Source organism: Patulibacter brassicae (assembly GCF_033949425.1).
GTDB classification, from domain to species: Bacteria; Actinomycetota; Thermoleophilia; order Solirubrobacterales; family Solirubrobacteraceae; genus Patulibacter; species Patulibacter brassicae.
The window spans coordinates 223882-280011 of record NZ_JAXAVX010000002.1 but is presented as its reverse complement, the minus strand read 5'-3'; the positions used below and the strand labels follow the sequence as shown (position 1 = coordinate 280011).

The 56130-nt window shown below is 74.6% G+C and carries 49 protein-coding genes, 1 tRNA gene and 2 pseudogenes (2 of these 52 cut by a window edge); 15 read left to right on the top strand and 37 right to left on the bottom strand.

Features of this window, described 5'->3' with window-relative positions:
- On the bottom strand, positions 1-1260 hold the 5' portion of the coding sequence (gene glmU / locus SK069_RS06375) for a bifunctional UDP-N-acetylglucosamine diphosphorylase/glucosamine-1-phosphate N-acetyltransferase GlmU (RefSeq protein ID WP_319953358.1). The gene continues 141 nt to the left of window position 1, outside the view; 1260 of the gene's 1401 nt are visible here — the first part of the coding sequence; the start codon lies at positions 1258-1260; its stop codon lies off the left edge, out of view.
- 49 nt (positions 1261-1309) lie between these two features.
- Positions 1310-1849 (bottom strand): carboxymuconolactone decarboxylase family protein, encoded by a 540-nt coding sequence (locus SK069_RS06370; protein ID WP_319953357.1) that lies wholly within the window; start codon positions 1847-1849, stop codon positions 1310-1312.
- 131 nt (positions 1850-1980) lie between these two features.
- Between SK069_RS06370 and SK069_RS06365 the strand changes: the two genes are divergently transcribed.
- A complete protein-coding gene (locus SK069_RS06365) occupies positions 1981-2847 on the top strand; it encodes a helix-turn-helix transcriptional regulator (protein WP_406628265.1) in 867 nt (288 codons plus the stop codon).
- 131 nt (positions 2848-2978) lie between these two features.
- On the opposite strand, the pseudogene SK069_RS20240 reads toward SK069_RS06365, so the two are convergent.
- The 13 genes and pseudogenes from SK069_RS20240 to SK069_RS06300 form a co-directional block, all read right to left on the bottom strand.
- A pseudogene (locus SK069_RS20240) lies at positions 2979-3419 on the bottom strand (hypothetical protein); the annotation flags it as partial.
- Between the two features lie 405 nt (positions 3420-3824).
- Complete coding sequence (locus tag SK069_RS06355; protein ID WP_319953356.1) at positions 3825-4703, bottom strand: hypothetical protein; 879 nt, start codon at positions 4701-4703, stop codon at positions 3825-3827.
- A 91-nt stretch (positions 4704-4794) separates the two neighbouring features.
- A tRNA-Gln gene (locus tag SK069_RS06350) sits at positions 4795-4866 on the bottom strand.
- Between the two features lie 95 nt (positions 4867-4961).
- Positions 4962-6527, bottom strand: a complete 1566-nt coding sequence (locus tag SK069_RS06345; RefSeq protein ID WP_319953355.1) for a hypothetical protein — start codon at positions 6525-6527, stop codon at positions 4962-4964.
- Between the two features lie 135 nt (positions 6528-6662).
- A complete protein-coding gene (locus SK069_RS06340) occupies positions 6663-7457 on the bottom strand; it encodes an MTAP family purine nucleoside phosphorylase (RefSeq protein WP_319953354.1) in 795 nt (264 codons plus the stop codon).
- 64 nt (positions 7458-7521) lie between these two features.
- The gene (locus tag SK069_RS06335) at positions 7522-8781 is read right to left on the bottom strand and encodes a PucR family transcriptional regulator (protein ID WP_319953353.1); all 1260 of its coding nucleotides are present in this window, start codon (positions 8779-8781) and stop codon (positions 7522-7524) included.
- 133 nt (positions 8782-8914) lie between these two features.
- The gene (locus tag SK069_RS06330; protein ID WP_319953352.1) at positions 8915-9130 is read right to left on the bottom strand and encodes a hypothetical protein; all 216 of its coding nucleotides are present in this window, start codon (positions 9128-9130) and stop codon (positions 8915-8917) included.
- Positions 9127-10812 (bottom strand): VTT domain-containing protein, encoded by a 1686-nt coding sequence (locus tag SK069_RS06325; RefSeq protein ID WP_319953351.1) that lies wholly within the window; start codon positions 10810-10812, stop codon positions 9127-9129. The genes SK069_RS06330 and SK069_RS06325 overlap by 4 nt, the downstream gene beginning before the upstream one ends.
- Positions 10809-11855: a 4-(cytidine 5'-diphospho)-2-C-methyl-D-erythritol kinase gene (locus tag SK069_RS06320; RefSeq protein ID WP_319953350.1), complete on the bottom strand. Its 1047-nt coding sequence runs from the start codon at positions 11853-11855 to the stop codon at positions 10809-10811. Before SK069_RS06320 ends, SK069_RS06325 begins: the two co-directional genes overlap by 4 nt.
- Entirely contained in the window at positions 11852-12745 is an 894-nt protein-coding gene (gene rsmA, locus SK069_RS06315; protein ID WP_319953349.1) for a 16S rRNA (adenine(1518)-N(6)/adenine(1519)-N(6))-dimethyltransferase RsmA, read from the bottom strand. The genes SK069_RS06320 and rsmA overlap by 4 nt, the downstream gene beginning before the upstream one ends.
- Positions 12742-13500 (bottom strand): TatD family hydrolase, encoded by a 759-nt coding sequence (locus SK069_RS06310; RefSeq protein ID WP_319953348.1) that lies wholly within the window; start codon positions 13498-13500, stop codon positions 12742-12744. Before SK069_RS06310 ends, rsmA begins: the two co-directional genes overlap by 4 nt.
- Positions 13501-13533: 33 nt before the next feature.
- Positions 13534-15075 (bottom strand): class I tRNA ligase family protein, encoded by a 1542-nt coding sequence (locus tag SK069_RS06305; RefSeq protein ID WP_319953347.1) that lies wholly within the window; start codon positions 15073-15075, stop codon positions 13534-13536.
- Between the two features lie 610 nt (positions 15076-15685).
- A complete protein-coding gene (locus SK069_RS06300) occupies positions 15686-16414 on the bottom strand; it encodes a hypothetical protein (RefSeq protein WP_319953346.1) in 729 nt (242 codons plus the stop codon).
- 405 nt (positions 16415-16819) lie between these two features.
- On the opposite strand from SK069_RS06300, the gene SK069_RS06295 reads away from it, so the two are divergent.
- Positions 16820-18508 (top strand): acetolactate synthase large subunit, encoded by a 1689-nt coding sequence (locus SK069_RS06295; protein WP_319953345.1) that lies wholly within the window; start codon positions 16820-16822, stop codon positions 18506-18508.
- A gap of 15 nt (positions 18509-18523) precedes the next feature.
- Here SK069_RS06295 and rsmI read toward each other — a convergent pair whose 3' ends face one another.
- Positions 18524-19330 carry a 16S rRNA (cytidine(1402)-2'-O)-methyltransferase gene (rsmI, locus tag SK069_RS06290; protein WP_319953344.1) on the bottom strand — a complete coding sequence of 269 codons (807 nt, stop codon included), beginning with the start codon at positions 19328-19330 and terminating at the stop codon, positions 18524-18526.
- The gene (locus SK069_RS06285) at positions 19327-20295 is read right to left on the bottom strand and encodes an ROK family protein (protein ID WP_319953343.1); all 969 of its coding nucleotides are present in this window, start codon (positions 20293-20295) and stop codon (positions 19327-19329) included. Before SK069_RS06285 ends, rsmI begins: the two co-directional genes overlap by 4 nt.
- 19 nt (positions 20296-20314) lie before the next feature.
- Here SK069_RS06285 and SK069_RS06280 point away from each other — a divergent pair, with 19 nt between their 5' ends.
- Positions 20315-21610 carry an LCP family protein gene (locus tag SK069_RS06280; protein ID WP_319953342.1) on the top strand — a complete coding sequence of 432 codons (1296 nt, stop codon included), beginning with the start codon at positions 20315-20317 and terminating at the stop codon, positions 21608-21610.
- Between the two features lie 36 nt (positions 21611-21646).
- Here SK069_RS06280 and SK069_RS06275 read toward each other — a convergent pair whose 3' ends face one another.
- The 3 genes from SK069_RS06275 to SK069_RS06265 form a co-directional block, all read right to left on the bottom strand.
- Positions 21647-22744: an alpha/beta hydrolase fold domain-containing protein gene (locus SK069_RS06275; protein WP_406628264.1), complete on the bottom strand. Its 1098-nt coding sequence runs from the start codon at positions 22742-22744 to the stop codon at positions 21647-21649.
- Between the two features lie 90 nt (positions 22745-22834).
- Positions 22835-23224: an FmdB family zinc ribbon protein gene (locus SK069_RS06270; RefSeq protein ID WP_319953340.1), complete on the bottom strand. Its 390-nt coding sequence runs from the start codon at positions 23222-23224 to the stop codon at positions 22835-22837.
- 19 nt (positions 23225-23243) lie between these two features.
- Positions 23244-23633 carry an FmdB family zinc ribbon protein gene (locus tag SK069_RS06265; RefSeq protein ID WP_319953339.1) on the bottom strand — a complete coding sequence of 130 codons (390 nt, stop codon included), beginning with the start codon at positions 23631-23633 and terminating at the stop codon, positions 23244-23246.
- A gap of 128 nt (positions 23634-23761) precedes the next feature.
- On the opposite strand from SK069_RS06265, the gene SK069_RS06260 reads away from it, so the two are divergent.
- Positions 23762-25132 carry a glycine--tRNA ligase gene (locus SK069_RS06260; RefSeq protein WP_319953338.1) on the top strand — a complete coding sequence of 457 codons (1371 nt, stop codon included), beginning with the start codon at positions 23762-23764 and terminating at the stop codon, positions 25130-25132.
- Here SK069_RS06260 and SK069_RS06255 read toward each other — a convergent pair.
- Positions 25086-25940: a helix-turn-helix domain-containing protein gene (locus SK069_RS06255; protein ID WP_319953337.1), complete on the bottom strand. Its 855-nt coding sequence runs from the start codon at positions 25938-25940 to the stop codon at positions 25086-25088. The genes SK069_RS06260 and SK069_RS06255 overlap by 47 nt on opposite strands.
- 60 nt (positions 25941-26000) lie before the next feature.
- Between SK069_RS06255 and SK069_RS06250 the strand changes: the two genes are divergently transcribed.
- Positions 26001-26945, top strand: coding sequence for a hypothetical protein (locus tag SK069_RS06250; protein WP_319953336.1), 945 nt, complete (start codon positions 26001-26003; stop codon positions 26943-26945).
- Between the two features lie 69 nt (positions 26946-27014).
- Here the strand turns inward: SK069_RS06250 and SK069_RS06245 are convergent.
- Positions 27015-28000, bottom strand: a pseudogene (locus SK069_RS06245) (aldo/keto reductase).
- 88 nt (positions 28001-28088) lie between these two features.
- On the opposite strand from SK069_RS06245, the gene SK069_RS06240 reads away from it, so the two are divergent.
- Together SK069_RS06240 and SK069_RS06235 are read left to right on the top strand one after the other, a co-directional pair.
- Positions 28089-28688 carry a TetR family transcriptional regulator gene (locus SK069_RS06240; RefSeq protein WP_319953335.1) on the top strand — a complete coding sequence of 200 codons (600 nt, stop codon included), beginning with the start codon at positions 28089-28091 and terminating at the stop codon, positions 28686-28688.
- Positions 28689-28790: 102 nt separating this feature from the next.
- Positions 28791-29438: a class I SAM-dependent methyltransferase gene (locus tag SK069_RS06235; protein ID WP_319953334.1), complete on the top strand. Its 648-nt coding sequence runs from the start codon at positions 28791-28793 to the stop codon at positions 29436-29438.
- 6 nt (positions 29439-29444) lie between these two features.
- Here SK069_RS06235 and SK069_RS06230 read toward each other — a convergent pair whose 3' ends face one another.
- From SK069_RS06230 to SK069_RS06195, 8 genes are all read right to left on the bottom strand, one after another.
- A complete protein-coding gene (locus tag SK069_RS06230) occupies positions 29445-30062 on the bottom strand; it encodes a TetR/AcrR family transcriptional regulator (protein WP_319953333.1) in 618 nt (205 codons plus the stop codon).
- A 140-nt stretch (positions 30063-30202) separates the two neighbouring features.
- Positions 30203-30748 (bottom strand): hypothetical protein, encoded by a 546-nt coding sequence (locus tag SK069_RS06225; protein ID WP_319953332.1) that lies wholly within the window; start codon positions 30746-30748, stop codon positions 30203-30205.
- A 142-nt stretch (positions 30749-30890) separates the two neighbouring features.
- Complete coding sequence (lon, locus tag SK069_RS06220) at positions 30891-33335, bottom strand: endopeptidase La (RefSeq protein WP_319953331.1); 2445 nt, start codon at positions 33333-33335, stop codon at positions 30891-30893.
- Positions 33332-33808 (bottom strand): Hsp20/alpha crystallin family protein, encoded by a 477-nt coding sequence (locus tag SK069_RS06215; protein ID WP_319953330.1) that lies wholly within the window; start codon positions 33806-33808, stop codon positions 33332-33334. The genes lon and SK069_RS06215 overlap by 4 nt, the downstream gene beginning before the upstream one ends.
- A 194-nt stretch (positions 33809-34002) precedes the next feature.
- The gene (locus SK069_RS06210; protein WP_319953626.1) at positions 34003-34794 is read right to left on the bottom strand and encodes an MBL fold metallo-hydrolase; all 792 of its coding nucleotides are present in this window, start codon (positions 34792-34794) and stop codon (positions 34003-34005) included.
- Positions 34795-34980: 186 nt separating this feature from the next.
- Positions 34981-37209, bottom strand: a complete 2229-nt coding sequence (locus SK069_RS06205) for a 3-hydroxyacyl-CoA dehydrogenase NAD-binding domain-containing protein (protein ID WP_319953329.1) — start codon at positions 37207-37209, stop codon at positions 34981-34983.
- Between the two features lie 23 nt (positions 37210-37232).
- Positions 37233-38450: an acetyl-CoA C-acetyltransferase gene (locus tag SK069_RS06200; protein ID WP_319953328.1), complete on the bottom strand. Its 1218-nt coding sequence runs from the start codon at positions 38448-38450 to the stop codon at positions 37233-37235.
- 244 nt (positions 38451-38694) lie between these two features.
- Positions 38695-39615: an NAD(P)H-binding protein gene (locus tag SK069_RS06195; protein WP_319953327.1), complete on the bottom strand. Its 921-nt coding sequence runs from the start codon at positions 39613-39615 to the stop codon at positions 38695-38697.
- Positions 39616-39973: 358 nt separating this feature from the next.
- Here SK069_RS06195 and SK069_RS06190 point away from each other — a divergent pair, with 358 nt between their 5' ends.
- The 3 genes from SK069_RS06190 to SK069_RS06180 all read left to right on the top strand — a co-directional run bounded on the left by SK069_RS06190 (position 39974) and on the right by SK069_RS06180 (position 41433).
- Positions 39974-40258, top strand: coding sequence for a hypothetical protein (locus SK069_RS06190; RefSeq protein ID WP_319953326.1), 285 nt, complete (start codon positions 39974-39976; stop codon positions 40256-40258).
- A gap of 200 nt (positions 40259-40458) precedes the next feature.
- Positions 40459-40917: an SRPBCC family protein gene (locus tag SK069_RS06185; protein ID WP_319953325.1), complete on the top strand. Its 459-nt coding sequence runs from the start codon at positions 40459-40461 to the stop codon at positions 40915-40917.
- 138 nt (positions 40918-41055) lie between these two features.
- Complete coding sequence (locus SK069_RS06180) at positions 41056-41433, top strand: helix-turn-helix domain-containing protein (RefSeq protein WP_319953324.1); 378 nt, start codon at positions 41056-41058, stop codon at positions 41431-41433.
- A 109-nt stretch (positions 41434-41542) separates the two neighbouring features.
- Here the strand turns inward: SK069_RS06180 and SK069_RS06175 are convergent, their stop codons facing one another.
- Positions 41543-42535: a malate dehydrogenase gene (locus tag SK069_RS06175; protein ID WP_319953323.1), complete on the bottom strand. Its 993-nt coding sequence runs from the start codon at positions 42533-42535 to the stop codon at positions 41543-41545.
- 221 nt (positions 42536-42756) lie between these two features.
- Between SK069_RS06175 and SK069_RS06170 the strand changes: the two genes are divergently transcribed.
- Positions 42757-43929, top strand: coding sequence for a site-2 protease family protein (locus SK069_RS06170; RefSeq protein WP_319953322.1), 1173 nt, complete (start codon positions 42757-42759; stop codon positions 43927-43929).
- Positions 43930-43944: 15 nt separating this feature from the next.
- Here the strand turns inward: SK069_RS06170 and SK069_RS06165 are convergent, their stop codons facing one another.
- From SK069_RS06165 to SK069_RS06155, 3 genes are read right to left on the bottom strand one after another with little or no spacing between them, the layout of a single operon-like run.
- Positions 43945-44718: a succinate dehydrogenase/fumarate reductase iron-sulfur subunit gene (locus SK069_RS06165; RefSeq protein WP_319953321.1), complete on the bottom strand. Its 774-nt coding sequence runs from the start codon at positions 44716-44718 to the stop codon at positions 43945-43947.
- 40 nt (positions 44719-44758) lie between these two features.
- Positions 44759-46714, bottom strand: a complete 1956-nt coding sequence (locus tag SK069_RS06160) for a fumarate reductase/succinate dehydrogenase flavoprotein subunit (protein WP_319953320.1) — start codon at positions 46712-46714, stop codon at positions 44759-44761.
- Complete coding sequence (locus tag SK069_RS06155; RefSeq protein ID WP_319953319.1) at positions 46711-47502, bottom strand: hypothetical protein; 792 nt, start codon at positions 47500-47502, stop codon at positions 46711-46713. The genes SK069_RS06160 and SK069_RS06155 overlap by 4 nt, the downstream gene beginning before the upstream one ends.
- A 576-nt stretch (positions 47503-48078) precedes the next feature.
- On the opposite strand from SK069_RS06155, the gene SK069_RS06150 reads away from it, so the two are divergent.
- The 3 genes from SK069_RS06150 to SK069_RS06140 are packed head-to-tail and all read left to right on the top strand — an operon-like array spanning position 48079 to position 51904.
- Positions 48079-49773: an FAD-binding protein gene (locus tag SK069_RS06150; RefSeq protein WP_319953318.1), complete on the top strand. Its 1695-nt coding sequence runs from the start codon at positions 48079-48081 to the stop codon at positions 49771-49773.
- Positions 49773-50978, top strand: coding sequence for a succinate dehydrogenase/fumarate reductase iron-sulfur subunit (locus SK069_RS06145; protein WP_319953317.1), 1206 nt, complete (start codon positions 49773-49775; stop codon positions 50976-50978). Before SK069_RS06150 ends, SK069_RS06145 begins: the two co-directional genes overlap by 1 nt.
- 2 nt (positions 50979-50980) lie before the next feature.
- On the top strand, positions 50981-51904 hold the full coding sequence (locus SK069_RS06140; protein WP_319953625.1) for a CoB--CoM heterodisulfide reductase iron-sulfur subunit B family protein: 924 nt from the start codon (positions 50981-50983) through the stop codon (positions 51902-51904).
- Positions 51905-52030: 126 nt separating this feature from the next.
- Here SK069_RS06140 and SK069_RS06135 read toward each other — a convergent pair whose 3' ends face one another.
- On the bottom strand, positions 52031-53593 hold the full coding sequence (locus SK069_RS06135; RefSeq protein WP_319953316.1) for a right-handed parallel beta-helix repeat-containing protein: 1563 nt from the start codon (positions 53591-53593) through the stop codon (positions 52031-52033).
- 259 nt (positions 53594-53852) lie between these two features.
- On the opposite strand from SK069_RS06135, the gene SK069_RS06130 reads away from it, so the two are divergent.
- Positions 53853-54242: a hypothetical protein gene (locus tag SK069_RS06130; protein ID WP_319953315.1), complete on the top strand. Its 390-nt coding sequence runs from the start codon at positions 53853-53855 to the stop codon at positions 54240-54242.
- Positions 54243-54321: 79 nt separating this feature from the next.
- On the opposite strand, the gene SK069_RS06125 is transcribed toward SK069_RS06130, so the two are convergent.
- Together SK069_RS06125 and SK069_RS06120 are read right to left on the bottom strand one after the other, a co-directional pair.
- Positions 54322-55620, bottom strand: coding sequence for a DUF1501 domain-containing protein (locus SK069_RS06125; protein WP_319953314.1), 1299 nt, complete (start codon positions 55618-55620; stop codon positions 54322-54324).
- A gap of 2 nt (positions 55621-55622) precedes the next feature.
- Positions 55623-56130, bottom strand: partial view of a DUF1800 family protein gene (locus tag SK069_RS06120; RefSeq protein ID WP_319953313.1) — the 3' portion only. The gene runs 821 nt beyond the window's last position; only the last 508 of its 1329 coding nucleotides appear in the window; its start codon lies off the right edge, out of view; the stop codon is at positions 55623-55625.

Genomic DNA, 56130 nt, shown 5'->3' with positions numbered 1-56130 from the left:
GACGCTGACCGGGGCCACGAGGGTCGTGTCGACGCTCGTCCGCACGCCGGCGCCGACGGTCGTGCGGTGCTTGCGGTGGCCGTCGTAGTTCGCGGTGATCGTCGCCGCGCCGAGGTTCGTCCCCGGTCCGACGTCGGCGTCGCCGATGTAGGAGAGGTGCGGGACCTTCGAGCCCGGCCCGATGTCGCTGTTCTTGATCTCGACGAACGTCCCGGCCTTCGCCTTCGGCCGCAGCACGGTCCCGGGCCGGAGGTACGCGAACGGCCCGATCGTGGCGCCCGCCTCCGCCACGGCCTCGACCACGTGGCTGTGGACGACGGAGACGTCCTCCCCGATCGTCGCGTCGACCGTCGTCGTGTGCGGGCCGACGACCGCCCGCTCGCCGATCGTCGTGCGACCGCGCAGGACGCAGCCCGGCTCGATCCGGGCGTCCGGGGCGATCGTCACGTCGCGCTCGATCACGGTCGAGGCCGGGTTGACGATCGTCACGCCCGCGCGGAGGTGCGCGTCGTGGATCCGGCGCTGCGCGATCGCGCGCACGCGGTCGAGCTCGAGGCGGTCGTTCACGCCGAGCACGACGTCGGGATCCGCGGCGACGTGGGCGCCGACGCGCCGGCCGTCGCCCCGGAGGATCCCGAGCGTGTCGGGCAGGTAGCGCTCGCCCTGCGCGTTCGCGTCGCCGACGCGGGGCAGCGCGCTGCGCAGCGCCTCGCCGGCGAAGCAGTAGACGCCGGCGTTCACCTCGCGGATCTCGAGCTCCGCCGGCGTGGCGTCGCCGGCGGCCTTCGTCTCGACGACCTTCGTCACGGCGCCGTCGGCGTCCCGGACGATCCGGCCGAGCTGCCCGGGGTCCTCGAGCTCCGCGCTGAGGAGCGTCGCGGCGTTGCCCTCGCGCTCGTGCGTCTCGAGGAGCCCGGACACGGTGCCCGCGTCGACGAGCGGCGCGTCGCCGGTGAGCACGACGACCGGCCGGTCCTCGGCGACGTGCTCGAGGGCGGCCGTCACCGCGCCGCCGGTGCCCTCGCCGTGGACGGCGGGATCCTGCACGACGGTCGCGACGCCCTCGGGCAGGTGCCCGTCGAGCTGCCGGCTCGGCTGGTCGACGACGACGATCCGCTCCGCGCCGATGCCGGCGGCGGTCGCGAGGACCCAGCCGACGAGCGGGGTCCCGCAGACCTCGTGGAGGACCTTCGGGGTGGCCGACCGCATGCGGGTGCCGCGGCCGGCGGCGAGGACGATCACGACGGGCGAGGCGCTCACGCCGCGCAATCTACGCGCCACCGACCGCGACCGGTCCCGGCGGCGGCCCTCAGGCCGTGAGGGCGACGCGCGGGAAGTCCACCGGGACGTCGAGGGCGACGTTCACGTAGTTCGTGAAGAGGTTCAGCGCGACGTGGGCGACGATCTCCACGAGCTCCTCGTCCGTCACGTCGTGGCCGCGCAGCTCCTCGATGACCGCGGCCGGTGCGTCACCCCGCTCGTCGACGAGGGCGATCGCGAACCGCAGGATCGCCGCGGTCCGCGGGTCCTCCGAGCCGCCGGCCTGCGCAGCGGCCATCTCCGCAGCGCTGGCGCCCGCCTTGCGGCCGAGCGCCGTATGGGCCGCCAGGCAGTAGGCGCAGCGGTTGCGGTCCGCGACGGCCACCGCGATCTGCTCGGTCAGCCGCGCGGGCAGCACGCCGCCGCCGAGCGCGCCGAACGAGCCCCACATGCTGCGCAGCGCCGCGGGCGAGTTCGCCACGGCGCGGAACATCGCCGGGGTGGCGCCGAACGCGCCGGTGATCTCGTCCAGCAGGGCGCGGCGGTCGCCGTCGGCCGTGGCGGGATCGACGAGGGTGACGTGGGTCATGCGAGGTCCTTCTCGGGGAGGGCGTGCTCGGCGGGGCCGGCACGGTCGGCGGGTGCCGACGGGACGATGGTCGCGCGAGTCGCTGGACTGCGGGTATCGTTTCGTGCCTGATCCGTACCGATTCGTCCACGATCGCGCCGGCGTCCGTCGACCGGCTCACCGGCCTGCTGGACCGGTTCGGCGTCTCGACCTCGCTGATCGAGGTGGGTCCGCTGCGGTTGCCGCGTCGCTACGGCGCCGACGGCGCGGCCCCGGGGGGCGGGCACCTGCACGTGCTGCGCGCCGGCACGATCGAGGTCGTCCACCCCGACGGCGGTCCGGCGCCGCTGCGCCGCCGGGTCGACGAGCCGACGCTGCTGCTCTACGCCGCGCCGCAGCGCCATCAGCTCGTGCCGCTCGAGCGGGTCGACGTGACGTGCGCGGCGCTGCGCTTCGCCCAGGGCCCGCTGCACCCGCTCGTCCGGGCGCTGCCGCCGGTCGTCGCCGTCCCGGTCGCCGCGATCGACGGGCTGGCGCCCGCCCTCGACCTCCTGACCGCCGAGGTCGAGCACGTGCGCTGCGGGCGGCGGCTGCTCGCCGACCGCCTGCTGGAGGTCGTGCTCGTGCAGCTGCTGCGCTGGCTCTTCGACCACCCCGAGCAGGCGGGCGTCACGGACGGGCTCGTCCTGGGGATGTCGGACCCCGGGGTCGCGGCCGCGCTCGTCGCCGTGCACGACGATCCCGGCGCGGCGTGGACGCTCGAGCGGCTCGCCGCGACCGCGTCGATGTCGCGCAGCGCGTTCGCGCGGACGTTCCGCGCGCTCGTCGGGCGGACGCCGGCGGCCTACGTCGCCGACTACCGGATGGCGGTCGTCCAGCAGCGGCTGCTGGAGGGCGAGCAGCTCGTCGGGCTCGCCCACGAGCTCGGGTACTCCAGCGCGTCGGGCCTCTCGCGCGCGTTCACCGCGCGGACGGGTGCGTCGCCCACCGCGTGGCTGGCCCGGGCCCGGGCGGGCTGATCGGCGGCCCGGCCGACCGCGGCGCACGCGTCGCGACCTCGCCGCCGCAGCGGCGCGAGGAGGCGGCGTCCCGCCTGCTCCTGCCGCCGGATGCTCGTGCCGTGCGAGCGGCCCTCGACGAGCACCACCACGACGACGACCTCGCCGTGGCACGTGTAGCGCGCCGCCTGGTTGACGCGGCCTCGGCCGTTCCACCCCGCCTTGAACGCGATCCCCCACCCCGCGGGCCGGGCGCGGGCCAGGCCCCACCGCTGCGACGGGACGACGGAGCGCAGCAGGCCCATCGCGTAGTCCTTGTGGCGCGGGGGCAGGAGCGACGCGAGCCGCGCGAAGAGCCGGGCCTGGCCGCCGGCGGAGACGAGCGAGGTGCCCCAGAGCCCGGCGACGGGGCGGAAGCCGCGGTGGCCGACGGCGCGCGCGACGCGGCGCAGCGGCTCCACCCCGCCCATCCGCCGGATGAGGACGCCGACCGGGCCGTTCGCCGAGCGGCGGATCATCGGGCCCAGCAGCGCGCGCTCGTCCGCGCGCAGCGGCCGGCCGCGGACGTCCCGGCGGCGCAGGTAGGCGGCCATCACCGTCGCCTTGACGAGGCTGTTGGAGTGCACGCGCTCGGCGCCGCGGAAGGACCACGCACGGCGCCCGACCCGCAGGGCGAAGCGGATCCGCTCGGGCCGGCGCGCCGCCCAGCGACGCGCGTCGCGCACGGCGGCGGTCCAGGCGGACGCCGGCGGCAGGCCGGACGCCGCCCGTCCGGGCGGGGCCGGTCCGGGCGCGGCCGTGCCGGGCACCGCCGGGAGCAGGACGAGCAGGAGGGTGCCCGCCACGAGCGCGACGGCGCGGCGGCGAGGACGCCGAAGGACGACGCGTCGTGGCACGCCCTCGACGATCCCAGGCGCGCCGCCCCCGCACCAGTGCCGCGTGGGCGGGATCGCGGGGCGCCCGACGCTCCATCGCGTCCGGGTCGGGCCCGTGCCGGCTCAGCGGTAGCCGTAGCGACGCAGCGTCCGGTCGAGGCTCCGCACGAAGGCGCGGTTCGACGCGACGGTGCCGCCCCGCCGGGCCGGGACGAGCCGTCGCCGGTCCGCCCAGGACCGGAGCGTGCGCAGCGTGCTCGTCCGCAGGCCGAGGCGATACCCGTCGGCCGCCCAGGCCCCGGCCGCGCCGCGGGCGTCGGCCTCGCGCGTGCGGAACATCCGCGACAGGATCCGGCGCGCCTCGGCACGCTGGCGCCGGACGAGGTCGAGGTGCTCGCCCGTGACGTCGACGAACCCGCGCTCGCCGGCGAACCGCAGGACGACGACGGGCACGAGCGACTCGACGTGCGCGGTCCAGCGGTCCTCGAAGCGGACGTCACCGGTCACGAGCACCGGCCGGCTGCCGAGGACGCGCAGCGTGAAGCCCTCGCTCTGCGTCGCGCGCACCCACTGCCGGTAGCCGGTCGCCGCTCCGGCGGCGTCGCGCTGCAGCCGCAGGACCGTGGCGCTGATGCAGCAGTGCGCGCCGCCGGTGAACTGCGTCACGAGGACCTCGGGCTCGTCGTCGCCGTCGAGGTCGCGGACGACGACCGAGGACGCGTCCTCGTCCCACTGCGGCAGGACGCAGCTGTTGCGCCCCTCGAAGGTGCAGCCCGAGCCCCGCGGGCTGCCGGAGAAGAGCTCCCGGCCGTCGCGCGCGATCGTGAGCCGCACGCCCCCGTCGTCGCCGGGCGCCGCCGGCGAGCTGGCCGTCACCGCGACGGGGCCGCCCGTGACCGTGCGCGTCCGGTCGGCGGCGCCGGCGGTGGCCGGGGCGAGCGCGGTCAGCGCGGTCGCCAGGACGAGCGCGGCGCGCGGGGAGCGTGGTCGACGGGAGCGCATGACGCCATCCTGCCGGGGCGCCCGCCCGAGCGCCAGCCTCCTGGCGCGGGCACCCCGCCCCGGCCCGCGCGGGACGCCCGGCGGGCCCGAGCTGGGGAGCCCGGATTCGAACCGGGACCGGACAGTTCCAAAGACTGCCGTGCTGCCGTTACACCACTCCCCACCGTGGCCGGGCCGGGCCATTCAAGCAGGCCCGGATGCCACGACCCGGGGTCCCGGACCCGTCCCGGGGCGGTCCGGTCCGGGACGGATCGCGGCTCAGTCGTAGAAGTTCGTGTCGTCGAGCAGGACGCCCTCGGTCGCGGGAGCGGGCCGTCCCCGCTTGTCGCGCATGATCCCGATCGTGTGCGTCTTCACCGTGCCGTCGGCGTAGCGCAGGACCGCGCGGCCGCGCGACTGGATCTCGTACGTGCCGTGCTCGTCGGGCGGGAACTGCGCGCCGTAGACGAACGGCGTCCCCACGCCGCCCAGCGTCGAGATGCTGCTGCTCGTGCGCACGAACTGCCCGTTGGGGCCCATCGCGAGCGTCTCGTGCCAGGTGGTGCAGCCGAGCACCAGGCCGCAGAGGCCGCTGAAGCCGCGGTGCTCCAGCCGGACGTCCAGCCGCGTCCCCGCCTTCGGGGTGTCGACGGGCCGCATCACGACGCCGTCGAGCACGATCGTGCCGTTCTTGAACGTGCCGGACTGGTCGCCGACCTTCAGCCGGCCGGTCCGGCGGTCGTACGCGTAAGGCCGGCAGCCGTCGCCCGTCGGCTTGCCCTTGTCGTTCAGCGTCTCGGTCGCCTTCGTGCAGGTCGGCAGGCCGCCGGTCGGCAGGCCGAGGTACGCCCACCTCGCGTTCGAGAAGAAGACGCCGCGGTTGTCCCACGCCCGATCGACGTGCGACACGAACCCGTAGAACTGCCGGCCGACGAGCCCCGACGTCGCGGCGCGGCCGCGGCTGAGCGAGATCGCCTCGCGCGCCACGAGCGTGCCGGAGCTCGCCCGGACGGGGAGCGTCGTCGTCGCGCGCGAGCGGGCGCCGAGCCGGACCCGGACGGTCGCCGAGGCCGAGCGGCCGGCGGCGATCGACGACCACCTCGAGCGGCGCAGCCGGACGGTCGCGCCGCGTGCCCCGCCGATCCGCAGCCGGACCGCCCGCGCCGTCGCGGTCCCGACGTTGCGGACCCGGACGCGGATCGACATCCAGCGGTTGCGGCGCACCGTGCGGGGCGTCGCGCCGACCTCCACGGCGAGCTTCGCGACCTTCGCCGGCGCCGGCGTCGGCGGAGCCGGGGGCGGCGGCGCGGGCGGGGGCGGCGGGTCGGTCGCGAGGACCCGGAAGCCCCGCGTCTGCCCCAGGGTCGTGCTCGCGTCGTCGGGCGAGGCGACCCGGGCGAAGGTGCAGCGGTACGACAGCCCCGCCAGCCACGGCTGGGTCGCGGTGAGCGTCACCCGAGGTCCCTCGATGCCGACCTGCGCGTCGCCCTCGGATCCGGTCGACGTCAGCACGCGCGCGGGCCCGGCGCCGGCCAGCGGCGCCGAGATCACCGCCTGTGGCGGCCCGCAGCTGTCGCCGCTCTCCGTGCCGAGATGCAGGACCACGCGCGCGGGCGTGCCGGTGGCGGCGTCGCCGCCGAGCGTGATCGTCCCGCTGAGGGTGCCGGCGTCGTCGTAGACCGTCGAGAGCGACGCGACGCGGCGTGACGGGTCGCTCCCGACGTCCGAGCCGGGCACGTCGGCGCGGTGGGTCGCCGCCGTGGCGCCCGCGGGGACGGCGACGGCGAGCAGGGTCGCGGCCGCGATGGGGGCGGCGGCGCCACGGGCGAGCGAGCGCGCGGACATGGGGTGGTCCTCGTGATGTCGGGGGACCGGCGCGGGGACGCCGGCGGCAGCGGTCGCCGCCACCCCGTTCCTATCGCATCCGCCGGCCACCCGTCACGGCCGCTCGCCGAGCGGCGGGGCGCCAGCCTCCGCGCGTCAGTCCCAGGTCAGCTGGGTGCCGACGGGCGCGGGCGGGTCGGCGACGACGTGCGGGATCGCGGCCTCGAGCACCGCCGCGAACCGCTCGCTGCTCGCCGCGATGAGCGATACGAGCGTCTCGACCGGCGTCGGCTCGTCGCGGACCCCGTTGGCGTAGTCGGTCTGGAACCCGAGCAGGGCGTACGGGATGCCCGCCTCGCCGCAGAGCACCGTCTCCGGCCCCGCCGTCTGGCTGACCGCGGTGACGCCGGCGGCGCGCAGGCTGCGGATCTCCGCCCGCGTGTTGAAGCGCGGACCGTCGACGTGGCCGTAGACCCCGCCGTCGCGGACGGCGAGGCCGGCGTCGGCGGCGCCGCGCAGGAGCGCGCGACGCAGCTCCGGGCTGAACGGCCCGTCGAACACCCAGTGCCCGCGGCCGGGAGCCCCGGGCTCGTCGTGCAGCGTGCAGGGGCTGCCGTCGGCGAGCCGGTTGGCGAGGAAGTGGAGGTCGTCGAAGACGACGAGGCCGCCGAGCTCGGCGTCCGGCTCGCACGCGCCGCAGACCGTGACGGCGAGGACCGCGTCCACCTCGAGCACGCGCAGGGCCTCGACGTTCGCGCGGTGGGTCACTTGGTGGCTGACGAGCTCGTGGCCGTCGCGGTGCCGGGCCAGGTGGACCAGCTCGTGCTCGCCGGCGACGGGTCCGAACGTCGCCGGGACGCTTCCGAACCGCGTCCCGACCTCGACCGTCGGCGCGGCGCCGAGGCCCGGCAGGCGGTAGGTCCCGGAGCCGGTGACGATCGCGATCCGCATCGCGCGGGACCCTATCCAGGGTCCGCGCGGCGGGCCGGCCGCTCCGCGACGAGGCGCGCCGCGCTCAGCTGCGGCCGGTGCGCCGGCCGCCGGAGCCGCGGCGCGGGCGAGCGTCGCGATCCCCGAGCGCCGCGCCGTCGTGCTGCCCCAGGCCGAGCACGCGCATCGCCTTGAGCCCGAGGCTCAGGCGCTCGCGCCCGTCGCTGGAGGTCACGTCGAGCCCGCAGAGCTCGCGCACGCGCTCGAGGCGGTAGCGGACGGTGTGCCGATGGGTGAAGAGGCGCTGGGCAGCGGCGGCGACCGAGCCGTCGGCGTCGAGGTACGCCGTGACGGTCCCGACGAGATCGGTCTCGTACTGGGCGTCGTAGGCGGCCAGCGGCTCGATCGTCTCGGCGTAGAAGCGCCGGAGCTCGTCGGGGTTCTCGCTCATCGCCGAGAGGAGGAGGCGGTACGCGCCGGTCTCCTCGAAGCCGAGCACGGCCTGGTCCGGGTCGCCCTCGCCGACGTTGCAGGCCAGGAGCGCCTCCTGGACCGCCCGCGGCAGCTCGCCCGGCTCCTCCGTCGTGCGTCCGTGCCCGACGGAGACGCCGTGTCCGGGCAGCACGCCGTCCAGCTCGGTGAACGCCGCGCGCGCGGCGCGCTGGATCGCGTCCTCGGCGGGCGCCGGGACGAGCGCGGTGATCTCGCAGGCGGAGGCATTCGGGCGCTCGATCGCGCCGACGAGGGCCGACGGCGAGACGGAGCGCGCGCCGCGCTCGACGGCCGCCAGCGCCCGGGCGCGCCAGCCGTCGTCGCCGGACACGTGCGGATGGACCCGGACGACGAGCGAGCCGACCGGGCCGCTGAGGTCCAGGCCGAGCTCGGTGCCGCGGCCGACGATCGTCTCGGGGTCGTCGAGGTCGCCGTTGAGCAGGTCGGTGCAGAACGCCGCCGCCTCCTCCTGGCTGGCCCGCGCCGGGGCGCGCACCCGCTCGACCTCGAGCGCCAGCACCGTGAGCACGAGCGCCACGATCCCGGCGTCCGGCTCGCCGCGGTGCTGCAGGACGACGCTGCCGGCCGGCTCGCCGGCGACGACCAGCGGATCGCTCGGCAGCTCGCCACGGGCGGCGAGCAGGCGGCGCTCCTCGTCGCGCGAGCGCGCGGCGACCGCGAGGACCGCGCCGCCGCGGTCGGCGACCACGACGCCGGCGTCGAGCGCGCGCGCCGCGGCGCGCGCCAGGGCCGGCAGCCCGGCACCGCTCCCGACCGCCTCGGCGATCGCGCCCAGCGGACCGGTGTCGCTGGCCGCGTCGGCCTCGACGAGCGGCTCGGAGGGCGATGGCACGCCCCTGATCGTATCGACGGAGCCGCGCACGGCCGGTCGTCGGCGCTCGCGGTGCGGCGTGACGGCGTGTCAGCGCGCCGCCGTCGGTGCCCCGGAGGACCTCGCTGGAAGGGCGCCGCGGGGCGCCCGCGCGTCAGCTGAGGTAGCGGTCGATGATCTGCAGGCCGAGGTAGACGCCGCCGGTCGCGAAGACGCCGACGATGAAGAGGCCGAGCACGAACGCGGCGATCCGCTGGCTCCAGAGGTCGTAGATGCGGACCACCGGCACCAGGACGAGCCCGATCACGGCGGTGAGCGAGACGAGGCCGCCGACGACGAGCACGAGGTAGGTGACGAACTCGTGGCTCATGCGCCCGGAGTGTCTACCGGATCGTCCGGTCGCTCGGCCCCGCCGTCGGCGCCCGCGGGCGGCTCGCCCGGGGGCTGCCCCGGCTCGCGCGGCGCGACCCGGGCGCCCGTCGGCCCGACGACGACGTACGTCGCGATGAGGCCGACGGCGCCGACGAGCGCCATGACCGCCGCCGACAGGCCGGCGCCCGCGAGGACGTCGGAGAGGTGGTTGGCCCGCAGCGCCAGCGGGGCCGCGCAGATCGCCGCGGCGAGGATCGTGGCCAGGCCGGTCAGCCCGATCCTCCCGGGCAGCCGCCGCACCGACGGCGAGAGCGCCAGCGCGATCGCGACGAAGCCGACGGCGCCGGCCGCGGTCGTCGAGGGGAAGCTCGAGCCGGAGAGCTCCTCCAGCGCGCCGGGCGGCTGGGGCCGGGACTCGCCGTCGCGCACGAGCGCGGTGACGAGCAGCCCGATCGGGACGGTCGCCGCGAGGGTGATCGCCGTCGGCAGGCGCCGCTTGCGCAGGAGGAAGAGCACGGCCAGGGCGGTGAGCACGAGCAGCACCCACGGCCGCCCGAGCACGAGGCCGACCCGGGCGATGCTCTCGACCGGCCCGACGAGCACGTCGTCGCCCAGCCGCAGGAGCTCCCGGTCACCGCGCGTGAGCGTCCGCTGGTCCAGCAGGTTCTCGTTGCTGATGAACGCGAAGGTGCCGACGGCGATGATCGCCGTGAGCGTCGTCAGCTCGAGGCCCAGGCCGCCCGGCGTGATCCGCCCCCAGACGAACCCGGCCGGCCCGGAGATCGGACGCCAGATCGCCAGCACGACGCGGCCCGTGCGGGTCTCGCTCGCCTGGCGCAGCCAGACGCGCGCCTGCTCGCGGTTCTCCGGCTCGCTGAGCCAGTGCGCCAGGACCAGCGCACCGACGACGATCGTCACGATCGTGCCGAAGATGAACGCGCCCTGCTTCGCCCAGGCGAGCAGCTGGTCGAGGCTGCGCCAGAAGACGTAGCCGAGGACGACGAAGACCGTCGCCCAGAGCCCGCTGCCGATGATCGAGTACGGGACGAACCGCCGCGCGGCCACGCCCGAGGAGCCGAGCACGAAGGGGGCGACGGCGCGGACGAAGCCGATGAACCGGCCGATGATCACCGCCTTGCCGCCGTGCTTGTCGAAGAACGCCTCGACCTGCCGCAGGCGGTCGGGGGTGATCTTCACCCGCGGACCGTGCTTCTCGATGAACGACCGCCCGAGCTTGCGCCCGAGCAGGAAGCTCACGAGGTCGCCGAGGAACGCGCTGGCCCAGACGATCGTCAGCAGCGTGAAGAGCTCGAGCGTCCCCTCGCCCGCCAGGACGCCGGCGAGGATGACGAAGGTCTCGCCCGGCGCGAGCAGGCCGACGAAGGCGCCCGTCTCGAGGAACGCGAGCAGGGCGACGAGCCCGTAGGCCCAGTCGCCGAGCGCGTCGCCGATGTCCTCGACGATCTCCTCGAGCGGCAGGTCCTCGAGCGTCGGCAGCTCGACGGTGCCGCTGCCGAGCACGACGCCGGCGATCACCGCGACGATCGCCGCGGGCAGCGCCCAGCGGGGGCGCTTCCAGCCGCGGCGGACGGCGAGCAGGTACGCCGCCGGCGCCAGGATCGCGAGCGCGATCCACATCGGGTGGAGCTTCGCGAGCGGGAGGGCGAGCTCGACGCTCATGCCGGCAGCTCCAGGATCGAGGACACGGCGGCGCCGCCGGTCGGGACGGCGACGATCGCGCCCGCCTCCTCGCCCAGCGCGGTGGCGGCGGCACGGGCCGCGTCGGCCGACGCGAACCAGCCGATCGTCGTCGGACCGGACCCGCAGACCATCGACCGCTGGGCGCCCACCCCGCGCAGGCGGTCCAGCGCGTCGGCGATCGAGGGGCAGAGGTCCAGCGCCGCCGCCTCGAGGTCGTTGACGCAGAGCGCGTCGGGCAGCGACGGCGGCGCCGGTCCGCCGAGCGCGATCGCCACGCGGTCCTCCCAGCCGGCGAGCGCCGTGGCGGTCCGGGGGCTGTCGAGCTCGTCGCAGCGGCGGTAGACCGCCGCGGTCGAGAGCTGCGCGCTCGAAGGCAGGACGAGCGCCGCGCCGGGCAGGATCCCGGTCGAGCGCACGAGCCGCTCCCCGGCGCCGGTCGCCAGCGCGAGGCCCGGCTGCAGCTGGTGGGGGACGTCGGCCCCGAGGCCGGCCGCGAGCTCCTGCAGCAGCACGGCGTCGCCGCGGCCGCTGAGGTGCGCCGCCAGGCGCAGCACGGCGCCGGCGTCCGCCGATCCGCCGGCCATGCCGGCCGCGACGGGGATCCGCTTCGCGATCTCGATCGTCAGCGGCCCGGCGTCCCAGCCCGTGGCCGCGCGGAAGCGGCGCAGGGCGGTGAGCGCGAGGTTCTCGCCGCGGACGCCGGGACAGCGGACGAGGTCCCCGGAGGGGTCCTCGACGACGCCGGCGGCCGGCTCGGTCGGCGTGCCGGCCGGCAGGACGCACAGCAGCTCGGGGTCGAGCTCCTCGGTCTCGCCGGGCCGCGGCGGGAGCTCGTCGCCGTCGCGGCGCGGGCGGATCGCGACGTCGTCGTGCAGCGTCACCGACTGCATGACGCTCACGAGCTCGTGGCGGCCGTCGGCCTCGCGCGTCGGCCCGACGACGAGGGTCGCGTTGACCTTCGCGGGGGCCACGGTGGCCGCCGCCTGCGGCAGGTCGGTCCCGGGCCGGTTGGTCGTCGTCACGCCGCGCTCCCCCACCACCGGTCGATCTCCGTCCCCAGGGCCTCGTCGCCCTCGGCGCGCGCGAGCTGCGCCGCCAGGGTCGCGAACTGCTCCGCCGTCACCCGCTCGGCGCGCACGTCGACGGGCAGGCCGGCCGCCTCGAGCGCCACGCGCACGGCGTCGCGACGCGCGTTGCCGCCGCCGTGCAGGGCGACGGAGCGCGCCAGCGCCTTGCGGCGGTGGGCGAAGGCGGCGTCGACGAGCCGGCGCACGGCCACCGGGGCCGGCGGGCGGATCCGGCGCAGCCCGAGCAGGACGCTGTCGACGTTCGGGACCGGCGCGAAGACGTTGCGGGAGATCGGCCGCAGGACCCGGACCTCGCAGGAGAGCTGCGCGAGCGCCGACGGAGCGCCGTACGCCTTGGCGTCCGTCCCGCCGGCCGTCGCGGCGAAGCGATCGCCGACCTCCTTCTGCACCATCCCGACCCAGCGCTCGACCGTCGGCAGCTCCGCCACGGTGCGCAGGATGACGCCCGCGGCGACGGAGTAGGGCAGGTTCGACACGCAGACCGTCGGCGGCGGGTCCAGGGCGGTGAGGTCGATCCGCATCGCGTCGCCGAGGTGCAGCTGCGCGCGGCCGTCGGCCGCCCACGGCTGCAGCGCCTCGCGCAGCGGCTCCTCGAGCGCCCGGTCGAGCTCGACGACGTGCAGCGCGGCCACCCGCGGCGCGAGGTGCTCGGAGAGCACGCCGAGGCCGCCGCCGACCTCGAGCGCGACGTCGTCGTCGCGGAGCTCCGCGAGACGGGCGATGACGCCGAGGATGTTGTCGTCGACGAGGAAGTTCTGGCCGAGGTCGCGCTTCGGGCGCACGCCGTGCTCGCGCATCCGGCGCAGGCTCGGCTGGACGGTCACGCGTCGCCCCAGCCGAAGAGCCGCTGCGCGTTGGCGGTGACGACGGCATCGAGCTCCGCGAGCGCCTGGTCGCGCTGCGCGGCGACGAAGCGGGCCGTCTCGACGACGAACGCGGGCTGGTTGCGCTCCTTGCGCAGCGCCTGCGGGGTGAGGTACGGCGCGTCGGTCTCCACGAGCAGGCGGTCGTCGGGCACCGTCGCGGCGGCGAGCGCCAGGTCGCCGTTGCGCGGATAGGTGACGTTGCCGGCGAAGCTCACGTACCAGCCCTGGTCGAGGCACTCGTGCAGGCGGTCGGGCATCGAGAAGCAGTGGAGGATCACCGCGACGCCGTCGGCGTGCTCGCGCAAGGTGGCGATCGTCTCGTCGTCCGCGGACCGCGTGTGGATGACGAGGGGCTTGGCGACCTCGCGCGCGATCTCGATCTGGTCGCGGAAGGCGGCCCGCTGGGCGTCGGGCGCGGCGCTGTCGCGGTAGCGGTCCAGGCCCGTCTCGCCGACGGCGCGGCACCGCGGGTCCGCCGCCCAGGCGCGCAGCCGCTCGGCGGCCGCCGCGTCCCAGCCGTCGGCGGCGTTCGGATGGCGCCCGACGGCCGCGAAGACCTCGGGGAACCGCTCGGCCTGGTCGAGCACGACGGGGTTCGTCTCGTCGTCCATGCCGACGGTGAGGATCCGCGTGACCCCGGCGCCGCGGGCGCTCGCGACGAGCACCTCGTCGTCGGGCGCGCACGAGGCGAGGTGCGTGTGGCTGTCGATCATCGGCGGGCGCGGGCGGCGTGGGCGGTCCGCGGCTCAGGCGAGCGCGGGCAGGTCCTTCGGGAACAGCGGCGCGAGCTCGCCGACGGGCTCGGCGGACGCGCCCCGGGCGCCGAGGGCGCCCCCGTCCCAGTCGAGGTCCGGAGCGCCGAGCGCGTCCAGGAGCGTCGTGGTCGCCGCCGGCAGCCACGGGTGCAGGAGGACCGCGACCGACCGCACCCCCTCCACGAGCGTGCGCAGGACGACGTCGAGCGCGTCCGGCGCGGCGCCGGGCTCCCCCGCCGCGCCCGGCTTCTCGGCCTTCGCGAGCGTCCACGGCGCGCGCTCCTCGACGTAGCGGTTCAGCCGCCGCACGCGCTGCCAGATCTCGTCGAGCGCCTGGCTCACCTGCCCGTCGTCCAGCAGGCCCGCCACGGCGTCCGGCAGGCCCGCGAACGCGGCGGCGATCTCCGGATCGACCGCGACGTCGGGGACGATCCCGTCCCGGTAGCGCCGGACCATCGCGAGGCTCCGCGAGGCGAGGTTGCCCAGGTCGTTGGCCAGCTCGGTCTCGTAGCGCGCCCGCAGGCCCTCGAGCGAGACGGAGCCGTCGTTGCCGAAGCTCACCTCGCGCAGGAGGTAGAAGCGCACGGCATCGGCGCCGAACGCCTCGACGGCCTCGAACGGGTCCAAGACGTTGCCCTTGGACTTGCTCATCTTCTCGCCGCCGACGAGCAGGAAGCCGCCGACGAGCAGCCGCTTCGGCAGCTCGAGGCCCGCGGCGAGCAGGAGCGCCGGCCAGTAGATCGCGTGGAACTTCAGGATGTCCTTGCCGATGACGTGGACCGCGGGCCAGTGGCTCGCCGTCAGGTCCTCGCCGGGCCGCGCGAACCGCAGCGCGGTGACGTAGTTCAGGAGCGCGTCCCACCAGACGTAGAAGACGTGCTCGGGGTCCCATGGGACCTCGACGCCCCAGCTGATCGCGCTGCGGCTGAGCGACACGTCCTGCAGGCCGCCCTTGATGAACGCGAGCGCCTCGTTGCGGCGCACGGCGGGCACGACCCAGTCGGGGCGCTCCGCGTAGAGCCGCTCGAGCGGCTCCTGGAACGCCGACAGGCGGAAGAACCAGTTGCGCTCCTTCTCGCGGCTCAGCGGGATCCCGTGGATCGGGCAGGTGTTGCCCTCCGCGATCTCCGACTCGGTCTTGAAGTCGGCGCACTTCGGGCAGTACCAGCCCTCGTACTCGCCCTCGTAGACCCACCCGTTCTCGCGGACCCGCGTGAGGATCTCCTGCACCGCGGCCTTGTGCCGCGGGTCGGAGGTGCGGATGAAGAAGTCCGACGAGGACTCCAGGGGCCCGCGCATCGCCTCGAACTTCGGCGCGTTCTCGTCGACGAGCTCCTGCGGGGAGATCCCCCGGTCGGCGGCGACGTTCGCCACGGGCTCGCCGTGCTCGTCCGTGCCGGTGAGGAAGAGGACGTCGTCCCCGCGCTGCCGGTGGTGACGCGCCAGGACGTCGGCCACGATCGTCGAGTACGCGTGACCCAGGTGGGGAGCGGCGTTGACGTAGAAGATCGGGGTCGTGACCTCGTAGCCCATGCCCCCTGCAGGCTACCGGCGGGACCCGCTGCGCCCGTCCCCCGGGCGCCCCGGGCGGCGACGCGGCGCAGCCCGTCGGCGGTCCGGCGATCGGCGCGGTGTCGGCGGTCGGGGCGCCGTGGGACCGGTGCCGGGCGTGGAGCCACGCGGGGATGCGGGTGAACGCGACGGCGTCGTGATCGCCGTCGATGACGTCGACGTCCACGATCCGCAACGCGCCGGGCTCCTCGCGCGTGAACGCCACGGCGGCGTGCCGGTCCTCGACCGCGCCCTGGGGAGCGTCGCCGTGGGCGAACGCCCCGGGGACGTGCGGCGAGCACGCGCCCCAGCCGCCGTCCCCGGCGCGGTGGAGGACGACCAGGACCGGCACCGTCCCCCTCGTGGCCTTCGGCGTCGTCTCGATCGGGCTCGTCCCAGCTCCTCGATGCCCGTGTCGCGACGGATCGCGGCGAGCGTGCCCGGCGCGGCCTCGTGGTCGTCGCGCCCGCCGGCCGGCACGGTCGTCGAGCGGCCGCCAGGGCCCGCCAGCGCTCGTGCGATCCGCTCGCGCGCACGCTCTCCCACCCAGGCTTGCGCCGGATCCGGCGCACGTCCCGGTACGTCCTCGCCATCAGCGCGTCCTCTCGCTCGACGCCGCCGCGCCGCCACCGGAGTGGCGGCGCGTGCGCGCCGCCCGGCGCACCGCCGACCGCCCGAGGGCCAGCCCCGGCAGGCCGACGGCCGCGAGCGCCAGACCGACCCAGGCCCACGGCGGCGCCGGGCGGTCCCCGGGCCGGAGGACCGCTGCACCGGGGGCGGGCTGGAGGCTCGGCGTCGGGACGTCGGCGGGGGCCACCGGCGGCGCGACGCGCGCAAGTGGCGTGCCCCGGGGCGCAGGTGCGCCCCGCGGCGCGCGCTCCGGCGTGCGCAGGCGTCCGCGGGGCGCCGGGCCGAGCGGCACGAACCGCCGCGGCGCACGGGGCGCCGCGAGCAGCGGCGTCGGGTCGACGTAGCCGAAGGGGTCCGCCGGGCGACGGACGCCGAGCGCGACGGTCCGGCCACCGGCCCGTCCGAGCCGCTGCCCGGCGGTCGCGCGGCGTCCGCGCGCGACGGCGCCGGGCGCGACGCCCGACACGGTCACCGCCCATGCGCCGCAGCGCACGGTGACCGTCCGCGATCGCGGCGTCCGCCCGCTGAAGGTCACGCGCCCGGTGCACGGCGCACGGACGGGCGCGCCCGCGGGGACGGAGAACCGGACGACGCGACGCCGCCCGCGACGGAAGGGCGCGCGACGGTCGTAGCGGTAGCCGGCCGTCACGGGTCCGTCGACCGGTCGCACGAGGGCGGGTGGCGCGTCCATCGCGCGACCGTAGGACGCCGCCGGCCCGTTCCCGGCGGGCTGCGCCGTTCCGGCGCGCACACGGGCCGACACCGGCACGGGCCGTCGCGGAGTCGCCACCGTCCGTCGACGCGTGCCCCCCGCGCGACGCGAGACGGCCATCGTCGGGCGGGCCAGCGGACCGCCGGGGCCGTGCGTCGCGCGACGCCTGCGGGCCGCCAGCCGCCAGCCGCCGCGACCGGTCTCGCGGCGATGCCCGGCACGACGCCCGGTCGTCCGGGAGGCGCAGGCGACGCAGGCGACGCAGGGCGCACCGCTCGGCCTCCGGCCCCGGCCGGCGGCGCCCGTCGCGGCACCGGCCCCGGCATGCCGGTCGCGGCGAACGGGTACGTTCGGCGGGACGCCGCGTCCTCACCCGGAGCCTCGATGACCCGTACCGCCGCCCACCTCCTCGTCGACTGCCTCGAGCAGGAGGGGGTCGAGGTCGTGTTCGGGATCCCGGGCGAGGAGAACATCCACTTCGTCGACGCGCTGCGCGACTCGCCGATCCGCTACGTCCTCGTCCGCCACGAGCAGGCGGCCTCGTTCATGGCCGAGATCTGGGGCCGGCTGACCCAGCGGGCCGCGGTCTGCTCGGCGACGCTCGGCCCCGGCGCGATCAACCTGCAGCTCGGCGTCGCCGACGCGACGACGAACAGCACGCCGCTGATCGCCCTCTCCGCGCAGGTCGGCCGCGACCGCTCCTACAAGGAGTCCCACCAGGGGATCGACCTCGTGCCGATGTTCGCCCCGATCACGAAGTGGTCGGCGCTCGTCCCGACGCCGGAGTCCGTCCCCGAGATCGTCCGCAAGGCCTTCAAGACCGCCCAGACCGAGCGGCCCGGCGCGGTCTACCTCGCCGTGCCGGAGGACATCGAGGGCGCGGAGATCGCCGAGGACCTGCGACCGCTGCGCATCGATCGCGTGCGGCCGAACGAGCCGACGGACGCGCAGGTGGAGCGGGCCCTCGACGTGCTGCTGGCCGCCGAGCGCCCGATCGTCCTAGCCGGGCACGGGGCGGCCCGCGAGGGCGCGCAGGCGCAGCTCATCGCGTTCGTCGAGCGCGCGGGCATCCCCGTCGCCTCGACCTTCCACGGCAAGGGCGTCTTCCCCGACGACCACCCGCTCGGCCTCGGCGCGGTCGGCTTCATGCGCCACGACTACGTGAACTTCGGCTTCGACGCGGCGGACGCGATCGTGGCGGTGGGCTACGAGCTGCAGGAGTTCGACCCGGTGAAGATCAACCCGGACGGCGACGCCGAGATCGTCCACGTGCACCGGTTCCCGGCCGAGGTCGACGCGCACTACCCCGTGGCCGTGGGCCTGCACGGGTCGATCGCCCGGTCGCTCGAGCTGCTCACCGCCGGCCTCGCGCGCCGCCAGGAGGCCGGCGAGGCCTCCGCCCCGAACGGCGCGCCGCCGGTGCTCGACGCCGGCTCCTGCGACGCGTCGCGGATGCTCGCCGACGAGCTCGAGCGCGGTGCCGCCGACGACCGGTTCCCGGTCGCCCCGCAGCGCGTCGTCGCCGACGTCCGCGCCGCGCTGGACCGCGAGGACGTCGTGCTCGCCGACACCGGCGCGGTGAAGATGTGGATGGCGCGGCTCTACCCGACGTACGCCGCGAACACCTGCCTGCTCTCCAACGGGCTCTCGACGATGGGCTTCGCCCTGCCGGGCGCGCTGGCGGCGAAGCTCGTCCTGCCCGAGCGGCGCGTGCTCGCCGCCTGCGGGGACGGGGCGTTCCTCATGCACGCCCAGGAGCTGGAGACCGCGGTCCGCGAGAAGATCCCGCTCTGCGTCCTCGTCTGGGAGGACGACGGCTACGGCCTCATCGAGTGGAAGATGGAGATGGAGCTCGGCCGCTCCTCGTCCGTGCGCTTCGGCAACCCCGACGTCGTCGCGTTCGCGGAGAGCTTCGGCGGCCGCGGCGTCCGGATCGGCGCCGCCGACGAGCTGCGCCCGGCGCTCGACGAGGGCCTGTCCTCGGACGGCGTCACCGTCATCGCGTGCCCGGTCGACTACCGCGAGAACCTCCGGCTGACCGACCGCCTCGGCGAGCTCACCGAGGCGCTCTGACCGACGCGGCGGCGCTCAGCCCGTCGCGTGCAGCGCGCGGTAGAGGTCGTTGGCGGGCACCCCGGTGAGCTCGCCGACGACCCGCGAGGCGGTCCGCGCGCGGGCCCCGTCCTCGACGAGCCGACGGACGGCGTCGAGGGCCGGGCCGAGATCGCCCTGGCCCGCCGGGGCCGCCGCGACGACGAGCGTGATCTCGCCGCGGGCGCCGTCGGCGAACCGCGCGGCGACCTCCCCGGCCGGCCCGCGCACGACCTCCTCGTGGAGCTTCGTCAGCTCGCGGCAGACCGCCACGACGCGCGACGGATCGGCGTCGGCGATGGCGCGCAGCGTCGCCGGCAGGCGCTTGGGCGACTCGAACGCGACCGTCGCCTCGTCGCGGTCCAGGAGCTCCAGCAGCTCGCTCGCCCGGCGTGGCAGGAAGCCGACGAAGCGCCATCGGTCGACCGGGATCCCGGCCACGGCGACGGCCGCGACCGGCGCGCTCGCGCCCGGTCGGACCTCGACCGGCAGGCCCGCGTCCCGCGCGGCGGCCACGAGCCGCCCGCCGGGGTCGCTGATCACCGGCATGCCGGCATCGCTGACGAGCGCCACGAGCGCTCCGCCGCGCACGCGCTCCAGGAGCTCGACCGAGCGGGCCGCCTCGTTGTGCTCGTGGAGGCTCACCGTCGGCACGTCGATCGCGAAGCGCTGCAGCAGCGTGCGGGTGTGCCGGGTGTCCTCGCAGGCGACGACGTCCGCCGCGCGCAGCGCGTCGAGGACCCGCGCGGTGACGTCGTCGAGGTTGCCGATCGGCGTCGCGCAGACGACGAGCCGCCCGCTCACGCGAGCTCCTCGCGAGCGAGGACCCCGCCGCCGATCATCCCCGCGTCGGCACCGAACCGCGCGAGCTCGACGCGTGCCTCGTCGGCCGGCGGCCGCGCGCGTCGGCGGGCCTCCGCCCGCGCCGGGCCGAGGAGCAGCTCGCCGGCCGCGGAGACGCCGCCGCCGATGAGGATCGCCTCGGGGTTGAAGACGTTCATCGCGTTCGCGATCCCGACGCCGAGCAGCGTGCCGATCCGCTCCACGGCCTCCCGGGCGGCGCGGTCGCCCTCGCGGGCCGCCTCCGTCACGTGCTGGCCGGTGATCGTCGTGCCGTCGGCGGCGAGCTGCGCCAGGCGCGACCCGGGCCGCTGACCGGCGATCCGCTGGCCCTCGCGACCGAGGGCCGACCCCGAGGCCAGCGCCTCGAGGCACCCGTGGTTGCGGCAGGCGCCCTGGCAGGGCGGGCCGTCGAAGTCGATGACCATGTGCCCCAGCTCCGTCGCCGCCCCCGTGGCGCCGCGCAGGAGCTGCCCGCCGGCCACCACGCCGCTGCCGATCCCGGTGCCGATCGTCAGCAGGACGGCGTCGCCGCAGTCGCGCGCGGCGCCCAGGCGCCACTCGGCGAGCATCGCGCAGTTCGCGTCGTTGTCGAGCGCGACCGGCAGCTGCAAGCGGTCCTGCAGCTCGTCGCGCACGGCCACCCCCTGCAGCGGCAGGTGGACCGTCGAGACCGCCACCCCGCGGGCGCGGTCGATGAGCGACGGGATCCCGACGCCGACCGCCGTCACGGGCCCGTGATGCCCGTCGGCAGCGGCCTGCAGCAGCGCGCGGATCTCGTCGACGACGACCGTCAGGAGCTCCTCCGGGTCGTCGGAGCGGGGCGCCGGCGAGTACGCGCGGTCGAGCACCCGGAGGTCGTCGTCCAGCAGCCCGGCGAGGAGCTTCGTCCCGCCGAGGTCCACACCGATGACGCACCCCGCAGGCACGCGCGGCACCATACCCGTGATGCCCGAGCGGGATGACGCGGACGAGCGCGGCGGCGAGAGCCGCCCGGAGGGGGGCGACGGGCGACGTCGCCCCGCCGCTCCCGGCTACACCGTCTACGGCACCGGACGGCGCGCGCGGCGCGATCCCGGAGCCGGCGGGCCGGGTCCGCGCGGCGCCACCCCCCGGCGACCGGCGGACGAGTCCGGCGCCGGTCCCGGCGCGCGGCTGCCGTACACGACCTACCAGGCCCGGCGCCGGTTCGGCCGCCGCGCCGACGACGGCGAGCACGTTCCCGGCGAGGAGCCGGGCCGCGCCCGCGCCCCGCGGCGCCGCCGGCCGGGGCTCGGGCGGCGGATCGCCCGCTGCGTCGTCGGGTTCGCCGTCGCCTGGGTCGCGTTCTCGATGCTCCTCTTCCTCGTCTCGGCGCAGATCCACCAGGACGGCGGCGGCGCCGACGACCTGCTCGGCGGCGGCGGCGCCCCGTTCACGCCGACGAACGTCCTCGTGCTCGGCAGCGACGCGCGACCGAAGGGCTCCAAGGAGCCCGGCGCCGAGGGCGGCGAGAGCAACTCGCGCACGGACACGATCATGCTCATGCGCACCGGCGGGTTCGCGAACGCGAAGCTCGGGATCCCGCGCGACACCGTGGTCGACCTGCCCGGGCACGGGCTGCAGAAGATCAACGCCGCCCACGTCTTCGGCGGGACGAAGGGCAGCGTCCAGGCGGTCGAGTCCCTCACCGGGATCGACGTCCACCACGTCGCGGAGATGGACTTCGCGAACTTCCCGGGGCTCATCGACGCGATGGGCGGCGTCTCGTTCCAGGCGAAGACCTGCCTGACCGCCGTCGTCTCGGGTGGCAGCGGCAAGGACGGCCGCTCGGGGGTGACGTCCGGCACCGGGCGGTACTTCGGCGGCACGTCGTTCCGCCTGCGCAAGGGTCGCAGCTACCACCTGACCGGCCGGCAGGCGCTCGCACTGGCCCGGGTGCGCAAGAACACCTGCGACGCCGGTCAGGACGACGTCGATCGCGCCGGCCGCCAGCAGCAGATCCTCTCGGCGATGAAGCGGCGCGTCCTCTCCCCCGCCGGCTTCGCGCGCCTGCCGCTCATCGCGTGGAAGGCGCCGCAGGCAGTGAAGACCGACATGGGCGGGTTCTCGCTGCTGGGGGTCGCGATCGGGCAGTTCCTGCCGGGCGGGGGGTCGAGCCAGGTGCTGAAGCCCGTCGGGGTGCAGACGCTGCCCGACGGCGGAGCCGGCCTGACCGTCAGCCCGTCGACGATCGACCGCGCCCGCCGCAAGTTCGACAAGTAGCGGCGGGTCGGGCCGGGGGTGCCCGGCCCGGTCCGGTCAGGCCCCCACGGCCGCCTTGCGCGGCGCGCGACGCCGCCCGCGCCGCGGCGGCGCCTCGAGCAGTCCGCGCAGCGTCCCGGCGGTCTCGACGAGCGCCTCGCGGGACGCGGTCCCGACCCCGAGCAGGTTGATGAAGCCGTGGATGAGCGAGGCGTGGCGCCGCTGGATCACCGGCACCCCGGCGGCCGCGAGCGCGGCGGCGTAGGCCTCGCCCTCGTCGCGCAGCGGGTCGAAGCCGGCGGTCACGACGATCGCGGGAGCGAGCCCGGAGAGGTCCTCGGCGTGGATCGGCGAGAGCCGCGGGTCGCGGGGGTCGTGCTCGACGCCGTCGAGGTAGTGCCCGAGGAACCACTCGATGAGCGGCGCGGTGAGGAAGAACTCCTTGCCGAACGTCTGCCGCGACGGCCGCTCCTCGACGAAGTCGATGCCGGGGTAGAGCAGGAGCTGCACGTCGGGGGCGCGCTCCCCGTTGCGCGCCGTCGCGAGCGCGAGCGTCGCCGAGAAGTTGCCGCCGGCGCTGTCGCCCCCGACCGCCAGGCGCTTCGGGTCCGCGCCGAGCTCCCCGGCGTGGGCCACCGCCCAGCGCCAGGCCGCGAGCGTGTCCTCGTGGCCCGCCGGGAACGGGTGCTCGGGCGCGAGCCGGTAGTCAACCGCGAGGACGTGGACGCCGGCGTGCGCGCAGAGCACGCGGCACGGCGCGTCGTGCGTGTCGAGGTCGCCGGTCGCGTAGCCGCCGCCGTGGAAGAAGACGAGCAGCGGGCGCCCGTCGGCGTCGCCCGGCGGGCGGTAGTGGCGGGCGGGCAGCGGCCCGGTCGCCCCGTCGATCCGCAGGTCGCGGACCGCGCCGACGGGCGTCGGGCGGCCGGCCGTCAGGAGCGACCCGCGACGCAGCGACGCGCGGCCGCCGGCGAGGTCGAGCGTCTCGATCAGTGGCTCGCGGGCGAGGCGCTGGATCTGGAGCATCGTCTGCGTCGCGGGGTCGAGCGTCTGCCCCTCGACGACGATCGGGCGCTCGCCGAGCCGGCGCCGCGTGGTCGGCGAGAGGCGGGCGGCGCGGGACAGCAGCCGTGCCTCGACGCGCTCGCGCGGCGTCAGGCGGGGCGGGCCGGTCGGCGTGCTCATCGGCGGAAGGCTACCGGCCGGTAGCGTCATCCGGCTACCGATGCGTAGGCAGCCTGCCGCCGGTCAGGGCTGCGGCTTGGGCCTCGGCTTCGGGACGGTGGCCTTCGGGGCCGCGTCGCCGCGGACCTTCGCGGCCTCGCGTGCCCGCGCCTGGTCGGCACGCCGCTGATCGGCGGCCTTCGCCGCCTTCTGGCGCTCGGCGCGCTGCGCGCGCATCTTGTCGTCGTGCGCGTCGGCGCCCGCCTCGGCGGCGCGCTCGAGCTCGCGGTTGCCCCGGACCGTGCCCACGTCGTTGGTGTAGAAGCCCGAGCCCTTGAAGTGGATCGCCGGCGCGTGGAGCACCCGCACCACGGGCTCGCCCGTGTCGGGGTCCTGGGTCAGCGGCTCGTCCGCCATCCGCTGGACGACCTCGAACGTCGAGCCGTCCGGCCGCCGGTACTCGTAGATCGGCATCGCGCGGACCGCCGGCGCCTCAGGAGCTGGGCGCCGCGGCGGGGGCGCTCGACGCGCCGCCGGACGAGGACGAGCCGCCGGTGCTCGCGCTCGAGCCGTCGGAGCCGCTCGAGGAGGACGACGACCCGGCGTCGCTCGAGGACGCCGCCGAGGACGAGCCGTCACCCGATCCGCCGTCGCTCTTGCTCGCGTCCCCGGAGGGCGAGGAGTCGCCGCCGCCGACCGGCCGCTTCTTCGTGCCGTAGTCGGTGTTGTGGAAGCCCTTGCCCTTGAAGTGGATCGCGGGGGCGCTCAGGACCCGCTCGACCGGTACTCCGGTGTCGGGATCGTGCGTGAGGGCGTCGTCCGAGAACTTCTGCAGGACCTCGAACGTCGTGCCATCGGGCCGGCGGTACTCGTAGATGGGCATCTCGATTCCAGTATAGGCCGACCCGCGCGGTTCGCCACCCCGGCTTGGCACTCTCCGAGCGCGAGTGCCAACGGGCCGCGCGGCGGACCGCGGAACGGCCGTCGCAGTCGGCCACGTACGATCCGCGCATGGCCTCCGCCGACGTCGTCACCATGGACAAGATCGTCGCGCTCTGCAAGCGCCGCGGCTTCGTCTTCCCCGCGTCGGAGATCTACGGCGGCATCGCCAACACCTACGACTACGGGCACTACGGCGTCCTCCTGAAGAACAACGTCAAGGCCGAGTGGTGGCGGGCGATGCTCCAGGACCGCGACGACGTCGTCGCGCTGGACTCCGCGATCATCCAGCACCCGCGCGTCTGGGAGTCCTCGGGGCACCTGGCGGGCTTCAGCGACCCGCTCGTGCAGTGCCTCGGCGAGTGCAAGAAGCGCTGGCGCCTGGACCACCTGCAGGAGGCCGCCGTCGAGCGGGGCGAGGACCCGTCGCTCGTCCGCTGCCCGCAGTGCGGCGGCGAGCTCTCCGAGCCGCGCGACTTCAACCTCATGTTCAAGACCCAGATCGGCACGGTCGCCGACACGGGCTCGACGGTCTACCTGCGCCCCGAGACCGCGCAGGGCATCTTCGTCGACTTCAAGCAGGTCCTCGCCGTGTCGCGCAAGAAGCCGCCGTTCGGCATCGCGCAGATCGGCAAGTCGTTCCGCAACGAGATCACGCCCGGCAACTTCATCTTCCGCACGCTCGAGTTCGAGCAGATGGAGATGGAGTTCTTCGTCCCGCCGGCCGAGTCGCAGACCTGGCACGAGCACTGGATGAAGGCGCGCTTCGACTGGTACACGGACCTCGGCGTCCGCGAGGACCACCTGCGCCTCCGCCCGCACGAGCAGGACGAGCTGTCGCACTACAGCTCCGGCACGAGCGACGTGGAGTACCTCTTCCCGATCGGCTGGTCGGAGCTCGAGGGCATCGCCCACCGCGGCGACTACGACCTGAGCGCCCATCAGCAGGGCTCCGGCGAGAAGCTCGAGTACTTCGACCCGCAGACGCGGGAGCGCTACCTGCCGCACGTCATCGAGCCGGCCGCGGGCTGCGACCGCGCGACGCTCGCGTTCCTCGTCGACGCCTACGACGAGGAGGAGCTCGAGGGCGGGGACGTGCGGACCGTGCTGCGGCTGCATCCGCGGCTGGCGCCGGTGAAGGTCGCGGTCCTGCCGCTCGTGAAGAAGGACGGCCAGCCGGAGCTCGCGCGCGAGATCCGCGACAGCCTGCGGCGCGTCGGCCAGACGGAGTACGACGAGGGTGGCTCGGTCGGCAAGCGCTACCGGCGCCAGGACGAGGTCGGCACGCCGTGGTGCGTCACCGTCGACCACCAGACGCTCGAGGACCGCACCGTCACGGTCCGCGACCGCGACACGCTCGAGCAGGAGCGCGTGGCGATCGACGACCTGCCCGCCCTCATCGCCGGCCGCCTGGCGCAGCCCTGGCGCTCCCCGAAGGCCTGAGACCGGTCCGCCGCGGAGCGACGCCGCCGCCGTCCGCCGGCCGTCGGCGCCCCGCCGCCGCGCGCTCCGCGAGCAGCGCGGCCGGCGGCAGCCCCGCGAGGGCCCGGCAGTCGCGCGACAGGTGCGCCTGGTCGGCGTACCCCGCCGCGGCGGCGCTGGCCGCGAGCCCGGGCGCGCCCGGGACCTCGGCGGCGGCGAGCCAGCGCTGCAGGCGCAGCACGCGCCCGAGGACCGTCGGGCCGTAGCCGAGCGCGTCGTCGGCGATCCGCCGCAGCTGCCGCTCGCTGTAGCCCAGGCGGTCCGCGAGCGCCGGGACCGGGAGCGCGGGGCCGCCGGTCAGCCCGACGAGCGCGGCGGCGACCCGCTCGGACGCCCCGGCGCGCCCGCGGCGCGCGGCGACGAGGTCCGCCAGCGCCGTGGCGGCGGCGTCGGGCGCGGCGTCCGGGGCGAGCCGCTCGTCCTCGACCGGCGGCAGTCCGGCGAGCTCGCGCACCGCGGCCAGCGGGACGCGGCGGTCCCGCAGCTCGCGCGCGGGCACGCCGAGCACCGCGGCGGCCGCCCCGCGCCGCAGGCGCAGGCCGCGGAGCGGGCGGTCCGACGCGACCGGCGAGAGCTGCGCCGTCGTGTCCGGGCCGGCGACGAAGGCCCCGATGCCGCGTCCCCAGACGAGGTCGACGTGCGCGTCGGGCAGGACGCGCACCGCTCGCGCCCGCGGGGATCGCGCGTCCATCCCCCAGGCGCAGGTCGCGAGCGCCGCCGCGGCGGGCGGCGGGGCCTGCTCGCGGTAGCGCGCGGCGACCTCTTCCACCCGAGCGATGATGGCCGATCCGTGCAAGACCCGCGCAGCCCGGTGCGGTGGAATGCCCGCATGCCCGACGTTCCCGCCGCCCGCCGCTTCCTCGCCGAGGGGGCCCGCGTCCTGGAGCGACGCCGCGCCGAGCGGCTGCTCGAGGGCGGCGACGGCGTCCCCGTCCGGGACGCCGTGGCCGCGTACCGCACCGCCGACGGCGGGTTCGGCTTGGCGCTGGAGCCCGACGCCCGGTCCGCCCGTGCGCACCCGGCCGCCATCAGCACCGCCCTGCGGATCCTCGACGAGGAGGGCGCGTGGGACGAGGAGCTCGCGCTCGGGGCCGCGGACTGGCTGTGGCGGGAGGCGCCTGCTGCGACGCGCGGGGCGGGGGACCCGCGCCTCGGGACGGGCGGCGGGGGCGCGGTGTTCGTCGGCCCGGCGATCGCCGACGCGCCGCACGCCCCGTGGTTCGTCCCCGAGCCCGGCCTGCCGCCCTCTCCGGTCCAAGCGGGGCCGATCGCCGCCGTGCTGCGGCGCCGCGGCGTCGCGCACCCCTGGCTCGCGGCCACGGAGCCGCTGCTCTGGGCCGAGGTCGACCGGTGGTGCGCGGAGCCGCCGGACCCGGCGCTCGCCGGGGTCCACCGGATCGGCCGCGGCTACGCGCTGCGCGGCCTGCTCGCCTTCCTCGAGTCGTGCGAGGACGGCGAGCGCCTGGAGCGCGCGCTCGAGGGCCTCGCGCCCCACGTCGCCGAGCTCGTCGACGACGGGTCCGGCGAGGACGAGGCGCACCGGCCGCTGCACATCGTGCCGCGACCCGACGCCCGCGCCGCCCGCTACGTGCCGGCCGCGACGCTCGAGGCGGCGCTCGACCGGCTCGCGGAGGGCCAGCGCGACGACGGCGGGTGGACCTTCGACTGGCCCGCGTGGTCGCCCGCCGCGACGGCGGACTGGCGGGGCGTCATGACGGTCGAGGCCCTGGCGGTGCTCCGAGCGCACGGCCGCCTGCCCTCCGAGGAGGCGTGATGCGCGACGGCGCCGGAGCGGATCGCGGCCCGGGACGTCGGCCGGTCGACGCCCCGGATCGCGAGCGGCTCAGCCCCGGGGCATGAAGTCGGCCGGGTAGCGGCTGCCGAAGGCGCCGGCCGGCAGCGCGGCGCGGATCGCGTCGAGGTCCCCCGGGGTCAGGGTCACGTCGACCGCGGCGGCGTTCTCGCGCACGCGGGCGGCGCTGCGGGTGCCCGGGATCGGGACGACGTCGTCGCCCTGGGCCAGCAGCCACGCGAGCGCCAGCTGCCCGACGGTGATGCCCTTGCCGGAGGCCAGTCGGTCAGCCGGCGGACCGCCTCGAGGTTGCGCTCGTAGTTGCCGGGCTGCCAGCGCTCGTCCCAGCTGCGCATGTCGTTGGCCGGATACTCCGCGGCCGGCCGCACGTCCCCGGTCAGGAACCCCCGGCCGAGCGGCGAGTAGGGCACGAAGCCGATCCCCAGCTCGCGCACCACGGGCAGCACCTCGACCTCGACCTCGCGCTCGAACACCGAGTACTCGGTCTGCAGCACCGAGACCGGCTGCACGGCGTGGGCGCGACGGATCGACTCCGGGCCGGCCGCGCTCAAGCCGAACCACCGGACCTTGCCCTCGTCGATCAGCTCCTTGACCGTGCCGGCGACGTCCTCCATCGGCACGTCCGGGTCGACGCGGTGCTGGTAGAGCACGTCGATCACCTCGACCCCGAGGTGGCGCAGGCTGTTCTCGGCGACCTGCCGGATCCGCGCGGGCCGGCTGTCGACGGCCGAGCCGAGGGGCTGCGCCTGCATGTCGAACCCGAACTTCGTGGCGATCACGACCTCGTCGCGGAACGGCGCCACCGCCTTGCCGACGAGCTGCTCGTTGCTGCCCGTTCCTCCGCCGTACAGCTCCGCGGTGTCGAAGAACGTCACGCCGGCCTCGTGCGCGGCGCGCATCGTCGTGATCGCCTCCGCCTCGCTGCTGCCGTCGCCGTAGGCGAGGGTGAACCCCATCGTCCCCAGGCCGATCGCCGAGACCTCCAGTCCCTGCGTGCCAAGCGTCCGTCGCTGCATCCGTCCTGCCTCCTGATCCAAACCAAACCGTTCTGTTCGGCACCATAGCAGGTGCCGGGCGCGGCCCCCATCGGGCTACGCTGCACCCGTGACGGCCGCCAGCACCCCGAAGGAGCGGGTCCTCGCCGCAGCGCTGCAGGAGTTCGCCGAGCACGGCGTGGCCGGGGCGCGCATCGACCGGATCGCGAGGGCGGCGCGAACGAGCAAGGAGCGCGTCTACGCCTACTTCCGGTCGAAGGAGGAGCTCCACGCGGCGGTCGCCTCCGACCAGCTGCAGCAGGTGATGGACAGCACGTCGCTGGACCCGGCGGACATCCCCGGCTACGTCGGCGCCCTGTTCGACTTCTACGTCGCCCACCCGGAGATGCTCCGGCTCGTCAGCTGGGGGCGCCTGGAGCCGGGCGGCGAGCTGACCGCCACCGACGCCTCGGGCCACCGGTCGCTCCAGGCGAAGCTCGCCGTGATCGCCCAGGGGCAGGCCGACGGGATCCTCGACGACGCCTTCGAGCCGATCGACGTCCTGATGCTCCTGGTGAACCTCAGCATGGGCTGGCTGATGGCGGTCGAGATGCACCGCTTCGAGGACGTCGACGACCCCGACGTGCTCGCCCGGCGGCGCGCGGCGGCGGTCCTGGCCGCCGAGCGGCTCTTCCCGCCCCGCCCGGCCGCGCGGCCCTCCGCGGACTGACCCGCCGTCGGCGCCCGCGCTGGGACCCGGCCCCGTCGACGCCCGGGACGCCGGGGGCCGGGGCACACCCGGCCGGCACCGCGGCGGCGATAGCGTCGCCGCATGGCCGAGGTCCAGCACCCGAGGTTCGCCCGCGTCTGGTCGCGGCTCATGCGGCACGAGCCGCCGGCGGTCCGTCGGGCTCGCGCGGAGCTCGCCGCCGGCCTCCGCGGCCGCGTCCTGGAGATCGGCTGCGGGACCGGCTCGATGTTCGAGCACTATCCCGACGCCGTCACCGAGGTCGTCGCGCTGGAGCCCGAGCCGCTGCTCTACGCCGAGGCCCGTGCGACGGCCGCCGCGCGGCCCGTCACCGGGGGCCCGACGATCGTCGTCCGGCCCGAGCCGATCGAGGACGTCCCCGCCGCGGATCTCGGCACGTTCGACGCGGTCGTCTGCTCGCTCGTGCTCTGCTCCGTCCCGGACCCGGTCGGCGCGCTGCGCACCGCCCGGGGGCTGCTGCGACCCGGCGGGGAGCTGCGCTACTACGAGCACGTCGCCACGGACGGCGCGCTCGGGGGCTTCCAGCGGGCGCTCGACGCGACGGTCTGGCCGCGGGCGTTCGGCGGCTGCCACACGCACCGCCACACCGCTCGCGCCATCGACGAGGCCGGGTTCGTGCGCGTCCAGCACCGCGACGTCCGGGCGGTCCCGCGCTGGGTGCCGCTGCCGATCTCCCCGATCATCATGGGCGCCGCGCGCAGCGACGCCTAGCGCCGATCAGGCGTTCGGGCCGGGGCGCACGAGGCGCCCGATCGCCGTCGTCGCGGCCTGGACGACGCCCTCCATGTCCCCACCCGGGTTGGAGAGGAATCGCAGGGACAGGCCGTGGCCGAAGCCGATCACGAGCTCGGCCACCACGGCCGGGGCGGCGCGCAGCTCGATGCGCCCCTCGTCGGCGAGCTCCTGCAGCCGGCGGTCGAAGGCGTCGTTCATCGCCTGGCTCAGCGCCGCGAGCTCCTGGGCGACCTCCGGCTGACGCTGGGAGAGCGTGTACATCTCCAGCAGCATCGTCACGTACTCGGGCTCGTGGCGGACCGTCGCGTAGATCGAGCGGATCCAGAGCGAGGAGAGGTCCTCGGTCGTCTGCGCCTTGGCGAGCTCGGCGGTCATCGCCTCCAGGCGGACCTGGGAGTCGCGGCGCGCGACCTCGACGAGCAGCTGCTCCTTCGAGCCGAAGTAGTAGTGCAGGAGGCCGCGCGAGACGCCCGCCTCGCGCGCCACGTGGTCGAACGTCGAGCCGGCGACGCCGCGGCGCGCGACGCTCGAGCGCATCGCGTCCACGATCCGCATCGCCTTGTCGGTCGCCAGCACCCTGGTCGCATCGTCGCTCGCCACGCCGACCAGCCTACTGGCTGGCTGGCCAGCCCGGAGGGCGGCGACGCGCCACGTGCCCCAACGAGACGGGCCACCCGCCGGTGGCGGGTGGCCCGTGGGCGCCGGAGCGCGAGGGACGGCCGCGTCGCGGCCGTCGAGGATCAGGCGTCCTGCGCGGCGGCCGCGGCAGCGGCCTGCGAGGAGCCGTTCGGCGACGCCGGGGCGGCCGCGGAGGGCGTCCCGACGGTGTAGTCGAGCTCCTCCTCCGGCCCGAAGACGACATCGAGGGCCTTCGAGCGCAGCGACGGCACCGCGACGACCGCCGCGACCGCGCCGCCGAGGGCGACGACGAGGAGGCCGAAGCCGCCGCGCTTCTTCGCCTTCTTCTGCTTCTTGCCCGTGAGGTTCGCCTTCGCGTCCAGCAGCGCGTCCGACGCGGTGCGCAGGTCGCTGTGGACCTTCTTGTCGCGCAGGAGCGCCTGCGGGTTGCCGGCCACGCGCGAGTACGCGTTGCGCGCCGCATCGGCGAGCTGCCGGAGGTCCTCGCGGAGGTCCTCGTTCTCGAGCAGGTCGCGCACCTGGTCCTCGCGCGCAGCGAGGGTCCCGGCGGCCTTCTTGGCCTGCTTGCGAGCCCTCTTGGCCTGGCTCTTCGCCTGGGCCTTGGCCTGCTTCTTGGCCAGCTTCTTGGTCTTGGACTTGAGCGCCATGGTCCTCCGTCTCGGGTTCGTGAGACCGTCGCCGCCGAGCCTATCGCGCGCCGCCGTGCGGCCCGGTCGGTCGCCTCGTCATCGGTGAGTACCCGATCGGCCCGCGGCGCACGCGCCGAGGGCCGTCGCGGGCCACCGGCGATCAGTCGCCGGCGGGCTCCAGGGCGAGCTCCAGGACCTCCTCGACCCGGTCCACCCAGTGGAAGGCGATCTTCCTGCGCAGCGGCTCGGGGACGTCCTCGGCGTCGCGCTCGTTGTCGCGCGGGGCGATGACGCAGCCGATCCCGGCGCGCTGCGCGGCGAGCGCCTTCTCCTTCAGCCCGCCGATCGGCAGGACCTCGCCGGTCAGCGTGATCTCGCCGGTCATCGCGACGTCCGACCGGACCGCCCGGCCGCTGACGAGCGAGCAGAGCGCCGTGGCGATCGTGATTCCCGCCGACGGGCCGTCCTTCGGCGTCGCCCCGGCGGGCACGTGGACGTGGAGGTCGTGGGTGCCGAACCAGTCGTCGGGCAGCTCCGGCGAGACCACGGTGCCGTGCCCCCGCACCCAGGTCAGCGCCGCGCGCACCGACTCCGTCATGACCTCGCCGAGCTGCCCGGTGATCGTCACCTGCGGGGCCCGCGTCGTCGGCATCGCCGCCGCCTCGACGTAGAGGACGTCGCCGCCGACGGGCGTCCACGCGAGACCGGTCGCCACGCCGGGGCGGCTCGTGCGCTTGCGCCGCTCCTGGCCGGAGCGGTCGAACGGCCCGCGGCCGAGGAGCTCCACGACCCGGTCGCGGCTGACCGTGACGCGCCTGGGCCGGCCGTTCGCGGCCGCCGGCGCGGCGTCCTCCTGCTCCCCCTCGACGATCTCGCGGGCGATCTTGCGCACCGCCCGGCCGATCTCGCGCTCGAGGTTCCGCACGCCGGCCTCGCGCGTGTAGTCCTCGATGAGCGTCCGCAGCGCCGGATCGCCGAAGCGCAGCGTCGAGCGCCGCAGGCCGTGACGGTCCAGCTGCCGGGGCACGAGATAGCGCTTGGCGATCTCGAGCTTCTCCTGCGCGGTGTAGCCGGCGAGCTGGATGACCTCCATCCGGTCGCGCAGCGGCCCGGGGATCGTGTCGAGCGTGTTCGCGGTGGTGATGAACATCACCCGCGAGAGGTCGAACGGCACGTCGAGGTAGTGGTCGCGGAACGTCGCGTTCTGCTCCGGGTCGAGCACCTCGAGCATCGCGCTGGACGGATCGCCCCGGTAGTCCGAGCCCATCTTGTCGATCTCGTCGATCATGAGCAGCGGGTTGCTGGACCCCGCGTCGCGCAGCGCCCGGACGATCGTCCCCGGCATCGCGCCGATGTACGTGCGCCGGTGCCCGCGGATCTCGGCCTCGTCGCGCACGCCGCCGGCGGAGATCCGCTCGAAGTTGCGCCCCATCGCCCGGGCGATCGACTTGCCCAGCGACGTCTTGCCGACGCCGGGCGGGCCGACGAAGCAGAGGATCGATCCGCGCGCGTCCGGCTTCAGCTGCCGGACGGCGAGGAACTCGAGGATCCGCTCCTTGATCGGGTCCAGGCCGAAGTGGTCGGCGTCGAGCACCGAGCGGGCGTGCGTCAGGTCGAGGTCGTCGACCGTGCGGTCGTTCCACGGCAGCGAGACGATCCACTCGAGGTAGTTGCGGATCACCCCGTGCTCGGCGGAGGCCTGCGGGATCGACTCCAGGCGGCGCAGCTCGCGATCGGCCTGCGTGGCGACGGCCTCGGGCAGCTCGAGCGCGTCGAGCTGGTCGCGCAGGTCGGCGACCTCGGCCTCGACGGGATCGCTCTCGCCGAGCTCCTCCTGGATCGCCTTGAGCTGCTGGCGCAGGACGTACTCGCGCTGGCCCTTCTCGAGCTCGGACTGGACCTGCGACTGGATCTCGGACCCGATCGAGATGACCTCGAGCTCGCGGGCGAGGATCTCCACGAGGCGGCGCAGGCGCGCCGAGAGGTCGGTCTCCTCCAGCAGCGCCTGCTTCTCGGCCGAGCTCAGGCGCAGCGAGCCGGCGATGAGGTGGCTCAGCGCGACGGCGTCCTCGATGTTCGCGACGGCGAGCTGCAGCTCCTCGGGCAGGTACGGGACCGCCTCGACGATCCGCGAGAACGTCTCCTGGACGTTGCGCTGCAGCGCCGTGAGCTCGGGCGTCGGCGGGTCCGACACGCCGGTGTCCGGCGCCTCCTCGATCTGCGCGGCGAGGTAGGGCGTCGTCTGCTCGTAGGGACCGACCCGCACGCGCGCACCGGCCTGCACCAGCAGCCGCAGCGTCCCGTCGGGGACCTTGAGCATCCGGGCGATCTGGCCCACGACGCCCACCTCGTAGAGCTGCTCGGGCCCCGGGGTGTCGAGCTCGGGCTCGCGGGAGGCGACCATGACGAGCCGCCGGTCGCCGGCGAGCACGTCGTCGACGAGCTTGATCGAGCGCTCCTGGCCGATCGCCAGCGGGATCATCGTGTCGGGCACCGGCACGGTGTCGCGCAGCGGCAGCACCGGCAGGACGCCCGAGAGCGGCTGATCGCCGCCCCCGACGGTGATCTCCTGGTCCGTTCCCGGGTCGGCGACGATCTCGATCATGCGTCGCCCTCGTGCGAGATCGGCACGTTGCGCCGCGCGCGACGCGGCTGCTCGAGCGGCAGCTCGACCCGCAGGATCCCGTCGCGGTACGTCGCGCGGGCCTCGTCGGCCACGACGTCGGCGCCGAGCTGCACGACCCGGCGGAAGGGGCCGGTGCCGATCTCGACCTGCTGGTACGCGCGGCCCTCCGCCTCGACCGGCGCCCGGGCGCCGGCGAGGATCAGCTCGCGGCCGCGGATCTCCAGCCCGACCTGGTCGATGTCCACCCCCGCGAGCTCGGCATGCACGACGGCTCGCGGCGCTCCGGCGTCCTCGCCGCTCGTCGGCGTCTCGTAGAAGACGTCGACCGCGGGCTCGAAGCCGACCCGGCGCACGCGCCCCAGGCCGCGGTCCAGCACGCCGCCGAACAGCTCGTCCATCTCGCGGCGCATCCGCTCGAAGTTGGCGAAGAGGTCGCCCTCGCGGGAACGCATGGACGGAATCTACCCCGCGGCCCGCCCCGGCCCGCGTGCCCCGGCCGCCGACCGCGCGGGGTCGTGGGCCGACGTGCGGGCTGGGGCCAGCGACCCTGGAGCGCCAGCGGTCATCGCGGGACGCCCGCACCTCGCCGCCGACCGCACGGGGTCGTTGGCCGACGTGCGGGCTGGGGCCCGCGACCCCTTCTCCCTCAGAGCTCGTACACGGCGTCGGCGTGGCCCATCTCCACCGGCACGTCGCCGGCCGCCTCCGTCGCGCGCTGCAGCGCGACCTCGCGGTTCTCCTCGTCGGAGATGTGGATGAGCACCGCGCGCCCGACCTGCGCGCGGCGGGCGTGGTCGCCGGCCTCCTGCGCGGTGAGGTGGCCGCGCGGCCCGGCGCGCTCGGGCCGGGGCAGCGTCGCCTCGACGAAGAGCAGGTCGGCGCCCTGCGCGAAGTCGACGAGCTCGTCGTTCGGCGCGCAGTCCGAGCCGTAGACGAACCGGCCGCCGGTGACCGTCGAGGTCGCCTCGATCGCGTAGGCGGGCAGGAAGTGGGGCACCGCGCCGAAGCGCAGCCGGAACGGGCCGACCTCGAGGACGCCGTCCGGGTCGTACTCCGAGGTGCGGAACGCGCGCTCGACGAGGTCGGGCATCCCCCACGCCGTCATCACCGTGCGCATGACCTTCGACCCGCCGGGCGGCAGATGCAGGTCCGGGCGGGCGGGATGGTCGGTGCCCGGCCACGGCGGGACGGGGACCGGCTGCTGGCGCGGGGCGAAGACCAGCGCGTAGCTGTAGGGGACGAGGTCCAGCGTGTGGTCCGCGTGGCAGTGGGAGATCACGCAGGCGTTCAGCGACGTGTAGTCGATGTGCTGGCGGAGCTTCCCGAAGACGCCGTTGCCGCACTCCATGAGGAGCCGGAAGTCGCCCTCCTCGAGGAGGTAGCCGCTGCAGGCGCCGTCGACGTCCTGCCAGGCCGGCGACTTGCCGAGGATGGTCACCCGCAACGTGCTCGCCTCTCCACGATCGCGTCAGTGTAGGACCCCGCCGCGCGCCCACGCCGCGCGGCACGACGCCGTGCGGGCGCCGGCGCGCCCCGGGGACCGCCGAGCGGCCCCGGAACGCGGACGGGCCGCGCTCGCGGCGCGGCCCGTCGGAGGCGATGGCCGAGTGCGGCCGGGAGCGGGTCAGGCGGCGGCGAGCGCCGTGTCGCTGTAGACCTCGCCCGCCTCGGCCTTCGCCACGAGCGAGGCCGGCGGCTCGAAGCGCTCGCCGTACTTCGCGGCGAGCTCGCGGGCCCGGGCGACGAAGCCGGCGGGACCGGTCGCCTCGTCGGCGCCCTCGGGCGTGTAGCCGTTGATGTACTGCAGCACGCCGCCGGTCCAGGCCGGGAAGCCGATCCCGAAGATCGAGCCGATGTTCGCGTCGGAGACCGTCTCCAGCACGCCCTCGTCGAGGCACTTCACGGTCTCGATCGCCTCGGCGAAGAGCATCCGCTCCACGAGGTCCGTCAGCGGGACGGTGACGGGGTCGATGCCCGCCTCCGGCGTCTGGACCGGGAACAGCTCGGAGAGGCCCTTCCAGATGCCGGTCCGCTTGCCGTTCTCGTCGTACTCGTAGAAGCCCGCGCCGCGCAGGCGACCCGGACGGCCGGCCTCGATCATCTTGTCGATGACGTCGAACGCGGCGTGGTGCGGGATCTCCTGGCCCTCGGCCTCGAGGGCCTCCTTCGTGGCCTTGCGGATCTTCACCATGAGCTCCATGTTCAGCTCGTCGGTGAGCTGCAGCACGGGCGCCGGGTAGCCGGCCTTCGAGGAGGCGCGCTCGATCGTCATCGGCGGCACGCCCTCGGCGAGGAACGCGATGCCCTCGTTGACGAACGTGCCGATGACGCGGCTCGTGAAGAAGCCGCGGCTGTCGTTGACGACGATCGGCGTCTTCGCGATCTGCTTCGCGAGGTCGAGGGACTTCGACAGGACGTCGTCGGAGGTCTTCTCGCCCTTGATGATCTCCAGCAGCGGCATCTTGTCGACCGGGCTGAAGAAGTGCAGGCCGATGAAGTCCTCGGGCCGGCTGACGCCCTCGGCGAGGCCGGTGATCGGCAGCGTCGAGGTGTTCGAGCCCAGGACGGCGTCGGGCTTGAGGAACGGCTCGATCTCGGCGAAGACCTGCGCCTTGACCTTCGGGTCCTCGAAGACGGCCTCGATGACGAGATCGGCGTCCTGGGCCTTCGACGGGTCGTCGGTGGCGGTGATCCGCGCGAGGAGGGCGTCGCCCTTCTCCTGCGTGACCTTGCCGCGCTCGACGCCCTTGGCCACGAGCTTCTCGGAGTAGCCCTTGCCGCGGTCGGCGGCCTCCTGCGAGACGTCCTTCAGGACGACCTCGATGCCGGCCTTCGCGCACACGTACGCGATCGCGGCGCCCATCATGCCCGCGCCGAGCACGACGACCTTCTCGGACTTCCAGGGCTGGCGGTCCTTGTCGCGACCGCGCGAGCCGTTGACGGCCTGGAGGTCGAAGAAGAACGCCTGGATCATGTTCTTCGCCACCTGGCCGGTGACGAGGTCCACGAAGTAGCGGCCCTCGATCTTCAGGGCGCTGTCGACGTCGACCTGCGCGCCCTCGACGGCCGCCGACATGATGTTCTTCGGCGCCGGCATGTTCGCGCCCTTGAGCTGCTTGCGCAGGTTCGCCGGGAACGCGGGGAGGTTCGCCGCGAGCTTCGGCGTCGACGGCGTGCCGCCCGGGATCTTGTAGCCCTTGACGTCGTACGGCTGGACCGCCTCCGGGTTCTCGGCGATCCACTTCAGGGCGGCGGGGAGGAGGTCGTCCGGGCTCGCGACGAGCTCGTCGACGAGGCCGATCTCCTGCGCCTTGCCCGGGCGGTGGCGCTGGCCCTGGAGCAGGACCTGCATCAGCGCGTTCGTGATGCCCAGCAGGCGGACGGTGCGCACGACGCCGCCGGCGCCGGGCAGCAGGCCGAGGGAGACCTCGGGCAGGCCGATCTGGATCTTCGGGCTGTCGACGACGATCCGGCGGTGCGTCGCCAGCGCGATCTCCAGGCCGCCGCCGAGCGCGGCGCCGTTGATGATCGACACGACCGGCTTGCCGAGCGTCTCGAGGCGACGGAGGTCCGCCTTGAGCTTCTCGGTCCCGGCCGTCAGCTCGTGGACGTTCTCCTTCGTGACCTGCTTGAGGTCGTTCAGGTCGCCGCCGGCGAAGAACGTCTTCTTCGCGGAGGAGATCACGACGCCCGTGATCTGGTCCTTCTCGGCCTCGAGCCGCTCGACGGTCGCCGTCAGCGACTGCATGAAGTCGGCGTTCATCGTGTTCGCCGACTGGTTCGGGTCGTCGAGCACGAGGTTGACGACGCCGCCCTCGAGCGGCTCCCAGCGGATGGTGTTCGTGAAGCTCATTCGATGTCCTCGGTGGGAGGCGCTCAGAGCGCCTCGACGACGGTGGCGATGCCCATGCCGCCGCCGACGCAGAGCGTGGCGAGGCCGTACTTCTTGCCGCGGCGGTGCAGCTCGTCGATCAGGGTGCCGAGGATCATGCCGCCGGTCGCGCCGAGCGGGTGGCCCATGGCGATCGCGCCGCCGTTGACGTTCGTGATCTCGGGATCGATGTCGAGGTCCTTGATCAGGCGCATCGCGACGGCGGCGAACGCCTCGTTGATCTCGACGAGGTCCAGGTCCTCGGCCTTGAGGCCGGCCTTCGCGAGGGCCTTCTTCGACGCCGGGCCGGGCGCCGTCAGCATGATCGTCGGGTCCGCGCCCGACACGGCCGTCGCGAGGATCCGCGCCTTCGGCTTCAGGCCGTTGCGCTCGGCCGCGGTCTCGTTGCCGATGAGCAGCAGCGACGCGCCGTCGACGATGCCGGAGCTGTTGCCGGCGTGGTGGACGTGGTCGATCTTCTCGACCCAGTGGTACTTCTGGAGGGCCACGTCGTCGAAGCCGCCCATCTCGCCCATCATCGCGAAGGAGGGCTTGAGCTTCCCGAGGTTCTCGGCGGTCGTGCCGCGGCGGATGAACTCGTCGTGGTCCAGGACGACCTGGTCGTTGAGGTCCTTCACCGGGATGACGGAGTCCTTGAAGTAGCCGGCGTCCTCGGCGGCGGCGGCGCGCTCCTGCGAGCGGACGGCGAACGCGTCGACGTCGTCGCGCGTCCAGCCCTCGAGCGTCGCGATGAGGTCGGCGCCGATGCCCTGCGGGACGAACGACGTCTCGAAGTTCGTCTCCGGGTCCATCGCCCAGGCGCCACCGTCGGAGCCCATCGGGACGCGGGACATCGACTCGACGCCGCCGGCGAGGATCAGGTCGTCGCCGAGGCCCGAGGCGACCTTCTGCGCCGCGGTGTTCACGGCCTCCAGGCCCGACGCGCAGAAGCGGTTCAGCTGCACGCCCGCCACCGTGTTCGGCAGGCCGGCCTTGATCGCGGCCGTCTTCGCGATGTCGGCGCCCTGATCGCCGATCGGGGAGACGCAGCCGAGCACGACGTCGTCGACGTTGTTGGCATCGAGCTGGGCGTTGCGGGCGAGGGTCTCGTGCATCAGGCCGACGACGAGGTCGACCGGCTTGGTCGCGTGCAGCGAGCCGTTGGCCTTGCCCTTGCCGCGCGGCGTGCGGATCGCGTCGAAGACGAGCGCTTCGGTGCTCATGCTGGATCTCCTGTGGTGCGGGGCGGTGCCCGTGGGCACCGGCCGCGATGGCCTCGAGTGCCGCTGGGGCCGACCGGGGAGCGACCCCGGATCCCTCGCGGCCCGCGGATCGTAGCGCGTTCGCGCTCCGAGTTGGCCAGCCAGCCAATCTCGGGGCGCACGCCGTTCGCCGGGCGCGCGGGCGGGGGGCGACGCCGCGGTGCGCGGCGCCCGCCACGGCGTCGGCGCGCCGCCGGCCGGACCCTCAGCGCGCCGCGAGGGGCTCGTCCCGCTCCCAGGCGCGCAGCGCGTGCTCGACCGCGGCGTCGAACCGGTGCGGCCGGACGCCCAGGACCTGCGTCCAGCGGTCGTCGCGCGCCAGCAGGTCGCCGGTCAGCCCCGACATGAGGGGCAGGACGAGGTCGGGCTCCTCCCCCGCGATCACCGCCGCCACGCGGCCGGCGATTCCCGTGACGCTCACCGGCAGCGGGATGCTCGGCCGGCCGAGCAGCAGCAGGTCGCGGATCCGCTCCAGCATCTCCCCGTACGCGAGGACGTCCGGCCCGGCCACGTCGAGCGCCTGGCGCGGAGCGGACGCGAGGTCCACCACGGCGGCCCGCCGGAGCGCGGCGACGAGGTCGCGCTCGTCGATCGGCTGCGTGCGGTGCACCCGCCACGGGGGCAGGGCCAGGACGGGCAGGCGCTCGACGAGCCGCACGAGGAAGCGGAACGACCGCGAGCGGGTCCCGATCGCGATCGACGCGCGCAGCGCCACCGCCTCCGGCGCGGCGTCCAGCAGCGTGCGCTCGACGGCCAGGCGGCTGGCGAGGTGCGGCGTGAGCTCGCGGGTCTCGTCGACCATGACGCCGAGGTAGACGACCCGCCGCGTGCCGGCGCGCGCGGCGGCGTCGGCGAAGCGCTCCGCGCCGCGCTGCTCCCGCTCGCGGAAGTCGTCGCCCTCGGCGCTGGCCTCCATCGAGTGCACGAGGTAGTAGGCGACCTCGACCCCGTCGAGCGCGGCGTCGAGGCCCTCCCCCGTGAGGACGTCGCCGGTCACGACCGGCACGGGCACGGTCACGCGCGAGGGATCGCGCCCGAACGCGCGCACGTCGTGCCCGTCGCCCAGCAGCGCCGGGATCAGGGCCGAGCCGACGAAGCCCGACGCCCCGGTCACGAGGATGCTCATCGCCGGATCATCGCGCAGCGACGCCGGCACCGGGCGCGCCAGGAGCCGGTCCGGCGCGAGCCTCGCCGGACGGCCGGGGGCCGCCGACCGGACGCTCGTCGACGCGCTGAGCGGGATTCCTTCGTGCGTCGTTCACGAAAAGTCAGCAATTACCGGGAAGAGGGGGTGCGCGGCCGGCGCGGGTGTGGTTCGATGCCGCTCACGTCGCGCTGAGGAGCGCGACGACCTCCGCGGAGACCGGACAGCACCTCGTGCGGGTGCTGCGTCGGCCCGCCCCGTCGCCGCGACCGACGCGCCCGTGCGCCGTCGGCGCCCGACGCTGCCCGCCTTCCGACCTCGAGACGAGAACCAGCCCCCCGTGCCCGACGCCACGCAGATGCCGTTCGGTCGACGCTCCGACCGCCCCGAGCGCACGAGCACCCGCGCCCGCGCGGCCGCGCCGAGCTGCGCGGACTGCTTCTTCCGGCGGCACCTGCTCTGCGCGCTCGACCGCGAGGACCCCTGCGCGACGTTCCGGCCCGATCGCGACGGCGGCCTGCGCCCACCGCGCCAGATGCACCTCGCCTTCCGTCCGGAGCGCACCGACGGCACGCCCTTCGCGTTCCCGTCGGCCGAGGAGCAGGCCCGCCGCCACGCGGCGTGACGGAGATCGCCGGGCCCCGTCCCGGGCAACGGCGAGACGACCGCCCCAGCCACCGGGAACGTCCCGGTCCGGGACACCCGGGAGAGGGTCCGGGCCCCGTCCCGGACGACGGCGAGACGACCGCCCCAGCCACCGGGAACGTCCCGGTCCGGGACACCCGGGAGAGGGTCGGGCGTCGCCGGCCGGTTAGGGTCCGCCGCATGAGCGCCGTCGTCGTGTTCCGCGACCTGCCCGCCACGCCCGAGCGCGTGTGGGAGGTCGTGATGGACCCGCACCAGTTCGGCGCGTGGGTGACGATCCAGGACGAGCTGCTCTCGGCCGACGAGGGCGCGCCGCGGGTCGGCTTCGCGATGGCGCAGCGGTACGTCATCCGCGGGGCCAAGGTGAAGGTGTCCTGGAAGCTACGGGAGCTGGACCCGCCGCGGTGGGCGGACTGGCACGGGAAGGGCCCGGCGGGCGCCAAGGCCTTCATCTCCTACCGCCTCGAGCCCCTCCCGCAGGAGGACGGCACGACCCACACCCGATTCCACTACAGCAACGAGTTCCGCGCGCCGATGGGCCCGCTGGGTGCGGTGGCGTCCAAGGCCCTCATGGGCGGCGTGCCCGAGCGCGAGGCCCACGCCTCGCTGGACCGCCTCGCCGCGCTGCTCGCCGGCTGATCCTCGCCCCGCCGACGGTGGTGGGCGACGGCTCCCGCCTGCGCCACGAAGGTGGTTCACACTGCCTGCTCGTGTTAGCGTTGGTCGCCCGAGGGGTGGCAGATGAACGCCCTCTCACCACGATCAGAGGTAACGGGCATGTCAGATTTCCTCGAGGAGAAGCGCCGCGAGATCCAGGCGCGGATGGACGAGCTCGCGGAGGCCGTCTCGGAGTACGAGCGCCTGAAGCAGGCCCTCGACGCCCTCGACGGCGTGACGAGCGGCGGCAGCGCCGGCCGCGCGCGCGGCGGCTCCGGCGGTGGCAGCGGCCGCGGCGCGGGACGCCCCCGCGGCAGCGGCGAGCGCTCGCGCCAGGCGCTGGACCTCATCCGCCGCGAGCCGGGCCTCGGCGCCACGGACATCGCCCGCAAGATCGGCGTGCACCCGAACTACGCCTACCGGATCCTCCCCGGGCTCGAGGAGCAGGGGATGATCGAGAAGCGCGACCGCGCCTGGTACCCGAAGGACGCCGCCTAGGCGGGGCCGGAGCCGACCCGCCGGTCGGCCGACGACGACGAAGGGCCCGGCGGATCCGCCGGGCCCTTCGTCGTTCCGGGCGCCGGACCGCGGGTCCGGCGGGCGCCTCCTAGATGAGGCCGAGCTCCTTGACCGCGTCGCGCTCGCCGACGAGCTCGGCGACCGTCGCGTCGAGCTTCTCCTGCGCGAACGCCGGGATCTCGAGGCCCTGGACGATCGAGTACTGCTGGTCCTTCACCGTGACCGGGAACGAGCTGATGATGCCCTCCGGCACGCCGTAGCTGCCGTCGGAGGGGATCGCCATCGACGTCCAGTCGCCCTCCGGCGTGCCGTCGACCCACGTGCGGATGTGGTCGATCGCGGCCGAGGCGGCGGAGGCGGCCGAGGAGGCGCCGCGCGCCTCGATGATCGCCGCGCCGCGCTTGCCGACGGTCGGCTGATACTCGTCGCGGTACCAGTCGAGGTCGGAGCCGACGGCCTCGAACGCGTTCTGGCCCTTGACCTTCGCGTTGTAGAGGTCGGGGAACATCGTCGGGGAGTGGTTGCCCCAGATCGCGATGTTCGTGATGTCGGTCGTCGCGGCGCCGGTCTTCTTCGCGAGCTGCGCGATCGCGCGGTTGTGGTCCAGGCGGGTCATCGCGGTGAAGCGCTCGGCCGGGACGTCCGGCGCGTGCGCCTGCGCGATGAGCGCGTTCGTGTTCGCCGGGTTGCCGACGACGAGGACCTTCACGTCGGAGGCGGCGCCGGCGTTGATCGCCTCGCCCTGCGGCTTGAAGATGCCGCCGTTGGCCTCGAGCAGGTCGGCGCGCTCCATGCCCTTCGTGCGCGGCCGGGCGCCCACGAGCAGCGCGACGTTCACGCCGTCGAAGGCGGCCTTCGCGTCGTCGAAGATGTCGATGCCCTGCAGCAGCGGGAACGCGCAGTCGTCGAGCTCCATCGCCGTGCCCTCGGCCGCCTTCACCGCCTGCGGGATCTCGAGCAGGCGCAGCTTCACCGGGGTGTCCGGACCGAGCAGCGCGCCGCTGGCGATCCGGAAGAGCAGCGCGTAGCCGATCTGTCCGGCGGCGCCGGTGACGGTGACGTTGACGGGCGACTGGGTCATGGAGCTCTCTCCTGCCGAGGTTGGGGTCGCCTCCGGGACGGCGGCTCGTGTGGGTCCGTGCCGGCCCGGCGCGCGGCCGATGCTATCCGGGTGCCTCGCGCCGGGGCGTCCCGCACGCCGTCCCCGCGCGGGGCGCGCCCCGGTCGCTCGGCGCGCTCCTCCGGGATCGACGGACGCGGCGCCCGGAGCGCGACGACGGGACCTGCGACGATGGGCGGGCGATGGGAACGCGCTCGGTGAAGCTCGCCAAGGTCCTCGGCATCCGCATCGGGGCCGACCCGAGCTGGTTCCTGGCCCTGTTCCTCATCATCCTGCTGCTCGGCGACCGGTTCGACGCCGTCCTGCCGGCCGAGTCGCCGACCGTGCACTGGGCGCTGGCGGTCGCCGCGGCGCTGCTCTTCTTCGGGTCGCTCATCATCCACGAGCTCGGCCACGCGATCGCCGCCCGCTGGTTCGGGATCCAGACGCAGGGCATCGACCTCTGGCTCCTCGGGGGCGTGGCCCGGCTCAGCCGCGACGCGCGCACCCCGAAGGAGGAGTTCGTCGTGGCGATCGCCGGCCCCGTCGGCACGGTCGTGGCGGGCGGGCTCTGCGTCCTCGTCGGCCTGCTGCTGCAGGGCGACACGTCCCTCGTCGACGCGGCGCTGCTGCGCGAGGGCGCCGACGACCCGCTGCTGGCGCTGTTCGGCTGGGCGGCGGCGGTGAACGTCGTCCTGCTCGTGTTCAACCTCATCCCGGCGTTCCCGCTCGACGGCGGCCGGATCGCGCGCGCGATCGCGTGGAAGATCTCGGGCGACCGGCGCCGTGGCACGGTCGTCGCCGGCGGGCTCGGCCGGGTCTTCGCGATCCTCCTCGCCGTCTACGGCGTCGTGATCCTCATGAACGGCGACACGGTCAGCGGGATCTGGTTCCTGCTCATCGCCTGGTTCATCGGCGGCGCGGCGCGCGCGGCCGTCGTGACGAGCGAGATCAGCGAGCAGCTGCACGCCGTCACGGCGGGCGAGCTCATGGACGAGCAGCCGGCCTGGGTGCCGCAGGACGCCACGGCGATCGAGGCCGAGGAGGAGGCGTTCGCCCCGTTCGGGGTGCCCTGGGCCGCGGTCCTCAGCCAGGACGGGCGGATCGTCGGCGTCGTGCGGATCGAGCGCGTGCGCGAGGAGCTGAACGCCGGACGTCCCGGGACCCCGGTCGCCGAGCTCCTGGACGCGGGCGACGCCCCGCACGTCGGGCCGGAGGCGACGCTCGAGGAGCTGCTCGCCGACGATCGCCTGCGCGAGCTCGGCGCCCTGCCGGTCGTCGGCGCCGACGGGACGATGCGCGGCCTCGTGAGCTTCCGCAGCGTCCGCGACGCCCTGGCCCGGGCGCTGCCGGGCACCGACCTGCAGCGCGGCTGAGCGGCCGCGGCGCGCCTACTGCGCGAGCATCGGCGGCGCGTCGGGCGCCGGGCGCTTGCGCACGCCGCGCCGGTACTCGCGGTTGAGCATCCCGATCACGTCGAGCCCGATGCCCTGCGGGCAGACGCGGGAGCACTCGCCGTAGTTCGTGCAGCCGCCGAAGCCCTCGGCGTCCATCGCGGCGACCATCTTCCGCGCGCGCTCCCCGCGCTCGGGCTGCCCCTGCGGCAGGAGGTTCAGGTGCGTGACCTTCGCCCCGGTGAAGAGCATCGCCGCGCCGTTCGGGCAGGCGGCCACGCAGGCGCCGCAGCCGATGCAGATCGCGGCGTCCATCGCCTGGCGCTGCGTCTCGGGCGAGATCGGCTGGGCGTTGGGGTCCGGCTGCGGCCCCGTGGTGACCGAGACGTAGCCGCCGGCCTGGATGATCCGGTCCAGCGCGCTGCGGTCGACCGCGAGGTCCCGCACCACCGGGAAGGCGGTGTTGCGGAACGGCTCGATCCAGATCGTCGAGCCGTCGGCGAAGTCCCGCATGTAGGTCTGGCAGGTCGTCACCTGGTTGGGCCCGTGCGGCATCCCGTTGATGACGAGGGAGCACATCCCGCAGATCCCCTCGCGGCAGTCGCTGTCGAAGGCCACGGAGCGCTCGCCGCCCGAGATGAGGCGCTCGTTGAGGGCGTCGAGCATCTCGAGGAACGACGCCTCGGGGTCGATGTCCTCGACGTGCGTCGTCTCGAACCGGCCGGGGGCGTCGCGGTGGTCCTGGCGCCAGATCTCCAGGCGGAAGTTCATCGGGTCGCCTCCGTCGTGCGGGGGATGGTCGGCCCGGCGCTCACTTGTAGCTCCGGGTCGCGAGCTGGACCTCGTTGAAGGTCAGCGGCTCGTCGTGGGGGGTGAAGCCGCCGTCGGGCCGCAGGCCCTCCTCGGGGTACTCCCAGGCGGTCGCCGTCGCGAAGCGCTCGTCGTCGCGCTGCGCCTCGCCGTCCTCGGTCTCGTGCTCGCCGCGGAAGTGCCCGCCGCAGGACTCCTCCCGCCGGAGCGCGTCCTCGCACATGAGCTCGGCGAGCTCGACGAAGTCGTGCAGCCGGCCGGCGTACTCGAGGCTCGGGTTGTGCTCGTCCGCGCGACCGTCGACGCGCAGCTCGTCCCAGAACCGCTCCCGGATCCCGCGGATCTCCTCGATCGCCGTCGTCAGGCCCTCCGCCGTGCGGAGCATCCCGCACTTGTCGAGCATGATCTCCCCGAGCTCTCGGTGGATCGTCTGCGGCGCCTTCGTCCCCGTGGTCGACAGGAACCGGTCCAGCAGCCGGGTCACGCCCTCCTCCGCCTCGGCGAACGCCTCGTGCGAGTCGTCGACCTCGTCCTTCGGGGTCGTCGCGAGCCGGTGCATCACGGTGTGCGGCGCGATGAAGTACCCGTCGGCGAGCGCCTGCATGAGCGCCGAGGCGCCGAGCCGGTTGGCGCCGTGGTCGGAGAAGTTCGCCTCCCCGATCGCGAAGAGACCGGGGATCGTCGTCTGCAGCTCGTAGTCCACCCACAGGCCGCCCATCGTGTAGTGCGGCGCGGGGTAGATCATCATCGGCTTCTCGAACGGGTCGTCGCCGGTGATCCGCTGGTACATCTGGAAGAGGTTGAGGTACTTCCCCTCGATCGCCGCGCGGCCCTGGCGCTCGATCTCGTCGCGGAAGTCGAGGTAGACCCCGCGCTTCGTGCCGCCGACGCCGAGGCCCTGGTCGCAGGCGACCTTCGCGGCGCGGGACGCGATGTCGCGGGGGGCGAGGTTGCCGAACGCCGGGTAGCGCTCCTCGAGGAAGTAGTAGCGCTCCTCCTCGGGGATGTCGCCGGGCTCGCGCGTCTCGTTCGGGTCGCGCGGCACCCAGATCCGCCCGTCGTTGCGCAGCGACTCCGACATGAGCGTGAGCTTCGACTGGTACTCGCCGGACTGCGGGATGCAGGTCGGGTGGATCTGCGTGTAGCAGGGGTTCGCGAACAGCGCGCCCTTGCGCGTCGCCTTCCACGCGGCCGTGACGTTCGACCCCATCGCGTTCGTCGAGAGGTAGAAGACGTTCGAGTAGCCGCCCGAGGCGAGCACGACGCAGTCGGCGACGTGCCGCTCGATCTCGCCGGTGACGAGGTTGCGGGCGATGATGCCCCGCGCCTGCCCGTCGATGAGGACGACGTCGAGCATCTCGTGCCGGTGGTGGACGGTGACGTTGCCCTCGGCGACCTGGTGCTGCAGCGCGCTGTAGGCGCCGAGCAGCAGCTGCTGACCGGTCTGGCCGCGCGAGTAGAACGTCCGTCGCACGAGCACGCCGCCGAACGAGCGGGTGGCGAGCTGCCCGCCGTACTCGCGGTTGAACGGCACGCCCTGCGCGACGGCCTGGTCGATGATGCTCGTCGAGACCTCGGCGAGCCGCCAGACGTTCGCCTCGCGCGAGCGGAAGTCGCCGCCCTTCACCGTGTCGTAGAAGAGCCGCTTGACCGCGTCGCCCTCGTTGGCGAAGTCCTTCGCGGCGTTGATCCCGCCCTGGGCGGCGATCGAGTGCGCCCGGCGCGGCGTGTCCTGGAAGCAGAAGCTGTCGACCTGGAAGCCCTGCGCGCCGAGGCTCGCCGCGCAGCTGGCGCCCGCGAGTCCCGTGCCCACGACGATGATCCGGTGGTGGGGCCGGTTGCGCGGACCGACGAGCTGGTGGGCGTCGAGCCAGCGGCGCCACTTCGTCTCGATCGGGCCGTCGGGGATCCGCGCGTCGAGGACGCGGCCGCGCGAGCGGGCCTCGGTCGTGCTCATCGGGAGACCTCCGCGCCGTGGGCGCCGTGCGGGGCGGCCGGCTGCGGGTCCGGCAGCCCACCGGTGAAGAAGAGGACCGGGATCAGGGCGAACCCGACGACGATCAGCAGGGTCACCCCCGTCGCGCCGCGGCGCAGCATCCGGTTGCGGGTGCGGGAGTCGAGCCCGAGGGTCTGCAGCAGGCTCCAGATCCCGTGGCGCAGGTGGAAGCCGACGAGGCCGAGCGCCGTGAGGTAGAGGACGAGGAAGTACCACTTCGCGAACGCGTCGTGGAGGTTCGCGTAGACGGCCCCGTGCGCCAGCGGCGTGACGTCGATCGTCAGCGTCGTGAACTGCAGGACGTGGAAGACGATGAAGAGCAGCAGCAGCGGGCCGGTGACGATCATCGACCGCGCCGCCCAGGAGCGCCCGATGCGCTTGGCCCCGTGGCCCCGGGGGCGCGCCGCGCGGTTGCGGCGGGCGAGCTGGACCACCGCCGTGACGTGGACGACGAGCGCCAGGAGCAGGACCGCGCGCACGCCCCAGAGCACCGCCTCGCGCGGCAGCAACGGCTCGCCGAACGTGCGCAGCCACTCCGCGTAGCCGTCGATCCGCGCGCCGTCGTCGGCGCCGTGCCGCGCCCCGGCCGCGCCCGCGCCGGCGAGCGCGGTGAGGTTGCCGAGCATGTGGAGCAGGAGGTACGCGAGGAGCATCGCGCCGGAGACCGCCGCGGCGATCTTCTTGCCCAGCACGGAGGCCCAGGCCTCGCGGATCCCACATGGTCGTCGTGCCACCGAGTGCGTGCCCACGAACGGCGATCTTACGCACGCGGACCGCCGAGGCGCCTCCCGGTATTTGGAACGCCTAAGTGCCGCCGATCACACACGCTGCCGGCGCGATCCGTCAAGGCGCCCGGCGACGTCGGAGCGCCGCGATCGCCCGCCAGCGCGGACGATCACCGCGCGGCGCCACACCGTCCAGCGCACGTCCGCCACCAACACCAACCACACACGTTCCTCGCTCCAACGAGGACCACCACCAGCCCCTCACACGGCGCCGGACCACCCCACACGAGCGCCAACGCGCCGCCCGGCCACGAGGGACGCCGGCGCGGCGCCGCCGGCGCGCCCCCGCCGACCGGGGGGTCGCCGTGCGGGCCGTCTCGGTTCCCGCCCCGTGAAACGAAGGGGCCGGATCGGGACCGGTCGCGACGGCGGCGGGCGGGATCGCCGTGCCGCGCAGGGACTGCCGGAAAACCGACCCCGAGCATCGGGATTGTCTACCGGTTATCCCGACCTCGTTCGTCGGGGTTGGACGGGACGCGTCGTGGGAAGTTGGAGGTATACGATCCGCCCGGTTTCCCCGTCCTCGCTCGAAAGAGGCCCATGCCCGCACACGACGTCCTGATCATCGGGGCCGGCCTGGCCGGTCAGCGCGCAGCGCTGGCCGCCGCCGACGCCGGCGCCACCGTCGCGATCATGAGCAAGGTCCACCCGGTCCGCTCCCACTCCGTGGCGGCTGCCGGCGGGATCAACGCTGCGATCAACCCCGCCGACGACTGGCGCTCCCACGCTTTCGACACCGTCAAGGGCTCGGACTACCTCGGCGACCAGGACGCGATCGAGGTCATGACCTCGGAGGCGCCGAACGAGATCCTGCACCTGGAGCACATCGGCGTCACGTTCCACCGCAACGAGACCGGCCACCTGGACCTGCGCGCCTTCGGCGGCGCGTCGATGAAGCGGACCGCCTACGTCGCCGACATCACCGGCCAGGCGATCCTCCACGTGCTCTACGAGCAGCTCATGAAGTACAGCGATCGGGTCGATCGCTACGAGGAGTGGTTCAACACCTCGCTGATCCGCGGCGAGAACGGCCGCTGTCAGGGCGTCGTGGCGCGGAACATCCGCACCGGCGAGATGCAGACCTTCGTCGCCAAGACGGTGATCCTCGCCACCGGCGGCGTCGGCCAGGCCTTCAAGCCGACGACGAACGGCCTCATCTGCACCGGCGACGGCATGTCCCTCGCGTACCGCCTCGGCGCGCGCCTGATGGACATGGAGATGATCCAGTACCACCCGACGACCATGACGGCCAACGGGTTCCTCATCACCGAGGGCGCCCGCGGCGAGGGCGCGCACCTGCGCAACGCCGACGGCGAGCGGTTCATGGTCCACTCGGCGCCGAACAAGATGGAGCTCGCCTCGCGCGACGTCGTCTCGCGCGCGGAGCAGAAGGAGATCAACGAGGGCCGCGGCACCGGGCCGCTCAAGGACTCCGTCCTCCTCGACGTCACCGTCGTGCCGAAGCACCGGATCCTCGAGGCGCTGCGGGAGATCGTGAACCTCGGTCGCGACTTCGCCGGCATCGACATCACGCGCGAGCCGATCCCGGTCCGCCCGGGTCAGCACTACACCATGGGCGGCGTGAAGACCGACGTCGACGGCGAGACCGACATCCCGGGCCTCTACGCGGCCGGCGAGGTCGCGTGCGTCTCCGTCCACGGCGGCAACCGCCTCGGCGCCAACTCGCTCCTCGACACGCTGATCTTCGGCCGTCGCTCCGGCGAGCACGCCGCGAAGGTCGCCCAGTCGATCCCGATGCCGACGGTCTCCGACGCCCAGCTGCGCGACGACCAGAAGGAGATCGCGGCGATCATCGACCGGCCCAAGACCGGCCGGCGGGTCTCCGAGATCAAGGAGGAGCTCGGCGTCTCGATGAACCAGTACTGCGCCGTCTTCCGCGACGAGGAGGGCATGCAGAAGGGGCACGAGATCGTCAAGCGGCTCCAGGAGGAGGCCAAGACGGCCTACATCGACGACCGGGGCACGGTCTTCAACCAGGACGTGCTCGGGGCGCTGGAGCTCGGCTTCATGCTCGACTGCTCCGAGGCGATCGTCGCCTCCGCGCTCGAGCGCAAGGAGTCGCGCGGCGCGCACTCGCGCACGGACTTCACCGAGCGGGACGACGACAACTGGCTCTTCCACCTCACGGTGGAGCAGGACGGCGACGGCGGAGCGAAGCTCGGTCAGGCGCCGGTGACGATCACGCAGTGGCAGCCGATGGAGCGGACGTACTGATGTCGACGATCGACCACACGACGAACGGCACCACGGGCGCGGACGACGCGCCCGAGGGGATCGAGCAGTTCACGCTGCGCCTGCGCCGCTACGACCCGGAGTCGGGCGAGGCGGCGTACTACGAGGAGTTCGAGATCGAGCTCGAGCCCCACCGCTCGGTCCTCGACGGGATCCTCCAGGCGAAGGCCCAGGAGGACGGCTCGATCGGCATCCGCTGCTCGTGCCGCGCCGCCATCTGCGGCTCGTGCGGCACGCGGATCAACGGCCAGCCCGGCCTCGCGTGCCACACGCACCTCTCCGAGGCGATGGCGCGGTCCAAGGACGGCAAGATCACGGTCGAGCCGATGGGCAACATGCCCGTCATCAAGGACCTGATCGTCGACATGGACGCGGTCCACTGGAAGAAGCAGGCGCGGGTCACCCCGTGGCTGCTGCCCAGCGAGCCGCTCCCCGAGCGCGAGCACATCGTCCCGCGCGAGTCGATGGTCGACGTCACGCAGTCGATGGCGTGCATCCAGTGCGGCGCCTGCGTCTCGGACTGCCTCTCGATGGAGATCGACCCGCTCTTCGTCGGTCCCGCGGCCCTCGCGAAGACGTACCGCTTCGTCGGCGACCCGCGCGACAGCCGCCACGCCGAGCGGCTCTCGAACCTCGCCGAGGACCCCCACGGGATCTACGCCTGCACCCACTGCTTCAAGTGCGTCGAGGCGTGCCCGAAGGGCGTCGCCCCGATGAACCAGATCATGCGGCTGCGCCGGATCGCGTCGCAGGACCACCACATCGTCGACCGCAACAACGGCGAGCGCCACGAGATGGCGATCGTCAACAGCGTGAAGCGGTACGGCACGCTGAACGAGGCGAAGATGGTGCCGGACTCCTACGGCGGCCCGCTGCACCCGGCCGCGGCGAAGGAGCTCCTCTCGTCGCTGCCGGTGATCACCACCGCGCTGCTGCGCCGGAAGGTCACGCCGAAGAGCGCGCTCTTCCACCACAAGCTCCCCGACCAGGACCAGATCAAGCGGATCTACCGCGAGGTCGGCGAGCGCGAGGGCCGGCTCGAGTTCAACCTCTACGTCGAGCAGCCGGACGAGGACGACACCGCGCCGACCTCGCACGCGGAGCGCGCCGGGGCCGACGAGGGCTCCGCGAGCCCGACCCCGAGCAAGGGCCTGACCGAGGCCGAGACCGCACAGAAGGACGCGTGAGCATGAAGGTCGCCTACTGGCCCGGCTGCGTCAGCCGCGGCTTCACCCCCGAGCTCCACGGCTCCGTCGCCGCCGTCGCCCCGAAGCTCGGCATCGAGCTCGTCGAGCTCAACCGCGCCAGCTGCTGCGGTGCCGGCGTCATCGCCGAGCACAGCCAGGAGCTCGCCGACTCCCTGAACGCGCGCACCTTCGCGCTCGCGCAGCAGGAGATCGAGAAGGGCGCGGACTTCATGATGAACATCTGCTCGACCTGCCAGGGCGCGCAGACCGAGTGCCAGGAGCGCCTGGACGCCTCCGCCGCGTACCGCGACGAGGTGAACAAGCACCTGACCCCGGAGGGCCTGCAGTACGCGAAGGGCCTGGTCAACAAGAACTTCCTCTGGGTCCTCGTGGAGGAGCTCGGCCTCGACGAGCTGCGCTCGATGGTCACGCGGCCGCTCACGGACCTGAAGGTGGGCCCGTTCTACGGCTGCTACATCGTCCGCCCGACCGACCGGCTCGACATCTCGGCCGAGAACCCGCGCGACCGGTACCTCGAGCAGGTCATCGAGGCGCTCGGCGGCACCGTCGTGGACTACGCCGGCGCGCAGAAGTGCTGCGGCTTCCCGATCTCCCTCATGCAGAAGGAGACGTCGTTCAAGATGGCCGGTCGCCACCTCGGCGACGCGAAGGACCAGGGCGCCGACTGCCTCGTCACGCCGTGCCCGCTCTGCCACCTGAACCTCGACATGCAGCAGCCGGTCGTCTCGCGCACCGTCGGCCGGGACCTGCAGATGCCGGTCCTGCACCTGCCGCAGCTCGTCGGCCTGGCCCTCGGCATGGCGCCGAAGGAGCTCGGCCTCGGCAAGCACGTCGTGAAGCCGACCTCGGTCATCGACTGGTCGACCTCGGTCGTCGGCGCCGTCGGGAGCCTCTCGGCCGCCTGAGCGCCCCTCCCTTGCCCGTCCCGCGCCGCTCCGGCCGGGAGACGACGAAGCCCGGCGCCGCGCGCCGGGCTTCGTCGTTCTCGTGGCGGGCCCGGGACGCGCGGCGCGCTCCGGGCCGGCGCGGCCCTACTGCGCCTCGTGGAAGCCGCGCGTCGGGGGAGCCGTGGACGGGACGGGACGACCGAAGTAGTCCCGGCCGCCGTTGCCGGGGATCAGCGCGCCCGTCCCGACGGCCGGGGAGGTCGGCGCCACGCCGTAGCCGGCGACGTTGCCGATGCCCGAGGGCGCGTCGTCGGACGGCGCGAGCATCTGCGGGTCCGCGGTGATCTTCTGCGGATCGGCCGGCTCGCCCGCGGTGTGGTTGCCGTAGATGAGGTTGTTCGCGATGGTCGTGCCGGACCCGCGCGGGAACGCCCAGGTGCCGGTGCCGTGGTTCACGACGACGTTGTTCCGGAACCACCAGCTGTTGTTGTTGTCGCCGCTCCAGCCCTGCTGGGCGATCGGCGGCGCGTTGAGACCGGGCTTGATGTAGATCGTGTTGTTGTAGATCTTCGAGCCGTTCAGCAGCCCGCTGGACAGCGACACGATGCCCTTGTCGCCGGCGAACCCGTCGTTGACGCTGAGGTTGTAGCGGACGGTCGCGTCGCTCCCGGAGCCGAGGCCGCCCATCAGCAGGATGAATCCGCCCTCGTTGTCGTGGGAGTAGTTGTGCTGGACGATCGTGTTCACCGCGAACAGGTCGACGTCGTAGCCGTGACCGTCGACGACGTGCGTCTGGACCCCGGACACCTCGTTGAACTGCATGAGCGTGTTCGTCGTCTTGGCCACGAACATGCCGACCGTGCCCGGCTGCGAGCCCGACGCCGTGACGGATCCGGCGCCGTCGATGACGTTGTGCTCGATGAGGTTCTCCTTCGAGCCGCGCAGGATGATCCCGTCGCTGTCGATGTCCTTCAGCCGGTTGTGGGTGATCGAGACGTTCTTGCTCAGCGCGTCCTGGGAGACGAAGTAGAAGAGGAAGCCGGTCGAGTAGTCGTCGAAGTTGATCCCGGTGCGGCCGACGTCCTGCACGACGTTGTCGGTGATCAGCACGTCCTTCCAGCTGCTCGCGCCGTTCCCGAGCCCGTTCATCGTGTCGGCGACGACGGAGATGCCGCCGTTCGTCTGGCCGTTCGCGCCGTTGCAGTTGAAGCAGCCGTTCACGTCGTGGACGTAGTTGCCCGTGATCGTGATGCCGCGCTTCAGCGTCCCGCTCGTGTTGTTCACGAGGATGCCGACGCGGTTGCTGCCCACGACGTTGTCCGTGCCGTTGTCGTTGACGACCTCGAGGCCGCTGATGGTCCAGTAGCTCTGGTTCACGAGCGACACGGCCGCCCCGCCCGCGCCGCCGCCGGCGACGTTGCGCCCGTCCACCACGGGCTTGCGCTCTCCGCCGCCGTAGTTGCCGATCGTGATCGGGTTGCCCTCCACGCCGGAGCCCTTCGGCTTCAGCTGCTCGACCCAGGTCTGGTCGGTGTGCAGGAGGATCCGGTCGCCCGCCGCGAAGGTCTTCGCGTTGACCTTCGCCAGGGTCTTCCACGCCGCGGCCGGGCTCGTGCCCGCGTTGGCGTCCGACCCGGCGGCGGCGTCGACGTAGTAGTCGGCGGCGCTCGCGGAGGTGGCGAGGCCCAGCGCCGCCGCGCCTGCCACCGACATCGTCCACAACGACCTGCGAAGCCTGCTCATTCCTGGTGCTCCTTGCTGGGGGATGCGTCCGCCGCCGGACCCGACGACGCCCGGCGACGACACGGACAATGACTGTAATATCGTCCGGCCGACGGTACACTACGGTCGCCGTCGCGGGCAAGGCGTGGTCATTCGGTGATCGCCCTGCCCGTCGATGGGCGGGCTCCTGCAGCAGCGGTCGCGACGACCGCCGGTCCACGCCGCGCCAGCTAGGGTGGCGGGCGTGGACGAGCGCCGCCACCCCGCCCCCGCCTCCGGCGTTCCGCGTCCGCCGGCCGCGCGCCGGGCGCCCGTGGAGGATCCCGCGCGCCGATCCCCGCCGCGCGGCGAGGACGGCCGTCCCTCGATCGTGCCCGGACCACCTCGACCGCTGATCCCGGACGCGCTGCGGGCCGACCGCGGCGGCGGGGCGCCCGTCGAGCTGCCCGACGACCTCGTCGCCCGGCTCGATGCCGCGCGCACCCGGCTGCGCGCCGCGGCCGAGGTCGAGCGCGGCGTGCCGCCGGTCGAGGTGGCGCCGCTGCCCGACGCCGACGAGCTCCGCGCGCGACTGGACGCCGCGCGTCACCGCCTGCGCCGCCCCGGCGGTCGCCGCGGCGGCCTGTCGGGCTGACGCGGCGCCGCGACGGCCGGCGCGCCGTGCGGCGGCGGGCGTGCGACGCCCACCGCGGCGACCGCGGGCGCCGATCGCGTCAGGCGAGCAGGGCGTAGCGCTCCAGCCGGTCCGCGCCCGGCACGATCGGTCCGGCGTCGGCCTCCAGCCACTCCTCCAGCAACGAGCAGTAGAGCCCCCGGTAGTCGACGGTCGCGCGGAGGTTGCCGTCGGGATCCAGCGACGCGAGCCCGGGGAACGCGCCGAGCTGGCCGCCCCGCACGCGCGTGCCGAGGAGCATCGCCACGCCGCCGGCGCCGTGGTCGGTCCCGACGGAGCCGTTCTCCTCCGGCCGACGGCCGAACTCGCTCCACACGAGGGTCAGGACGCGGTCGGCGATCCCCCGACGCTCGAGGTCGGACTGGAACGCCTCGAGCGCGCGGCCGACCTCGTCGACCTGCCGTCCGAACGACCCGTCCTGGTTCGCGTGGCTGTCGAAGTCCAGCGCGGCGTCGATCGTGCCGCAGCGGATCGGCAGCCCCGCGCCGAGCAGGCGCGCCATGTCCGCCAGCCGGGTCCCGAGCCGACCCTCCGGATACGTCTCGGGACCGTCGGCGAAGCGGGCCTGGAGCTGCCCGTGCAGGTCGACGGCGTCGCCGTGGACGGCGCGGGCGGCGTCCAGCACGGGGTCCGGGGACGTCCCGCGTCCGAGCGCCGCGAACGCCCGCAGCAGCTCGTCGTGGAACGGCCCGCCGTCGATCCCCGGGGTGGCGATCCGGTAGTCCTGGGGCCGGTCGGTCGCCGCGACGGAGACCCGCGACGCGGCGAGCATCGGCGAGATCGTCTCGCCGAGCGTGAGGCCCTGCAGCGGGTTGTGGTCGGTGCCGACGACGTCGAGGTAGCGCCCGAGCCAGCCCGTCGTCCCCTGCGGGTCCGTCGCGCCCACCTCGTAGAAGTGGCGAGAGGTGAAGTGCGAGTGGTTCGGCCCGTCGTAGCCGACCGCGGGCAGCAGCGTGAGCCGCCCGCGGTCGTGGAGGCGCTTGAGCGACGCCGCCGCCGGATGCCAGCGCAGCTCGTCGGTCCCCCGCATCGCGAGCGTCGTCGCCGGATCGACCCACAGCTGCGGACGCAGCCGGCGGTCGTAGCGCCGGTCGTGCTGCGGGGGTGCGAGGCTCAGCCCGTCGACGCCGCCCGAGAGCGAGACGCAGACGAGGACGCGGTCGGCCGGCGACGCGGCGGCGACCGCCTCCGCCACCCCCTGCGGGGAGAGCGCTCGCCCGCCGAAGAGCGTGAGCCCCAGGCCGATGCCCGACAGCAGCACCGAGCGCCGGGTCAGGCCGCGACCGGCGGGTACGGGGCGGCCGGGCTCGACCGGCCGGCAGCAGGCGATGTCGCGCATGGTCAGCAGACCTGGCAGTCGGGGGCGGTGACGAGGAGGTGGCGCAGCACGTCCTGGCGCAGGGCGTTGCGCGCCGAGGGCGAGAGGCCGACGACGCGCGCCATGCGCGCGGCGGCGGTGACGAGGGCCGCCGCGGTGTCCGCGGCGATCGGCGGGTCGTCCCAGTGCCGCAGCGCCATCGCGACGGCCTGCTCCGGCGTCTCCTCGGCGAGGTATCCCTCGTCGGCGCCGAGCTCGTGCCCCTTCAGCGCGAGGTGCGCGAGCTGCCAGCGCGCGCGCCAGGTGGCCGTGTCGAGCCAGCGGTCCTCGCGCCAGCCCGCGATGCTCGGCGGCTGGAACAGGCGCTGCCCCGCCTGGCGGCCCACCTCCGGCCAGCCGATCGACTCGATCCCCCGCCCGAGCGCGCGCAGCATGCCCGCCGCGTAGACCGCCGGCGGCTTGACGAGCGCCGGGCCCTCGTAGACGGCGGGGTGCATGAGGATCGCCTCGACCACCGGCAGGACCGCATGG

Coding starts and splice junctions, on each gene's coding strand:
- SK069_RS06370 (WP_319953357.1), bottom strand. CDS start 1,849: ATGACCCACGTCACCCTCGTCGATCCCGCCACGGCCGACGGCGACCGC.
- SK069_RS06355 (WP_319953356.1), bottom strand. CDS start 4,703: ATGCGCTCCCGTCGACCACGCTCCCCGCGCGCCGCGCTCGTCCTGGCG.
- SK069_RS06345 (WP_319953355.1), bottom strand. CDS start 6,527: ATGTCCGCGCGCTCGCTCGCCCGTGGCGCCGCCGCCCCCATCGCGGCC.
- SK069_RS06340 (WP_319953354.1), bottom strand. CDS start 7,457: ATGCGGATCGCGATCGTCACCGGCTCCGGGACCTACCGCCTGCCGGGC.
- SK069_RS06330 (WP_319953352.1), bottom strand. CDS start 9,130: ATGAGCCACGAGTTCGTCACCTACCTCGTGCTCGTCGTCGGCGGCCTC.
- SK069_RS06325 (WP_319953351.1), bottom strand. CDS start 10,812: ATGAGCGTCGAGCTCGCCCTCCCGCTCGCGAAGCTCCACCCGATGTGG.
- SK069_RS06310 (WP_319953348.1), bottom strand. CDS start 13,500: ATGATCGACAGCCACACGCACCTCGCCTCGTGCGCGCCCGACGACGAG.
- SK069_RS06305 (WP_319953347.1), bottom strand. CDS start 15,075: ATGGGCTACGAGGTCACGACCCCGATCTTCTACGTCAACGCCGCTCCC.
- SK069_RS06300 (WP_319953346.1), bottom strand. CDS start 16,414: ATGGACGCGCCACCCGCCCTCGTGCGACCGGTCGACGGACCCGTGACG.
- SK069_RS06295 (WP_319953345.1), top strand. CDS start 16,820: ATGACCCGTACCGCCGCCCACCTCCTCGTCGACTGCCTCGAGCAGGAG.
- SK069_RS06280 (WP_319953342.1), top strand. CDS start 20,315: ATGCCCGAGCGGGATGACGCGGACGAGCGCGGCGGCGAGAGCCGCCCG.
- SK069_RS06270 (WP_319953340.1), bottom strand. CDS start 23,224: ATGCCGATCTACGAGTACCGGCGGCCGGACGGCTCGACGTTCGAGGTC.
- SK069_RS06265 (WP_319953339.1), bottom strand. CDS start 23,633: ATGCCCATCTACGAGTACCGCCGGCCCGATGGCACGACGTTCGAGGTC.
- SK069_RS06260 (WP_319953338.1), top strand. CDS start 23,762: ATGGCCTCCGCCGACGTCGTCACCATGGACAAGATCGTCGCGCTCTGC.
- SK069_RS06250 (WP_319953336.1), top strand. CDS start 26,001: ATGCCCGACGTTCCCGCCGCCCGCCGCTTCCTCGCCGAGGGGGCCCGC.
- SK069_RS06235 (WP_319953334.1), top strand. CDS start 28,791: ATGGCCGAGGTCCAGCACCCGAGGTTCGCCCGCGTCTGGTCGCGGCTC.
- SK069_RS06225 (WP_319953332.1), bottom strand. CDS start 30,748: ATGGCGCTCAAGTCCAAGACCAAGAAGCTGGCCAAGAAGCAGGCCAAG.
- lon (WP_319953331.1), bottom strand. CDS start 33,335: ATGATCGAGATCGTCGCCGACCCGGGAACGGACCAGGAGATCACCGTC.
- SK069_RS06215 (WP_319953330.1), bottom strand. CDS start 33,808: ATGCGTTCCCGCGAGGGCGACCTCTTCGCCAACTTCGAGCGGATGCGC.
- SK069_RS06205 (WP_319953329.1), bottom strand. CDS start 37,209: ATGAGCTTCACGAACACCATCCGCTGGGAGCCGCTCGAGGGCGGCGTC.
- SK069_RS06200 (WP_319953328.1), bottom strand. CDS start 38,450: ATGAGCACCGAAGCGCTCGTCTTCGACGCGATCCGCACGCCGCGCGGC.
- SK069_RS06195 (WP_319953327.1), bottom strand. CDS start 39,615: ATGAGCATCCTCGTGACCGGGGCGTCGGGCTTCGTCGGCTCGGCCCTG.
- SK069_RS06185 (WP_319953325.1), top strand. CDS start 40,459: ATGAGCGCCGTCGTCGTGTTCCGCGACCTGCCCGCCACGCCCGAGCGC.
- SK069_RS06180 (WP_319953324.1), top strand. CDS start 41,056: ATGTCAGATTTCCTCGAGGAGAAGCGCCGCGAGATCCAGGCGCGGATG.
- SK069_RS06175 (WP_319953323.1), bottom strand. CDS start 42,535: ATGACCCAGTCGCCCGTCAACGTCACCGTCACCGGCGCCGCCGGACAG.
- SK069_RS06170 (WP_319953322.1), top strand. CDS start 42,757: ATGGGAACGCGCTCGGTGAAGCTCGCCAAGGTCCTCGGCATCCGCATC.
- SK069_RS06165 (WP_319953321.1), bottom strand. CDS start 44,718: ATGAACTTCCGCCTGGAGATCTGGCGCCAGGACCACCGCGACGCCCCC.
- SK069_RS06160 (WP_319953320.1), bottom strand. CDS start 46,714: ATGAGCACGACCGAGGCCCGCTCGCGCGGCCGCGTCCTCGACGCGCGG.
- SK069_RS06150 (WP_319953318.1), top strand. CDS start 48,079: ATGCCCGCACACGACGTCCTGATCATCGGGGCCGGCCTGGCCGGTCAG.
- SK069_RS06145 (WP_319953317.1), top strand. CDS start 49,773: ATGTCGACGATCGACCACACGACGAACGGCACCACGGGCGCGGACGAC.
- SK069_RS06140 (WP_319953625.1), top strand. CDS start 50,981: ATGAAGGTCGCCTACTGGCCCGGCTGCGTCAGCCGCGGCTTCACCCCC.
- SK069_RS06125 (WP_319953314.1), bottom strand. CDS start 55,620: ATGCGCGACATCGCCTGCTGCCGGCCGGTCGAGCCCGGCCGCCCCGTA.